This window comes from Desulforhopalus glucosivorans, from assembly GCF_054397165.1.
On the sequence record NZ_AP044854.1, the window covers coordinates 1716029 to 1773699 of the forward strand.

The following is a 57671-nucleotide window of genomic DNA, read 5'->3' on the forward strand; positions in this document are numbered from 1 at the left end:
AAAAATAGTATTTTCGTCCAATATCAAGGCCTGTGAAAAATTTTACCACAGGCATATAATTAATATTCCGAGGATAAAATTTTGAACAAAACGAAGACATTGGACGCAAAAACACCTTTGCAAGTGGTTCAAGTGTAAATGTCCATTTTATAAAGGTTCTGGTCTTTAGGACCTTACTCCTGAGCCTCTGTTAAGGAACAAAAAACTCAGGAATTGTTTTTGAAGCCCTACGTTTAGTAGGGCCACCAGATAGTGGAGATAGTGAGACCTTCGAGACACTTATCCGGTTCATCGGGGTTAGATTTTAAATTTACCAACCACCTCGCCCAGCTGCTGAGCAAGAACAAGAAGATCGTTTGCGCTTTCACTCACCTTTGTCGAACTAGACTTCATCTCAGTTGCCACATCATCTACCTTAGATATTGTTCCGGCGATGTCTTTTGCTACGTTTGAGTTATCAGCCACCCTCTCATTGACTTCTGCAATACCCAGTGCTGCCTGGGAAACATTTTCAGATATTTCTTGGGTTGTTACAGCCTGTTCTTCAACAGCTGTTGCAATAGTCGACACCAAATCGTTTACAGAATGTATTACCTCAGTAATGTCCTCAATTTCTGTAACAGTGGTTCCAGTGGTTTGCTGAATTCCTTCAATACGGCTTTTAATATCCTGGGTAGCATTAGCGGTCTGTTTAGCAAGTTCTTTAATTTCGTTTGCGACAACTGCAAATCCCCTTCCCGCATCACCTGCCCTGGCTGCCTCAATTGTAGCATTTAAAGCAAGAAGATTTGTCTGTTCTGAAATTTCTGTGATAACTTCAGTGACCTTACTAATTTGTTGAGCGGCAGAGCCCAATTCATTAACTTGTTGGGAGGCCACTTGTGTCTTTTCAACTGCTTTACCGGTGACTACACGAGCTTTTTCAGAATTACTGGCAATCTCGTTAACTGTAGATGTCATTTCTTCTGTTGCTGCTGCGACCATATTTACGTTTGTAGCTGCTTGTTCACTTGCAGCAGCCACCGAGTCCATCTGATCACTGAGGTGCTGCGAGGCAGTCGACGCCGCCTTTGCCTGGTCTGACATAGTATTTGCGCCAGACAAAACAACATCGGCAACGTCGAGCATTTCAGAGGACGAACTATGTAGAGTATTAGAGTTTCCTGTTATATCGGTTAATAAACCCTGCATTCTTTTAATAAACCTGTTGAAAACTGCGGCTAACGTTCCGATTTCATCACGGCTTTTCAGGTCGAGCCGTTTGGTCAAGTCGCCCTCACCTTCAACCAGATCTATAACCATGGCATGTAACTCTTTTAACGGCTTAACTGCTTGAAGCCGCAACAATATAATTATGGCGACTATAAGTAGGATGACCACCAAAAGAGCAATACCAATCTGAATCATCGTGGCCTGGGTCATTGATGAATCCACAGATGCTTCAAAGTCAGCGATCCGCTGCGCACTGATAGCTTTCTCTTCTTCCATTGCAGCCAAAAGCCTTTTATCAGAATAGTAAATGGTAACACTTCCAACTTTTTCATCGTTAACAAAGCTGTCGGATGATTCAGAAAATTCTTTATTTATAGGTACATCTTTGGGCAGTGCATCTTTAGACTCTATTCCAGGATTTTTCCAGATCGCAAAAAACGGCTCACCAACATCATCGAGCACTTCAACTGCCATAATATCTGGTAATTTTATATATCCAGAAAGCATCCTTTCCATTGAGACGGTATCAAAACTGTAGAGCAAGGTAGCGCTCGCACCAGCAAGCATTTCAATGTTACTTGAAATAGATTCTTTAAGTTCCTGTTGTTTGACCGAGCCCTGTTTTTTTATAATTGTTTCAACTTCGCTCGTGTATTGGCTGAATATTGAAGTGACGAGATTGTGCTCGAGGTAATTGGAAACAGCCGTGTTCAAGCCTAAAAGCAACATTATAAGAGCCCCAGAACTTACTGAGGTTTTAAGAGCTATACTGATTGATTTCGGCAGGTTCTTCTTGGTTTTATTTGTGTTAGTCATCCATCCTTCTCCGTTATTAAGACTATCGTCTGCAATCACTTTAGTACCTTACTCCAGAAAAGCTGGTATAAAAAACAAGATAACTGGAGAACATTTTAAGTTAGAAGAAGTATATCACCGGGATTTTAAAAACCAAAATCCACAGCAAGTATTTTTTAAAAAAAATTGTAGATAACAGCAGGGTTGCGGTAAAAAGGCATCTTTAACTGGAGGCAAATTCCAGGTAAGACGGAACATGACGTATTGACCTTCATGTAAATGAAGTCAGTACTTTATTTTAACATCCAAATCGAGAGGAATATGTGTAGTACCTTACTCAGAACAAGCTGTCATAAAAAACAGGTAGCCTAGACTCCGAGAAATTGAGTGTATGAAAACTTGCTGATATCGCACTCTTTACAGATTGGTACTTATCCAGGGATACTAAAAAATTCCGTTTGTCCGGTTAGATTTTTTATTTAAAGCTGGTTCTAACAGAATAGGGCTTAGGTTCTTTATCTTTGTTGAGTGCGTTGGCCATTGCAATCCGCTGATTCTTACCTGTAAAAAGTCGGAGTTGCGTTACCCGCTCCCAAAACAGTGTTAGCCGGGTATCCTTTTTCCACGTTTTTTTGAATAAATATTTTGTGGCGGCAATCGCATCAGGACTTTTCTCACAGATTGTTTTGGCAAGCGTTTCTGCTTCGACAAGTGGATTTTTGCTCACCTTGCTTATCAGACCATACTCCGCCCCATCAACTCCGCTAAAAAATCGGCCTGTCATTGTAAGTTCCTGAGCAATATCCACTCTTGTTAGGCGAGACAAGGTCACCATACCACTCATGTCTGGGATTAAGCCCCATTTCATTTCTAGAATCGAAAGGTTTGCATCAGGAGTTGCAATTCGATAATCACAAGCCAATATAATCTGCATACCTCCCCCAAAACAATTACCGTGCACCACGGCAAGTACAGGAACCGACAAATCCCTCCAAATATGTGCCACCCTCTGGAACATGTTGTCTTTTGACCATGGAAGCTTCGCGAAGTACTTAGGCACCATTATCGGGTTTTTCGCGACATATCCAAAATCTAATCCTGCACAAAAAGATGGGCCATTACCTTGCATGATAACACATCGTATTGTTGGGTCTTTCCTAATCTTTTTTGCAGTGGAAACCAGTGCCAAAAGCATCTTTTCATCAAGACCATTATGCTTATCCGGCCGATTCAGGGTAACGTAGGCAACCCCATGCCGTAATTCAAACAATACCCCAGAGTCATCTAACATAATATTTATGGTGTGAAGGTTATGTAACAGACGAGCCACATCTTACGTTAACGTATAATATATCAATTATTTTATCGCCTGGCTATATTATTTTCAAAAAGACCTCCTCAGATTGCAAAAAATATTTTTTTCTATGTAAACAAGATATTATAGTGTTTGTTATAGTGCTGAAAAGCACATATACACAGTTGCATGCTCCCCAAAAACACATATTATCTCTTTCAAAAAAGGTGAACTTATGAACATTGCAATAACAGCAGACGGTGATGCACTAGACAACAATGTCTTTAGTGAGTTTTCCAAGACACCGTACTTGCTCATAGTTAATGTTGACACTATGCAGTGCACAGCCATCCCCCATGCGATACGTCCAGGATCTGACGAAGAACTTGCCCAAATTATACTGGACTATAATTGTGAAGCGGTCATTACAGGAAAACTTGAAGAGAAGGCATTCAATCTGCTGGCAGATAATAGTATAACACGTTATGCGGCAGCTCATATGTTAGTCAGCAAATCATTGGAGCAGATGGATAACAGAAAATTGGAATTTATTCGTAATGTAGAGGGATCTTCTTCCTGCTCGGGTCACCACTACAATAGTCGCAGTTAACACCATACCGGAAAAAAATAGCAAGACAATCATCCATGGGTTTCAGCAAGTTTTTCGAACATGCGTCCAAGTCCAGTGGTAAGCGTGTAGATTGACTCAACGGGAAGGTTCTTATCCGCAGTAATATCAAAAAATAGATTTAAATATGAATCTAACCCCTCTTCGGAGTGATTGTAGCAGATGAGGATAGGTAAGAGCGGTAAGGGCTTGATGATAAGAGAAATATCTGAGTCAAAATGTTTTTCAACAGGCTTACCATTGAATACATCGATGATGTCTTCGAAAAAAGTAGGGTTTGAATCTGCAACTTTTTTAAAAAGATTAACACATTGATGCTCAAAGAACCTCGTCCAATCCTTTGACATTTCAAGTTCTTTAAACGGAACCCATTTTTGGGTAACAGGTAATCCTTGTCCCTGTAAAATATAGTGTAATACTGGGGGGACCAACCAACGGTTGGTATGAATTATCGTAGAAACTTCACCCTTTGAATCTACACTGAAATCTTTACCAAGCACTTTTAGCGTCAGTTTATTACCTGCAAACTTTTCCCCTAGCACCTTTGCTCGTGCTTCTAAATCAGTTACTGAAACCTCTTGTTTTAATTGAGTTAAGGCCATCTGGTAATCCTGTTCGGCCCGCGATTCTCTCTTACCCTGGTCTTCACCATAGATATTAAGAGTTTTCTTATCAATAAAAGGACATTCACTGAGCGCAGCTCGACTTTGAAATACAGCTGCCGCAAAGGCGAGACATGTAGGCTTGTTACACTGTTTACAATTTGTCTTTTCCAATAATTTAAAAACATCCATGGCACTGGTGATTTTTGCCATTTTAAGATAACTCCCGGTTATTGTTAATTGCGCTTTATCACTGTTTTTTAATGTAACGGATCAGATTTTATTATTCTTTACAAGAAATTGATGCTGGTGTGTGATATTTTAGCATCATCAACTACTATAGAGAGGAAGTATTACGGTACACGTTCTTCATCTCGCTCTATTCTGGCCATGTGCACTCCCCGACTAAAGATTGACACCATTGTCAATTTACCTTCATTTATGATTACAAATGATAGTCTATGTCAAGATAATTCCAGGCTATTATGCCTTGATGACAGAAGATAAGCATATATACTCACACTCACTTTATACAAAGACAGTAATATAACCTCCGGTAATTGATTTAATCAATTATACAAAAAACCTTTCAACAAAATTGTACTGGTGTTATACACTCAACGGTTTACACTTTTCTAGTTTTGGCGGTCACCTTTTTTAGGCGTTTCCTCTATGCTTCAAGATCCAATGCAGTTTGTACTGTAAAACAAAATAGTTGTTATGAAATCACATCTACGAAGGTTACTTCCAGGAGAAAACACTCGTCTTCTGGCCGTAGCTGCGTTTATCGGACTGATGTCTGGTATACTCAACATCGTCTTCCGCACCACGGTTCATCTCGTTGATGAATATATCTTTAATGGTGGAAAAGAATTACTACAGATTGACCTGGGTGGATACCACCTGCTTCTTCTCCCACTTATCCCAATGTTTGGGATGGTCCTTCTTATTCCATTAACCTTGCTATTTCCTGGAGAAGTCAACGGTTACGGCTTTACCAAATTTCTCCGCAAGGTAAATCTTGAAGGCGGATATTTACGTATCCGCACTATATATATAAAAATACTATCAACTGCCATAACAATAGGAACTGGGAATTCTGCTGGTGTAGAGGGGCCAATCGCTCAGATTGGCGGTGCCATGGGCTCTCAAGTTGGTCAGTTTTTTCGTGTCTCCGGCAATAGAATGAAACTCTATATAGCGGCTGGTTGTGCCGGTGGAATTGCTGGAATGTTCAATGCACCCATTGCAGGTATTTTTTTTGCAGCTGAAATAGTTCTTCTTGGCACCTATGAAATTTCTTCATTTTCTGCTCTTATCACAGCTTCAGCAATTTCAACCGTCGTTACCCGCTCATACTTTGGAGAGGCATCTCTTTTTACTATTCCCCAATACGATGTGGTTAACCATTTCGTAGAGTTGCCACTGTATTGTCTGCTAGCCGCACTCACAGGTTTGCTGGCTGTCTTTCATATAAAAGTTTTTTACTGGGTGCGGGACTTTTACCAGAACCTGAAGATACCCTTTCTGCTCAAACCTATTACAGGTGCCTTTATTGTAGGCTCAATAGGAATAATGTTCCCTCAGGTTATGGGGGATGGATATCACTTTATTGAAACTGTTTTATATGGTGGTGCGATGAGTAATTATCTTTTCTGCCTCATCTTCCTTAAAGTGTTGGCAACTGCAATTACCCTGGGCTCTGGAGGGGCTGGAGGCGTTTTTGCCCCTGCCCTTTTTATAGGAACCATGATTGGAGGAAGCTTTGGAGGCTTTGTCCACAATCTTTTTCCAGATAGTACAGCGGGCCCTGGAGCTTACGCATCTGTTGGCATAGGTGCTTTTCTCGCAGCATCGACCCACGCTCCTCTCACTGCCATCTTTTTACTCTTTGAGATGACCGGAAACTATGAAATTATTGTTCCTGCCATGCTCGCCTCTATCATAGGAACAATGGCTGCTACCTGGCTAAATGAAGATTCCATCGATACCGTTGATTTCAGCCGTGAGGGAATAAATATCCATGAAGGTCGAGAAGTGGCCATTATGAAATCTCTTCGGGTGGGACTTGCTATCACAGAGGATGTGGATGTTATAAGTGAAGAAGCAAATATCAATCAGTTACTCATGACATTTAGTGAAACAAAAAGCGGATTTTATTTCCCTGTAATTGGTGATACAGGAAAAATGACCGGAATAATATCTATGACAGACGTCAAAAATATTATTCACAGGGACTCTTCTGAAAGATCAGCTCAAACTGTTGGCTCTATCTGTCAAACAGATATCATAATGCTTACCCCTGATGATACATTATATAAAGCTATGCAGCTTTTTGACATAAAAGGTATTCAGGAAATACCCGTTGTAGAGTCCATGGACAACCGTTGGGTTTTGGGTATGCTAAAACGACGCAGCGTTATTTCTGCGTACAACAGAGAAGTACTCAAAAAAGGCATCAGTGAAAAGGTTGGCTCAATTCGCGTCTCGCACCCTGCATAATTCTAATGCTTAAGCTTAAACCGTAATAACTGAGCAAAACAAATACAATATAGCAATGACTTATCGAAAACTTCTTTTTATGTTTGGAGTCTGGATGTTTGTCTATCCACTAGTTACAGGCATTCTGTACTTGATCCGTGCTCTTGATCTATCCCTTGCTGTTGCCGAACAAACCTTGATTACTACATTGATCCTTGTACCCCTTATGGTCAACTGGATCGTTCCTTTTGTAAAAAAAGCAACTGACAAATTATAGAAGAGCCTCATATTATAGCTTGTCTCACTGTCAATTTATAGGGCAATACTCAAGTACAAAATGTAATGGAGGAAATAATCATGACCAAATATGGTTTTCTGGGCATAGGTATTATGGGAAAAGCGATGGTAGTCAATCTCCTTAATGCTGGCCTTGATGTCACAGTCTGGAACAGAACAGCTGAAAGCTGTCAACCTCTTGTGAAACTAGGAGCAAAACAGGCTGGCACCCCAAAAGAAGTTGTTAGTAATTGTGATATTACCTTTGGCATGGTTTCCGATCCTGCAGCAGCAATGGCACTCTGCTTTAATGATGGTGGAGTCATTGAAGGGATCTCTGTTGGAAAATCTTACGTTGATGTTTCTACTGTTGATGCCGACACTTCAAACAAAATTAATGATGCAATTACAGCAAAAGGCGGCAGGTTTTTAGAAGCTCCTGTCTCCGGAAGTAAAAAACCGGCAGAGGATGGGGCACTGGTGTTTCTCTGTGCTGGAGATGAATCTCTCTACAAGGATGCTGAGAATGCCTTAAGTATCATGGGCAAAAAATCATTTTATTTTTCTGAGCCTGGTCAAGGGGCTAAGATGAAACTCGTCATCAATATGGTGATGGGTACTATGATGACAGCACTTGCTGAAGGCCTCTCACTGGGTGCTAAAGCAGGACTTGAAAAAACTGACATCCTTGAGGTTTTAACCCAGGGAGCCATCAATAATCCAATGTTTCAACTTAAAGGTCCTCAAATGGTAGAGGGTAATTTCCCTCCAGCATTTCCTCTAAAACATATGCAAAAAGATATGCGCCTGGCCTTGTTGCTTGGCGATTCCTGCAATCAGATGCTAAACACAAGCAGTGCAGCAAATAATGCCTATATCAAAGCAAAAAATAATGACTGTAGTGATGAAGATTTTTCAGCAGTTATAAAAGCCATTGAATAGTTAAGGCCTAAAATTATCGATATACGGTTGACATTGACCTTTTTGACCATGTTTTTTGATACCTAAATATTACAATTAACACGTTTACCGGAGATGCGAGGCACCGGAGTTGCGGACGTATAAATATACTTCAAAACTCCGGTCACAAAGTAAATTCGCTGAATTTGTTAATCCCGAAGGATAGTAATCAACGGTTCATGGCAATCAGATCATACCTTGGCCACCATAGATAAGAGAACTGAATATGGACCAGCCTTTACCAGAAAGCGTCATTAGCAGGATCCGAAAGCTTGAAGAGGAAATCAAAACAATCAAGTTACAGCATGAAAAAACTGCAAAAAAGAATCTAGAAAAATACAGAAGGGTTCTCGATGCAACATCCGAAGGATTTCTTGAACTAGACTTAGAGTTCAATATTATTGACTACAATACTGCAATTGAGGAATTGACAGGACGATCGGGCAAAACTCTTCTTCAAACTCCTGTTGATGACTTGTACGACAAGCGTTCTGTTTTTGTTCATTTTGCTGATAAAAACCATTTGAGTTTTGAGGCAGTTTTTTATAACCAAACTGGAGAAGATAGAATTCTTCTGTATAAACGGAGTGTTTTGCGAGACAAAAGCGGCCTCCCAAATGGCTTTCTTGTCTTTTTAACCGAACTCACAGAACTCAAAAAGGCTCAGGATGATCTGAAAGTAGTTGAAACTAGATATAAAAATATTTACAAAAATGCAGCACAGGGAATGTATCAATGTCGCTTAGATGGAACTATTGTAAGAGTCAATCCTGCCTTTGCAAAAATTTTTGGTTATGAACAAACAACTGAACTCATAAAAAATATACCTAATATTAGAACGCTCTACAAGACAACTAATGATCGCTTGCAGTTCGTATCTGAGCTCACACATAACCGGGTAATAACCAATTACGAAATGGAGATGCTCCACCGTGATGGAAAATCTGTTTGGGTAATGATAAATGCCAGATTAACAGAAGAATCCGAAGGCCCCCCATTAATTGACGGGATTCTCATTGATAATACTAAGAAGAGAATGGCTCAAATAAAGTTGCATCGCAGTAGGGAGCGCTTTCGCCATCTTGCAAACCACGATAGCCTGACAGGCCTGTTCAACACGAGATATCTCTACAAATCCCTCGACAAACTGACAGCTGAAAGTGATGAAACCAGAGAGCCCTTTTCACTCGTCTTTCTTGATATGGACAATTTTAAACATATCGTTGATACCTACGGTCACCTCAATGGAAGCCAAGCACTTAAAGAGGTTGCTGAAACATTCAAACAATGTTTGGTAAATCGTTCTTTTGGCGTTGCATATGGCGGGGATGAATTTGTACTTGTCTTACCACAAACCGAAAAAAAAGAAGCGCTGACAATTGTCGAAAAAATCCGTAACCTTATGAAAAACACTGTCTATTTGCGCAAAAAAGACCTCAAAGTCAAAATGTCTGCGAGTTTTGGTGTCGCTGTTTACCCAGATGACGCAGACGACAGTGTTGGACTCCTCGCCCTTGCAGATGAGGCGATGTTTCATGTGAAATCATCAGGAAAAAATGCAGTTGGTATTTCAAGCGATATTTAATCCTCAAACGCGCGACATTGGTTTTACGTTTATTTAACGCTGCTTGAGCAAATCTGTTTTTTTCTTATACATTGACCGCCCCCATAAAATTCACAATTAAAGCCATATTCGTACTATCTAAGCTCAGGAACTGTACCTTCCGTTACATTTCACCACTTCTCACATCACTGTTGTCTCGATATATTTGAGTTCCTCCCGTACTCTCTTTCAAAATTTCCGAAAAATGAGTGGTTGTCATGGAGTAATTATTGTAGCATTAAGATTCCGTGAACGTTAACGTAACACTCCAAACTTAACAGGGAGCGATATATGCAATTGGTCCAGTGGGAAAAACTAAACGATACTGCTGTTATTACAATGTGTAACGAGGCCAATCGACAAAATTTGATCTTCGCCAATGAAATGAATCTGTGTCTGGATCAGATAGAGGAGGATAATTCTATTTTTTCAATTGTTGTGACCTCTTCAGATGAAAAGAATTTCTCCCAGGGTGTTGATGTCGACTGGTTAAATAAGGCGTTTATCAGTCAGGACTTTGACTCAATCAAATCCTTCATGTATGAAATGAATAAGGTTTTTAAACGCTTGCTCCTTATGCCATTACCTGTCATCGCGGCTATCAATGGTCACGCCTTTGGAAATGGAGCTATTTTAGCCTGTGCGTGTGACTTCAGGTTTATGAGAAATGACAAAGGCTTCTTTTGCTTTCCGGAGGTCGATGTAAATATTCCTTTTCTTCCTGGTATGATAGCCTTTGTGAAAAAGGCAATTCCAGAATATCTGTTCAACGACATGCTGTTAACAGGTAGACGATTAAACGCAGAAGAACTTGAGCTCAATCATGTTATTATAAAAGCTTCCAAGGATCAGGATGAGTTGTTAGACCAGGCGATGACCTTCGCTAGCACATTCAAAAAACAACGGCCAATATTCGGGGAATTGAAAAAGCGAAAACATAAGGGAATTATTCAAGTCATCGATGAAGAAGATCCTCTATTTATTGAACCGCTTAATGTGAAAATGAGTTAATCCACGTTGGCCGTTATTGAGAACCTAGTGCTAACCGATTTCTTCACTTATATTGTTACCACTAGGTTATTCTTACTACTTCCCTATTGCGTACAAAACCCATTACGTCATCACAATATTATTTCCTCCATTGATTTTATCCGCTTCAAAACATCTACAAACAACTCAAGCTACTGTATTCACGTCCAATTTCACCTACCCTCTTCATTTAAACTATTAATATACAGAAATATAATTTTACCTGCAAAAACGTTTGGCAATATGGGTCACTAGTGTCTACTACATCGTTAGTGTATGATTTCTGGTTATTTTAGTATAAATTTATAGCATTCACGTTAGCGTTAAGGTTATATTGGATTGTCTGTTGTTTTCGGGGAGGCACGTTGATTGCCATTGTTTAATCGTTCACCTTACAAAAGTAGGCGGAGGATACATGTCGGCTAAAAATTACAAGAATTATCATGAAATGCTGCGCGAAACCATCGATCGGTGTGGACCGGGAAATGCGTTCAGATGGTTTGATTCGGATGGAAATGCAACAACCATCAACTGGCAAACGTTTTATCAGGAAATAACCGCAGTATCTAAGAGTCTCATTGCACTTGGTGTGAAGAGGACAGATAAAATCAATATCCTCAGCTATACATGTTATCGGTGGGTGCTCACAGATGTTGCCAATATGTGTGTCGGTGCCGCAACTGTAGGCATATATCAATCAAACCTTCCTGTTGATTGTGAATATATTATCAATCATTCTGATGGTGTACTCGTTTTTGCAGAAAATCTCGTACAGTTAGAAAAACTTCTTCTCATCAGGAAAGATATCCCAAATGTCAAAAAGGTCATTCTCTTTAACGATGAAGCCCCCGATGACGACTGGATTATTACCTATGAAGATTTTCTTAAGCTAGGAACAGATGTAGACGACAAATTATTTACCGACCGTCTTAGTGAAGTCACAGCAGAGGATACTGCTGGGATTGTATACACGTCAGGCACGACCGGAGTGCCTAAGGGCGTAGTACTTACCCATGATAATATCACATTCACAAGTCAATCAATTGAAAACAGCGGTGAATTTTTCGATGGTGAAGACATGTTTATCTTCCTGCCTCTTGCCCACGTCTTTGCCAGAACATGTTGTAATGCTGCTATTAAATTAGGGAATTGCACATCTTTCGCCCGTTCCATTGAAACAATTAATGAAGATTTTATACTTGCATCCCCGCACTGGTTTATAAGTGTTCCCAGAGTTTTTGAAAAAATTCACACAAAAATACTTGCGGGAGTGGCATCAAAAGGTGCTGCGACTCAAAAACTTTTTAACTGGGCCTGCGATGTCGGTGCAGAAGTATCAAAATGCAAGGTTGAAAAACGACCAATCCCCTATACACTAAACTTAAAATACAAGCTTGCGACCAAACTTGTATTTTCAAAAGTTAACGATGCCCTTGGGGGAAGAGTCAAATGGTGTATTAGCGGTGCAGCTCCATTAAATCCAGATATTGCAAGATTCTTTCATGCCGCAGGCCTTTTGATATTAGAGGGGTTAGGAATGACAGAAAACTGCTCTTTTTCAAATGTTAATCGCCTCGATGATTATCAATTTGGTGTTGTTGGTCCTCCTGGGAAATGGATCTCACAAAAACTCGGAGAGGATGGAGAAGTGCTGTTTAAAGGTCGAAATGTCATGAAAGAATATTATAAAATGCCGGATGAGACCGCTGCTACATTTACCGAAGATGGCTGGCTGAGGACTGGCGATATTGGTTCCATTGATGAAAACAATTTCCTGACAATCACTGATCGCAAAAAGGATATTATTATAACATCTGGGGGTAAAAACATTGCTCCTTCACGTATCGAAGGCAATCTTGCAACGTCTATATACTTCAATCAGATTTGTGTAATCGGTGAAAAGAGAAACTATCTCACTGCCGTGGTCACACTCAATGAAATCAGTGTGACAGACTATGCTATGAAAAATGGTATATCCTATGAGAACATGACTGATCTGATAGAAAATCCTGCAATTATTGAAATGGTCAATGCAGAAGTGGCCATTAAAAATTCAAACCTGGCCTCCTTTGAGACAGTTAAAAAGGTTGTCATCGTCCCCGAGTTCACAATTGAGAACAAAATGATGACCCCGACTTTCAAGTTGAAAAGAAAAACGATTTTGAAAAACCACGAGCAACTTATCCAAAAAATGTACCAGTGATATCTCATAAGGCCAGCTTCATTAAAACTGGCCTTGTTTGATACACGCTATCCCCCCTACTCCACAGGCTGTGAAGAAAAGTGCCTTCACAGCTTATGCGTATTTTACGTGTTTTACCTAAAATACGTAAAATACGTCAATCAACTTGTTTATAACAACAAAAAGCAGAACCCCATAATTATAGTTGGCACTAATGAATACGCGAGCAGCCGTAGAGGTGAAACTCCATTTTTAAAGTAGTTTTTCAACAAGGCCTGACCAGCAGGATTGGGAGCATTAGCGATCACTGTAAGCCCACCACCTGTCACCGCACCTGCAACCACCATATATTTTAGTTTATCTGTAAAACCTGGCACCAGAGTACTCAGATAAGTTATGGCGGCATTATCGTTAAAGGCAGTTAGCACTGTCGCACTCAACATAAGAGGAATTTCACCGAGACTTCCAAGAACAGGAGCAATCCACCAGCCCTGCAGTCCACCATGGATAACCAGACCACCAAGAAAAAAACCTACCAGCATTGGTGGCTTTAGGTTAACCGTGTTTTGAAATGGCCATGTAACATGGGAAAATCCTACAAAAAAGAGTAAACCAGAAACAAAAATAGCAGGATAGTGCGCATTGACAATTGTCCAGACCATAAAGGCCACATGAACTGCCATAATCCAAACCGGCACCTTACCGCAACGTTCATCCCAGTGGGGATCAACAAGTTTCACTCTCTTATCTCTTGGTAGTAAACCTGGTACGGAGACACTCATATGCTGGATCTTAAGGTTTTCAAACTCTTGCTCAAAGGTTTCTTCTAGAATCGAACAATCATTATCCTCACAGCATCCAGCAGATAGGGTTGAGTTTCTAGCAGCATCCTTAATGCGTTCGAACTCTTGCTGCAGATCGTGACCAATTCGTTCTTCTGCAATCTTTAAATCCTTTTTTAGAAAATCACTGTGAATATACTTTTCCTTGATCTCTTTTTTAAGCTCGAATAATTGGAATTTTTCTTCCAAAACTGCAATTTCTTTTTTAAACACCATAAAAACCAAGCTATTTGAAATTACAATTCCAATAACAGCCTTCCATCCAAAGGTGTTGAACATAAAAAGAAAATCCCAATTCCACGACCCTGCCACCATGAGAATCGGTGGAGCTGCAAAATGGGTAAGGGTTCCACCAACAGAGATATTGACAAAAAGTAGTGCAATGGTAGCATATTTGAATTTGTCACTCGGTTGCAATTCATAACATTTTTGTGCCAGCAGCATTGCAGAAATTGTCATAGCAGCAGGCTCTGTAATAAAAGATCCCAGGATTGGACCAAAGGTCATAATGGTCAACCACCAAGCCGCTAATGTACCGTTAAAAACGCCGGCTATACGGCTCATCATATTTTCGGAGAGTTGCAAAATAGGTCTGGAGGACGCAAGTGTCATGATAACCACAACAAACATGGCCTCATTATAATTGACTCCACTAACATAATTGACAAAGGTAGGCCAATCATAGAAAAAAATCACTGCGCCACTGAGCGCCACCGCCCAGAGACCAAAAACGACCTCGACCTCTCCAAGAAAGTGAAAAACCTCTGAAAGAATATGGGTAGAATCTTCTGATTCTAAACCCTTTTCAATTTTTTCATGGTGTTCGGCCTTCCACTTATGAGCATAGTAGAGAAATTTACTACTCAAGAAGGTGTGAAGGATGGCCCCAAGAAAAATAAGTGATGCGATAAGATTAAACGGAGTATGGCTGATACGGTTTTTAAGGATTGCACCGATACTATCAATATCAGCATCATGATAACTTGAAAAACTAGGAGGAAAGTCTGGCACACTCTGATGAGCATCAGATCCACCTCCTCCAGCGTATGCAAAGGTTGCAATAATGAGTAACAATGACACAAGGACGATTTTCCATCGTACTTTCATAAACTATCCTTAATTTCTTTTTTGAATCTTTGAGAATGGTTTTCTCTGAAGGACCGTTTTTAAAGAAAAACGATGCTAGAGTATACTTCAACGCACTATTTTCACAGTAGTTTTAAGTGAGCAAGTACAATGCACTTCAGAAGTGAAAACTGCACACCAAAACCTCAATACTACAATCAGACATAAAAATGCACTTTTGAAATATTTTTTCAGAACAGACAAAATATACAGCATATTCAACACCTGATTTTAGCTATCTAATCAGAGTGATAGTATATTTTGGTTATCAAATATTTTCAAGAGTATTAGAGGCAATAGACCCAACGCGAATATCACTTAATGCAGTAAGTTTGATAAAAGCCCCTATACTAGATAATATGACGAATAATGCAACTGACTCAAGCCAGGGGATATGTATTTTTTGCTTATGGGAGGACGATTCAACCTGCAGAAACCACAGTGATTCTTAGACGCGATTAACTACGACGCCCTCCCTATGCTCCAACAGAATCACAGGGGAGTTTTCTTCTGGGGATCTTTTTTCGGTGAGGCGATGCAATAGAATTATGTGAATAGCTAGAAACCTAACTTTTGAATCAGAAGCGTTTCCAATAAAATTGGACTCCTCTCAAACCAGTATTGGACAAACTACTATGAGCCAATAGATATCTGGTTTCGGCCTTGTCTTTTTGCTGCATATAGAGCATCATCTGCTAATGAAAGAAGTTCCTCTGGTGTACTTTTTTCAGAGGGAATTACAGAAGCAACCCCAAAAGAAAGTGTTAAATAATCAGCAATTTCTGATTGTAAATGTTCAATTTTTATATCAGATATTGTTTTTTGGATACCTTCAGTCACCTCTATTGCTCCAGCAGTATTTGTGTTTGGTAAAATTACCATAAACTCCTCACCACCATACCTGCCAGCCAAATCGCCAGGACGTTTAAGGCAGGCAAGAATAGCCTGGGCAACTTTAATTAAACAATCATCTCCTTGCTGGTGACCATAAAAGTCATTGTATGCTTTGAACTGATCCACATCTGTCATGACAATGGACAAAGGTTTTTTCTCTCTTTTCAATCTCTGCCATTCCAAGGTCAGTCGTTCGTCTAGAAGCCTTCTGTTTGCAAGTCCTGTGAGCCCATCGGAATTTGCTAATTGTTCAAGTTGAGTCGCTCTTTTTTGCATTTCAAGAAATATTGGCGTTGTGATCTTTCTTGAAACAACAATAATGAGGCCTAAGCTAAGAGATATTGCGATTAAAACAGCAACGACAAGTTCAACCTGTGTTCTGAGAACCAACGATTGCATAACCTTGTTCTGGACCTGGTATTCCTCTTCTACTTTTGTTCCTATATCTGTAGCTATTTCTGTTATCTTAAATTCGTTTTTATCTAAATCGCGAGATGCTTTTCTTAAATCAATACTCGCAGACCGGATTTTCAAAAAAGTATGATAGTAGATTTCCAATTCTTCATTGGCCTTAATAGCGTTTGCGCTAATACCTGCGTTATCGGACACCTCCATTAAAGCACTATTTAAATTATTGAAAGCCTCTGTTGCATATTTGTAGTTGTTTTTAAACATTACAAAATACTTTTCATTGGCTTCGTTGAGATACTTTGCCTGGGAAAGACGCATCAACTGAAATGAATTACGGGCATTACCAAAAGAGAAAAAGATGTCTGGGGCTTGAACTATGCCGACATTGATTCTGATTGCGGAGAGCTGGTTTTCGATGAGAAGCTCCTGTTTGATAAACACAGTTGAAAGAAGTGACTGCTGATACATGATAAGCTTAACTATGTTTTCAAAATGTGTCTCATACTGATCTGTCTCGTCCTGAATATGCTGAATCATTTCAAGCCACGTGTTATTATTGACCTGATGATTTATTTCCTCTAAACCACTTTTGAGCTCAATAATTTCTTCGTTGAACTGGTCGAGATCGCTCTGGTGATAAAACCTTTGATAGCGCTCAGCATTAAAACGAACTTGTCTAATTTTACCCGCAATTGCCTGAGAGAGCGCTCTCGTTACAGCAAGCCTGTTGGTAATATCATCTACAGTTTTCTCAATCTTATTGAGTCGATTAAGAGAGAAACCAACAATTCCCAACATAAGGGATAGAGCTAGGAGGTAGCCTGAAACTATTTTAATGATAATTCTTCTCTTATCTACGTCTGTCATATCATTTACTTACCGCACGTAGAGGCTGGTTCGTACCATTTTTCAAGTCCTACCTGTAATCTCTGAGCAGCCTGTTCAGGTGTAATAACACCATTCATCACATCAACTGAGGACTTGAGACTTATTTCGTAAGCACTTGGGTTTCCATCACGTATCTTCCCCCATACAAAACGACTATCGAACTCATATAAATCATTAAAATGCAAGAAGGTGGAAGCATATTCATTTTTGGTAGCAGTAACATTCTTATGCATGGGAAAAAAACCAGGAAGCTGATCGACAAGTAGAGAAGCAAACTCACCTGTGGTCATCCATTGTAAAAACTCTCTGGCTTCTTTAAGGTATGGTGAAGATTTATTCAAACCAATACCGGCATCGGGGTGAAAAGTTATATACTGTTTTTTACCCTCTGGTGGTGGGATAGCAAATATACTCCATTTAAAATCAGGATTTTGTTCTTCGAAAAAAGGAATGTCCCACGAACCACCAAACCACATGGGCGATTTACCTTGGATAAACAGCTGCAGACTGTCAGCATATTTTAAAAGCTTCTGATTACTAGATACATATGGAGAGATATCATCTATAGCCTGGAAGGACGCAATCATCTGATCATCATCAAAACACCGTTCTCCGTTATAATAGGCTAACCTTCCGTTGCTACCCCCAACAATGTTGGGAATAACATTTTGTAGTATCAGGCCATTGACCGTCCAGGCATCGCCAGTTGCATTAGCAAAAGGAGTAACCCCCTCTGTTTTTATTCTTTCAGCAACCAGAAGCAATTCTTCCCAGGTCTTAGGAATTCCAATATTTTTATCTTTGAAAAATGATGCATTGTAATAAATACCATGGGACACAGCCATGAGAGGAACTCCATAAATAGTTCCATCTTCCATTGACCATGCTTCAATCATTTGTGTGGGGAAACTTTGTTCTATATTTGAAGAATTGTTAAGAACCGCAAGATATCCTTTACTGAATAATTTTTTTGAATGTGAAAATGAACGGAGATAGAATAAATCCGGCGCTGTACCACTTTCTAATTGAGCCTCAATAACATCATTATAGTCGGCGGGTGATGTGGGGTCGAATTTTATAACTATGTGCGGATGTTTTTCTGTGAATTTTTCCAGGATAAAACTGATTTGCTCAACATCATCCTTCCTCCAAGACCCCATAGTCAAAATGATTTGTTTCAGCTGGTCTTGCTTCCCAACAACAGCACTCACCTCACCCCCATTTGAAAAAGAAGTGCACAATAATAAGTTAAAAGAGACTATCGATATCAGGATATATGGAATTTTCATGACTGATGTTTTCTAACAATTAATAGATTGGTTTGTTTCGTTATAAACATTTAACAACTTGTGAAAAACAATGGGTATTCCGAGATTTTAAACCCTACGTATGAGCTATTCCTTCACAGTATCATGCTTATTATGGTTAAATCAACCTTACCACTGTTACGGATAAGGATATGAGTCAAATATACAATATATTTACCAGGAATTTTCCCAAACTATTTTGTAATATTGCCAAAAAGGCGTTTACACTACAGTGTCCCAGATAAAGCGCAGTCATACTTACCGAATCGCCCAACAATGCATTTGCAAAAACTACCAACCCTTCATCATTCAGGTACGATATACCAATGCCTGGCATTGACAGTGCTTTTTTAATACTGGAGTGAGGTGTGGCGCCTAAGGTATTTATTGGCTGACGCTCTAAAAACAGACCAATATAATTTGACATCAGCTCATCCTTCACAGGTCAAACTGATAGTCAGGCAACTTCCTGGTCATTTGATGTAATTGAAAATTGCTGACCTACGTTATTGCATAATATACGCGATAGCTCGTACGGGAGAGCCGTCCGCTTCTTCAATGCTTAAAGGAAAACAGGAAAACTTAAACAAGTGAGTGTCTACATTTTCAAGATTCGCTAAATTCTCAACAATAACAATATCTTTTGTAAATAGTGTTTTATGTATTAAAAAGTCTGAGGTATCGGCTGCATCTGCTGATATGGTATCCATCCCAACCCCTTTTATGTTCAGTTTACTTAACCAAGATGCGGCGTCTAACGACAAGACAGGATAACCAGAGAAATATTTCCCAGTCCCCCAATACTTACTCCATCCCGTATTTAATAATAAGAAATCCGTTTTATTAATTTCATTCTGATACTCAATGAGATCATCGAGCTCTATAATACCCCGACCAGTGTTCTGTAGATCGATCATCAGCGCTTCCCCAAAATAATGATCGATGTTCATTTTATCTAGAGTTTTGGCACCTCCAATTAAGTGGGCTGGTGCATCAATGTGTGTTCCTGTATGCGAATACATCGTAATTTCTTTTTCTAAAAACCCGTCTTCTTCAATTGTGCAGCCTATTTTGAATTTGGGTGGTGGAGTACCTGGGTAAACAGGCATAACAGGCGATATAGGATGAGATAAATCAACGATTTTCATTATTACTCCAAATTACTCAAGATTATATCCTTTGTCATTTTCTACAACTCTATACAGTTATAGACACGCTGGCTCAGTCAAAAAACAATAAAAAAGATTCGGAGCTGCATAAAACCAGAAGGTTACCAAAACTGAGAAGCAGATTGATTGTATGCAACTATAACTGCCTTGTATAAAGCACCTCAACCAGATACCGTCACTCAATTTTCGTTTGATTATTTTTCTTACACCCCATACAATTACGATATCGTTATTTTATATGCCCAATTAACTCATTTTGATTGAAAGGACATTACTTTGAATTGTTATGGAAACATCAAACTGGTCATTGTCCTAATATTATCAATTTTTGTCGTCCCAATTACCTCTGATTTTGCATATTCCTCCTCTGTTGAACTTACACACGAAGAGCAACAGTGGTTGTCTCAGCACAAAACGATTCGGGTTAGTGGTCCCCAAGCCTTTCCTCCTTTCCAGTTCTTTAATGAGGATTCTGAATATGTTGGGATGGCATCAGACTACCTGCAATTCATTGCCGGACAGTTATCCATATCCATAGAGTATTTACCAAAGACGCCCTGGGGTGCGATCCTGGAATTAATCCGGAATAAAAAGATTGATGTTCTTTCTTGCGTCGCCTTCACAAAAGAGCGTAGTGAGTACCTGCTCTACTCAAATCCATACATAACCTTTCCTCTAGTCATTGTCAGCCGCAAAGATAGCCCGGAAATAAAAATCCTGCAGGACATAGAAGGTATGCGGGTTGCACTGAAAAAAAAGATCTCCACAGAAGCTATTCTGGAGAAAAGTGCAATACCATTTACCCCTCACTATATATCTACACCTCAAGATGCTCTAAAAGCCGTTTCCTTTGGTCAGGCAGATGTCGCCATAGAGAATCTCGCCGCAGCATCCTATATCATTGATCAACAGGGCTATACGAATTTAAAAATTACAGCCTCAACTCATTTTGAAGAGTACGCTCTTTTCATAGCCATTAGAAAAGATTGGCCTGTTTTTCAATCAATCATAAACAAGACCCTGGCTACAATCACTGATCAGCAACATCGGGAAATTCGGCAACGTTGGGTTTCCGTACGCTACGACCAAGGTATCACCTTTGTGGTTATTCTTAAATGGATAGCGGTTTCCCTTATTGTATTCATTATTGTAATTGGTGCGATTTTTCTATGGAACAGAAGACTCGTTAAAGAGATTAAAGAAAGAGAGAAGATAGAACTCAGACTTCGGGAGAGTGAACGAAAAATATCAACCTTAATTGATAATCTACCGGGTATGGTCTACAGGTGTCGCAATCAACATAATCGGCCAATGGATTTTATCAGTGACGGTTGTCTGGATGTTACAGGATATCAACCTTTGGAGATCTCACAAGATGCACCAATATGTTATGGTGATTTAATCTTTCCCGATGATCAGCAGAGCGTCGTAGATGCGGTTCAGGAAGGTATTAAAAACAAAAGACACTTTAAAATTGAGTACAGGATCATAACTAAATCAGGTGATATTAAATGGGTCTGGGAACGTGGTGGAAGCGTATCCGATATAGAGACGAGTGACAGTTACCTTGAAGGTTTTATAGCTGATATTACCCAACAAAAAAATATCGCCAAGCAACTCCAACAGTCTCAGAAAATGGAAGCAATTGGTGCTCTGGCTGGTGGAGTCGCCCACGAATTTAACAATATGCTGGCCATCATCATCGGCAACAATGAACTCATTATGGAGGAGCTACCTCCTTTGAGTGTTGCCAAAGAGAGTACTGAGGAGATTAGAATTGCAGTTTTGAGGGCCAGAGATATTGTGAAACAACTCTTAACCTTCAGCAGGCTTGAAGAGACTGAGGACAAAATATTGGATTTTGGAATTGTCGTTCAAGATTCCATGAAACTCGTTCGTTCATCAATCCCCGCGAATATAAAGATCGAACAAAAGTTCTCAGCAAAAACCTGTTCCTTCAAGGGTAATGACACCCAGATAAATCAACTCCTGATAAATTTATGTAATAATGCAGCAGACGCCTTACCTGACCAGGGAGGTGTAATAACAGTTGAACTGAGTAATGAAATCATTACTCAAGCCCAAAGCGAACATCTGCTAAATCTAAAGACAGGCCGCTATGTCAAGTTGACCGTTCGTGATAATGGTGTTGGGATGTCAGATGAAGTTCTTAGCCGAGTCTTTGAACCTTTTTATACAACCAAAGATGTTGGAAAAGGTACTGGTATTGGCATGGCAGTTGTTCACGGTATCGTTGAACGACATGGTGGTATAATCATAGCCGACAGCAAATTAAATCAGGGGTCAACTTTCACCATGTTTTTTCCAGAGCATGATGGTCCTCATGAATTGCATACTGATGAGCTACCTTCTCTTCCAGCGGGAAACGGTGAGAACATTCTCTTCGTTGATGATGAACCATCGATTACTCAACTTGGAAAACGTCATTTAGAAAGCCTTGGCTACAGAGTCGTAATCACAACCGACCCAATAAGGGCATTAGAACTGGTAAGAAAGAATCCAAATATGTATGACCTGATTATTTCGGATATGGCAATGCCAAATATGACAGGTAAACAACTCATCCTTGAAATTTTGAGCATACGTAAAGATATACCAACTATTATCTGCACTGGATATAGTGCCAACTTCTCAGATAAAGATGCTAAAGAAATAGGCGTACATGCATTTTTGATGAAACCACTTATTAAATCGGAGTTAGCAATTACAATTCGAAAAGTCCTGGATTCTTCTAGCATATCTATTGTGTAGCAATGTACTGTTGGACTCTGTTAATTATTCTGTGTAGCTGACTTTCCTTAGATCGCTACAATTAATGATACCAATATGCAAATTTGTTAAATGGTTTGGTCTCCATTAAGGCTGGCAGAGCTGTCAATTCTTGGGTAGAGTTTCTTCTCCACACATTGTGGCATTGTTGACATGTGCTAGAAGGTGCTACCTGACAACACTCATCGTCGCTGGCGGCACCTTTTCGAAAATGTTGCTACTCTACAAACCTGTTGTTATTTACTCCTACCAAGAGCGATTACCCATTTAAAGCAGTGTGGCATGACTGGCACACTATCCGAGGCATCTTTTCAGCACGGACGATTTTTTGCTTACTGAATCCAAAATTTTTCACATCCTCGATAGGTAAATCTTCTCTCACAAGGTGCTCCTGACAAACACACATTCCACAAGTTATACATACGGCAATTGCTGGAGTTTCTTTTCCTAATTGGGCGCAGACAAAACAGTGCATAGTATTTCTCCTTTTGAAAATTAAGAATTTGATTTTACAGTATTGCTGAACCCAATGTGTCCAACAAAAATGATATTAATCTTTGGTTCGCATCTAAAAGATTACCGGTGATGTTTCTTATTTTTTTACCTTTCTCTTCTGACTCCCCCCTACAAACCCGTTTCAGAGATATTAAAGATGAAAACTTTGATCAACAATAACCGGTGAGCCAATCTTCAGCATTTTTGATGCGTATTGACGTTTGAGATAGTCTAAGACGGTGATACATTTAATAGTTAAGAGAAAAAAAATCGGACCATCGACCTCAGATAGACATTCAAAGTTCCCCATACCTTTACTAAATATGCAATCGGCTTTATTGAAATTCTCTCTAAATTCTTCACTACAATGCTCAACGGAGGTCCCTGGAATATCTATGCCATTTGAGATAACAGGGCAAAGTTTATCAAGACCACAATATGCTGCGTCTTCAATTGTAGCATCATTGATAACGGCTGAACCTCTAACAGCAACTGTCACATCCAATCCCATTCCAAGGAGTTGAGAGATGACCAGTTTGTCGAAAACAATTTCACCACAATTATCTGTCAAATAGAGAATCCGTCTACTTTCTGACAGTTTCTCCCGCAATTGAGTATAATGATTAATCGAGGCTTGTTGGTTCTGACACCCTGCAAGCGTAGATTCTATATCGATTTGTTGCGGTGAACCGCTATCCAAGACATTGCCACCAATTGCAAAGCGAATTGCAGTAAGCAGTGGATCCGGTGCTTGTGCAATTGTTTTCTGGATTGTATCCTCAAGTCCCAAAACAAAATCATTTTCACGTTTTTTAATAGCGGCAAATGGATCAGGGATATTTGTCTGCTCAGCTATGATTTGATAAAAACTTGCCAGATTAACAGGTGGACTATTCACCATGTTGATATTGCTTAAGGCTTCACCAGCACGAACAAGAATCCTGCGCTGAGATTCTGTTTCTTCTGTACACTGCTTTACAGTATTTACTGCCTGTTGCATAAAACAAGCAAAACAGTCAATCCCGGTCTGCATTTCACTCACCACTCATACTATAATCGTTCCACGCACAAGGAGACGCCGCCTCACAAAAAAACAGTACAGACGGCACCTCTTAAATACTGTTATTCATCCCACAGATTACTCAGTGTATATGGGCCGCCTGGAGTTTCCCAGAAATCGCCAGCAACATAGCGGAAATTCTTTTCAAGCTTTGCCATTTCCTGCATATCATCATCGCTAAGGGTAAGAGCCGCAGAATCAAGATTTTGCTTTAGTCTCTCCGGATTTGACGACTTAGGAATAACTACAGTATCCCTCATGATCGACCAGCTTATCAGTATCTGTGCAGGTGTGGCGGAATATTTTTTGGCAAGGGCTGTAATAATTGGATCAACCATCAACACCGGTTCATTATCCGCCTTAAACTGGGCGGGTCTGTCACCTGATCCAAGCGGTGCATATGCTGTCAGGTGGATACCTTTTGCGCTACAGAATTTAACCATCTTTGCTTGCTGCAGATAAGGATGAAGCTCAATCTGGTTCATCTCGGGCTTAATTCTGGCTACTTCTAAAAGTGCTTTGAGTTTTTTGATACTAAAGTTTGAGACACCAATGTGTTTGCATAAACCTGCATCCACAAGTTCTTCCATTACCTTCCAGGTACCTACAATAGGTTCATCTTCTAAGGCTACGAAGCCTGAGGCATTCTCTGGAAACACCACACCTTTCTTGTGAACAACAGGCCAGTGTATGAGGTACAGATCAAGATAGTCCAGTTGTAAGTCACCAAGGGTCGTTTCCAGGCCAGACTTTACATCTTGTGGCGCATGGGCATCGTTCCATAGCTTAGACGTTATCCACAAATCTTCTCTTGTTACAATTTTTTCATCAATACTTTCACGTATTGCCTTACCAATTTCAGCCTCGTTGCCATAAATCAATGCGCAATCGATATGACGATAACCGATTTTGAGAGCTTCTTTTACGGCACGATAAACATCGCCAGGCTCTGCTTTCCAAGTTCCCAGACCAATGAATGGCATTGTATCGCCACCCGTAAATTGCAACATTTTCATTTCAAGACCTCTCGAATAAGTACAGTGAATATCCATTTGCCCGCTAACACAGCAGGCAAATGAATGAGTGAATTACTCTTAGCCTACAGACCCAACTTACCAGGATTCATTATACCTTTAGGGTCTATTGCTTGTTTTACTTTTCGAAGTACCTGTAAACTGCCACCAATACTCTCTTCCACATAAGGCGTTCGGGCAAGACCAGAACCATGATGGTGGGAAATAGCAGCTCCTGTCTTCACACAAACCTCCATAGCTGTATCCCAAATCTCTATCATCTTCTGCTCAGCTGCGGCGTCATCTTCTTCTTGACCGAGTAAAATGATATAAAGTGATGTTCCTTGTGGATACACATGGGAGAAGTGGCCAAGGACTTCTGCCGCATATGGAGCTAGAGCTTTTTTGAGCTCTGTATATGTGTCCATGATGCCGTACCAGAAGTGCGCAACTTCAATGGTTTCAGATAGCCCCCCAGGTTTATTGAGTAGATTTTCAACGGTGGAGAAATCATATCGACGTCCTCTCCACGATTCCACAGGCTTAGGCCCAAGCTTTACCCCACCCTCAGCTGCGCATAGATCCATTACCGCATTATATTCAGCTCTTGCAACGCCTTCTATGCCTTCAAAGCCAACAAATAAAACACACTTATCAAAAGCTTTGTCCTGCATTGCGTGTTTTGCTTCATCAACATCATAAAAACGTACAATGGCAGGTTTTAAACAATTACGCATGATAAGACGCATAACCTTTACACCGGCTTCCACTGAATCAAAAGTTACAGCTTCGAGGATTCTGTTTTCTGTTACAGGAAAGATCTTGAGTGTAACATCGGTGATAATTCCCATGGTACCTTCCGCACCTACAAATACATGACGCATATCTGGACCAACTGCAGCCCGAGGAACATTCATAAGTTCTACAATTTCACCAGTAGGCAGTACAACAGTATAGGTAACCATAAGGTCCTCTATACCACCATAACGTGAAGACAGTTGGCCCATTGCTCTTGTCGCAAGCCAGCCACCCACAGTTGATCTATCAAGTGATTGAGGAGAGTGGTTGAGCGTGTATCCGCGATCGTTGAGTTCTTTCTCAAGGTGATGACCAAACTTACCCGATTCGACTTTAACCATAAGTGAGTCTTCATCGATTGCGATTATTTGATTCATCGCAGTGGTATCTATAATTATACCACCTCTCGTTGCGAGACCTTGACCTGTAACACTTGAAGCACCACCCCAAGGCGTAACAGGAACATTATTTTCATTGGCCCATTTCAAGACCTCTGATACTTTCTCGACATTTTTGGCTACAATTACAGCATCAGGGGCATAGATATTCTTGCCTTGATTCTTCATTTTTGTAACCACAGGCCATGTGTCATAACTGTGATTATTTATAGATTCTTTATCTAATAAAACGGTGTTTTCTCCAACAGCCTTTTTAAGACCATCAATCCAAGTGGCCTCACCTCTTGCATTACTCGCTTCAGTTTGAAGGGCTACCATTTCTTTGATACTTTTTGCTTGCTTTATCATTGTCTATTCCTCTATTTTGTTAATTCTACAGGTTCAAAACGGTTTGCGGCAACCCACTCTTTATAGGAACTTATCTGATTCGCAGTTTCCTGATCGTCCCAACCAAGACTCGCTCCCATTTCTTTTCCAACTGCATCAGCAATAGCAAGGCCACCATCACGTAACCAATAGAAAAGAGACGCCCTGCGGGTGAAAAAATCCGACATAGTTACTGCCATTTCTTCTTCAACCGCATATCTCACTTCTGCTGCAATAATGTTATAATCGCCCATACTTTGAGCTGCTGACTCATCGTTTTTAATCATGTCAGCTATGATCAAGGCATTACCGCCATACAGCTCTTGTAAACGTTTTTTTACTTCAGCTGGAATGTCCAGTTTTTCAAACCGCTCTTTAGCTAGAGCAATCATTGATTTATCACCACCACTGATCGGTATGTACTTAGTCGAACTATGGGCAACGTTCTTGTACCTATAGTTTTCTTTCAATAATTCTACTGCCCTGTCAATCACCTGCAAGCCCATGACTCTTGCTGTGGTCAATTTTCCGCCACATATAGTCAAGAGACCTTTCGGACTGACAAAAATCTCATGTTCGCGAGAGACTTGGCTCGCTCCTCGATCATCTTCTGGAGCTATAAGCGGTCGCAAGCCAGCCCAAGTGCCGATAATATGTTTGCGGGTGAGGTTTCGTCCCGGAATGGTGTGATTTGCAACTTCAAGGAGGTAATCGATATCCTCATCTGTTGCCACAACATCATCCAGTGAACCGTTAAAATCAGTATCAGTCGTTCCTACGTAGACCAATTCACCATCAAGTGATGGAACCGGCCACACTACTCTGTTGTCACTGGGGGCTCGTAAAAATACTGCGTGGTTTAAGGGGAAGTCTTTTTTACTTAAAACGATGTGCACACCTTTAGTAGGACGGAGGAATTTTTTATCCACGCCCTCTTCCATAAAGCGCACCTTATCGACCCAGGGTCCGCCAGTATTGATAACCTGCTTTGCCTTGACCACGACCTCTTCCCCGGTCAATACGTCTTTTACTTTGGCACCGTTTATCTGCCCACCTTCTTCAACAAACCCGACAGCCTCCATGTAATTGGAAATATGGCCGCCAGCCTCACCTCCGGCCTTGATTGTATCTACTGTAAGCCTGGCATCATCTGTCAAAAAGTCGTAATAGTAGCCGCAACCTTTGAGCCCCTCCTGATTGAGACGTGGCTCTAGATTCAGAACTTTCTCACGGCCAAGCATCTTATGCCTTCTAAAAGATGGGTTTCCAGAGACTAGATCATAAAAAGTCAATCCGGCTTTCATTTTGAGCATTCCTTCAGGATCTCCTTTGTACTGAAGATACATAAAGGGTCGTGGATGAGCGAGGTGAGGCGCGATTTCAAGCAAAAGTTCACGTTCCCGACACGCCTCCCTAACCATTGCAAACTCGAAAGTTTCTAAATATCTTAAACCTCCATGGAGCAGTTTTGTAGAACGACTACTTGTTCCCCAGGCAAAATCATTTTTTTCTATAAGTGCAACTTTGAGCCCTCTTAAAGCTGCATCTCTGAGAGCGACGGCACCAGTAATGCCTCCTCCAATGATCAAAATATCGTAGACTTCTTTACTCAGCTCTGAAGCTGTTACTCTTTTCATCTTTCATACACCTGCAAACAATGAGATTAATGGTTAAAAATCTTTTTAATATATTTAAAAACCTGGCTTTCTGAAAATTACTTCATCACTCACCAGGTTCTAGAGACAGTTATGTTACACCTCTTCCTTTGCCCAGTTCATGGTCAGTTTTACAGCTTTATTCCACTCGCCATAGAGTTTGTTACGCTCAAGACTGCTCATTTTCGGTGTAAAAACTTTGTCTATGGTTTGTCCTGCAAAACATGACTCAGGACTTGGCCAGAAGCCAATAGCAAGACCTGCCATGTACGCCGCTCCAAGGCTTGTTGCCTCTGTAACTGATGGGCGAACAACTTCAATGCCAAGAATATCTGCTTGAAACTGCATCAGAAAGTTGTTCACAGAAGCACCACCATCAGAACTGAGTCTTTGGATATCGACACCGGAGTCATCTTGCATTGCTCCAAGAAAATCTTTCATTGAATAGACAATCCCTTCAAGGGTGGCACGAACAAGGTGACTGCGACGGGTGCCGCGGGTGATGCCAATGATCATTCCACGGGCATATGAATCCCAATATGGTGCAGACAACCCTGCAAGAGCAGGTACAAAGTACACACCGCCATTATCTTCTACAGACCTTGCCATAGCCTCAGTCTCGTTTGACTCAGCAATCATCTTGGTACCATCTCGCAGCCATTGAACAGCCGATCCTGTAACTGCTGCGTACCCCTCAAGACCATAGGTTGTCACACCGTTCATTTGCCAGGCGATGATTGTATTTAAACCATTCTGTGAAATTTCCGGTTTCTCACCGATATTCATATCTAAAAAGGTACCAGTCCCGTGGGTAACCTTTACGGTTCCAGGTTCAATACAGCCTTGAGCAAAAAGCGCTGCATGCTGATCAGCAATAGCACCAGTTAGGGGAATTTCTACATCAAGGAAGCTTTTATCTGTTAGACCGAAGTCACCAGAATCCGGATATACTGTTGGAAACATACTTAACGGTAAACCTAAAAAATCGAGCCACTCTCCGTACCACTCATTGTGCAATAGATCATATGCGCCTGTTACAGAGGCGTTAGAGGCGGATATTCCATGAACCCTTCCACCGGTAAGTTTAAAAATTAGCCAGGAGTCGATGGTTCCAAAAGCGAGCTCTCCTGCATTAGCGCGTTTTTTAAAACCAGGTACATTTTCCATCATCCAATGCAGACTAAGGGAAGAATAGACTGGGGCTAGAGCCCATCCGGTTCTGCCATAGACTTTTTCTGCCCATTCATCTCTGATGGTTTCAACAAAGTCAGCTGTCCGGGTATCTTGCCAAACTATTGCACGGGTAACAGGTTTTCCAGTTTGCTTGTCCCAGACCACTGTGGTAGCCCGCTGATTAGTAATTCCAATTGCTGCGATATCGCCTGCCTGAATATTTGCCTCTGCTAGCGCCTTTCTGGCCATTTCTTTTGTTTTCACCCAGATCTCCTCTGCATCATGCTCAACTCGATCAGGGGCGGGTGTATGTTGTTCAAATTCAACATACGCCTGTGATTTTATTTGACTATCTGCGTCTACAATCAGTACTCTTGTTCCGGTTGTACCTTCATCTATTACCAGGATATATTTATCAGACATAGCGTTCTCCTATTATGTTTTGTAGTACTACTTTGATTAAGTAAGGCACTGACCCCGTTAAAAGGGAAGTAAGACGGGATACGTTCCTTTGCGAAATGAGTTTCTTGATAAACAAAACTCTTTTCTAAGTCACTAAAACGGTAGAGCTATTCCAAATATTCCTATTTTCCCAAACACTATAACTACAGTGGTGAGTGCAACGATTGTCATTGCTGGTGGGTCAATATGGGTGTCTCCATGTGTATTGAACGTATTTGAGATGTATTCCGCAATCACACCTGCAACAACACCGAAAATTCCACCCCAAATTACCGAACCGGAGGTTATAGCGGCCACTGCTCCTACCAGCGTAATATGATGAGTAACCGGAACGAGAACGCCTAGTCCCAGCAGCGTAAGACTGACAGCTGAAATTGCAAAACCAAGAAGAACACCACCATTTTCAGCACCAAGTTCTATAGCGATGTAAGCAGAAAGGATACCTGCTCCGAGACCAATCACCGCACGTTGCGAAAAGCTTGATTGCCATGGAAGCCATTCGGTTCCTTCATTTGGAGAGTAACGACTGTTACCTTCGGCAACCTTTCCAAAAAGACCGTTACCCCAGATGAGCCTTGCAACTATAGCAGATGTGACAACTGTAAGGGCTACAGTATCAGTCCAACCCCCTAAGATAATGTTGTAGCCATATTGAACGACATAACCAAAAATCCCAAAAATCCCTCCAACCAGCAATACGTCTGTACTATTAACTCCCATGAGTGCAGACACAATGTCTCGACCTGAATCAATTTTGCCTTTATGGCCGGCATAGGCAGCAGCAGCGATACCAGATGCAAAACCTCCGACATGAGGACCAAAGGCTGCTCCCAAAGAAATTCCTATCAAATCGCCTCCAGTTGCTTGAGCTGCGACACCAAGCATTATAAGGAAACCTAACATTACAAATGCTCCAAGTGCACCGATTGCTGCACCAAAGAGACCACCACCAAATGCTACAAATAAACTCACCAACTCCATACTTCACCCCGTGTAACTAAATTGTATTTATTATCAGCTGGATGGGTTTCGCATATTTCCTAGCAAATAGAACCACCCCAACCTTCTAGTATTATGGCAACTTAGATTGACAGTGAAAATGTCTAATGCACCTCCTTATCCTTGACACGGACTATATTGGTTGATTTAATGCAGAAGAGCGAACGTGTTTCTTCTTTACATCTGCCTATACAGGCAGATGTTTTGATATCAAGCTCTTTGTTGCCGCAAAGTTACTTGATGTACGTTTTCTCACCCCGAGCCAGACAGTAATGTCTGGCTTTTTTCGTTCCTCTACCCTTCCCTAAAACTTATCTCACCAGCACGACAGATAAAGAATACATATCCCCCCGATTAAAGCACTCTGCATATTTAAGTGGTGTTCCTTCATCTGAATAAAGAACCCTCTCGCCATAAAGTATAGGACTTCCAATACTGACCTTCAGGTATTCAACTAGCCATTCATGAGCAATTTGCGCTTCTACTCTTTCAACCACATTCGCCATGGTAAAACCCATCTTCTCTATCATCTGCCAGACATGCTGATTTTTAAGGTCTATTGATTCAATAGGGGCGGATACCAGTGACGGAAAAAGCTTTGCTGGTATATAGGCATCATGATAGGTGATAGGAACTGCATCTACTGAACGCAGGGTGGTCAGTCGAATCACCTGCTCGGCAATGTTAATATTTAGAGCTTTGGCGCACTTTTCATTTGCTAGGGACAATTCCTTAGTTATGAGTTTTGACTCCGGTTTTCTGCCTTCGAGTATGCAAGTTGAAAAAAAATCTGTCAAATGAGTATGATCTCGCTCAAACGTAGATTGACTGACAAATGTTCCTATGCCATGTCTCCGATAAATAAGACCCGCATCAACGAGTTCATCTAAACTTTTGCGGATTGTCATACGAGAGACACCGAATTGTTCTGCCAATATCTTTTCCGGTGGTAACTTTTCACCTGACTGAAGTTCACCAGATTTGATCTGATCGGTAAGTCGTTCTCTTGCCTGAATATATCGGGGAATACCCCTTGTGTTGATCATAACTTTTCTAATCTCACCTTTTGTAACTAATGACGTTTAACTAGATAACCACCACGACAACTGGATGTCTTGATGTCTATACATCTATACATACCAATTAGCGATGCTATGTTCAACCTTTTTTTTAATTAATTACACTTTTATAAGGATATAGCCTAGGTAGACGATATTATATCAATCGATATGGTTTTTCTTTAGACGAGCTTATCTGCCAAATTTCTAACTCAGTGTTATGCACTTACTACTAACCTTAAGTCATTTTTTATAACTTATAATTGGCCATAAAAGAGAAAGGCTGGAGCAGAAAAAATCGACAGGCCATCTTAGCAGATGGCCTGTCGATAATGTTGGTAGGATATAGTTGTATCTACTGTTCTAGTGCGTAGTAGTAATATCTATTGAGGTCTATAAGGCCAGAGTTAGTCCTGTCAGACTCATAAAAAGCGTTTTGGAACCAATCATATACATCCCAAAAATTATCCTGCGCACGATTCACCCCATACTTGTCCAGTCTCTGTATGTTTTCTGGAGTAGGTGTATAGGTGTCTAGCAGTTCAAGGAAGTCAGGAAGATCCTTTAAATCCACTTCAAAGAAATAGTTTGGGTAAGAACCGACGAACCCTTTAATAAAGTCTACTTTATCTTTTTCGGGGTTGAGATACTTGGCCTCTTTAAAGAGGAATTTAACGTTCTCATGCCACCTGTCAACAACAGCTGAAATAACTCTATCTCCTTGGCCAGGCACATTTTTAATCCGAATCCATGCGACATTGGCATTATGGCTGGCAACATGTCGGAAAAAGGAAACACCGGGAGCGGAAGTCGCCTGTAAACCTGTAATGAAGTCAGGAAATGTTTCAAACTTTTCAGGAATAGAGGGGTACGGCTCTCCAGCTACCAAGTAGTTGTCGTCAAAACCAATTCCTGTCACCTTAATATGGTTTGTAACTATATTTTTGATGAACTCTCTCTTAGGATCTTCAGTCTCAAATAGTGTACCATTAGGAATTGGTGCTGGACTGTAGTTGAGAGCCTTGAAAGATGTGCCTTTATACCAGGACTCCATCATTGGTTTACGCTGTTCCGGTGGAATAAAATCAAGGAAATAACTCTCCCCCTCAATTCGAAGTGCATCCATATATAGGCGTGTAGCAAGTTGGTGTCCGGCTGTACCATACACGTCGAAACCAGCTACAAGTGCATAGTAAATACGTTCAAAAAGAGGATAATCTACAACCCAGGCTGTCTTAGGGAGATTCCCGAGAACACCTTTATGTACAGAAGCACTATCGAAATGTCTGAAGACAGTGAGTAGTGGACTATCTTCAGGTTTATTCCCCTTCCAGATCACATCTTTATCCATGCCTTTAGGGTAAAGTGCGCCATAGAATTGTTGCCTAGCTTTGTAAAAATCAATAGCTCGCTTATACTCGGTGTTCTTTAGAACAACATTATATATTTTATAATCACTGCCAATCTGGCCTGGCATTACCAGGTTATCAGCCTGTAATTTAAGAAAACCGGGATATTTTACAGAGAGATCGGACTCCGGATCCATAAACATAATCCAGAAATGATCATTTATTACATTGAGTGCCACCTGCCCTTTGCAGACAGGTCCCCGAATAAAGGTCATAATAACATAGTGAGCATTGTCGAGTAACCACTGGTAACGACTTTTTGCAGGAATTTGTTCATAAGCCTTGAAAGGGTTTGCACTGAGAATGGGGTCATAACTCACAATATGAGGTTTGTCCTCCCACTCTGGTGTTATAAACAGTTCGACGAATCGTTTGTACTGCTTATTATCCAGCGGAAAAACCATGTGTGTTTTATGAACTATTGTAGAGTGAATTTTACGAAATCTGTAGAAAAACGTATCAGTACCCGGATCATCATATGGTCGTATTGAAGGTATTATATCAATCTTTTGCCCTGGCCCTGTCGTTGACCTGACGATTTCATAAAACTCATTACTGCCTGTCTTAAAATCCAGGTGAGCTAAAAAAAGATGATCATACAGATATCTTGCGGTCATCTTATGCTTTGCGTCAGTTTTGTTAAAAAAGGCTTCCCATTTATTAACCATGATCTGGTCACTTTCAGGTATCGCCTTAAGCGCCACTTGCTGTTCCGGAGTGGGGCCCTGAGCACCTTGACTCAGCCATCCTACAACAGTGTTAAATTCATCATTTTTTAAGGGAGGAAAACCGAAAGGCATACCGTTATTTGGGTGTTTTTTGAGGTACTTCCCTACTTCAGCACTACTTTCACTGCAGGTAAGATCGCTCGCTTCGGAGAAATATTCTCCTTCTACTTTTGGAGAGAGTCGTTTATGGTCAACTAACATATACATGATAGATTCATCGTAACTCTGTTCACCGTTCTGAGTTACACTGTAAAAGCCTTTTTTCCTCCAATCAGACGTAGATTCAGCATCAATAAAGAGGCGGCTGGGTTCCATGGTTTTGAGTCGGGAAGCATTGTAAATACTCTCCTTACTTGCTCCTCTATCCAAACCTTCCCATGAGCTTAGCTTAAGCTGGCAGGGAGAATTGTAACATGAATGGCAGACCACACACCTTTTGACCAGAACTGGTTGCACCTCATTAAGATAATCAAGCTGTTTTGTTGGTGGGACGAAACTATAGGCCGGCACCTGCGGTGGTGGCGGGCTTGCACAACCTGAGAGTAATAATGAGAGTGTTATTACCAGGTAGAAAAAGATTTTCATAATCTTCACCTCTTGTTCTAAAAGATTCCAGGAAAAATATTTATGCTAAAAATAGTAGATGAAGAACTATAGCCTATGAGAAAACACCAGTCTCTAAAAAACCATTAGAAATCGTTAGTTTGGCCTTGTCTATCCATAATCCTGGACGGACAACTCCCAGGACTAGGCCTTTTTTCTGAAGCGTACGGTAAAAAATCAATATCCTGGTTAGAGCGATAAAGGTAACTCGTCAGATATCTCGCTCATGGATTCATTCAATAATGCAGCGTAAATACCGTTACGGGTTAGCAGCTCATCGTGTTTTCCTCGTTCAACAATTTCCCCTTTTTCCAGCACAAGAATTGAATCCGAATGGCGGATGGTGCTCAGTCGATGAGCAATGGCAATAACAGTCTTTTCCGTAAACAGACGCTGCATAGCTTTCTGAATCAGGTTCTCTGTAATAGAATCAACCGAACTCGTGGCTTCATCTAAGATCATAACCTGTCCACCCTGAGCTACAGCGCGGGCAAAGGAAATCAACTGCGTCTGGCCAACAGACAGATTGGTACCGTTTTTATCCAAACGAAAACCATATCCTCCAGGCAATTGTTCAATAAAGTTGTCTGCATATACATAGCGTGCAGCCTCTTCAACCAAGGCCAGTGAAATTTCAGGTTTTCCAAGAGCAATGTTGAACTGTACACTTTCTTCAAATAAATAAACGTCCTGCATCATCATAGAAAACAGATGAATAGAATCGTCAATTGAGATTTCAGACAGTTCTATGCCATTTAAAAGAATACTGCCTTCGTAGTCCTGATATGTTTTTGAGATGAGACGTGCAATAGTAGACTTACCTGAACCAGTTGAGCCAACCAGGGCTATCTGATGACCTTTTTCCAGAAGAAATGAAACGTTTTTCAGCACATAGGGAAGACCTGCGTTATAACGAAAACTTACATTTTTAAACTCCAGACTGTTAAATTCTTTCAACAACGGAGCAACTTTATGCGATGGTTGCAAGGCCCTGCCATCTTCTTCCATGGGCTCCACAAACAGTTCTTCGATATGTTCAAAAGCGGCAAATGAACTTTGGATAGCTGCGATTTGCGATGTAAAATCTCGTATTGGAACAAAGACTTTTTCCAGCGTATTAATAAAAGCAATCAACACGCCCAGTGTTAATGCTTGCTCTATCACCTGCCCGGAACCGTACCAGATGAGCAACGCTATAGTTATCGATGTAACCCCGGAAATAAATGCAAACAGAATTGCATCGTATTTATTTGCCTTCATTTGGGCTTTTAAGAATTCATCTGTAAAGCCTTTATATCTGCGTTCAACCTGTTCTTCGGCACGATACAGCTGAACCGTTTTCACACCAAGTAAGGCTTCCTGTAAAAATCCGCTCCCCCGGGCCAAAGTAGACCGTGTGATCCTATACATGGCCCTGAGGCGATTACGTATATGCACCGTAAGATACATAACCGGCGGCATGACAAGCAAAACAATCAGTGTCAGCTTCCAATTTATAAACATCATCATCGTGAGCAGAGCAACGGTGTTTATTGAGTCTTTTACAAGTCCAACTATCGACTGAATAAACGTCTCGCCAATGGTTTCCAGATCACTTGTTAAGCGAGACAGAGTGACACCCGTCGGAGTGTTATCAAAATAACTGCGAGGTAACTTCAACACCCGCGCAAATAGGGCAGATCGCATATCGGTAATGGTGTGCTGACCGGTTTTTCGCAAATTGTAAGAATACGTGGCATCAACGATATAATTGATAACCAGCACAACAACCAGATAGAAAATATACAACCATAATTCATTCACATTCCTTTGAACGAGATGAACATCAATCACCTGAATAATCAACCACGGAAACAGCAGACTCGTCATAACAGAAAACGGCAACATGGCGATGCCAAGTGTTGCTGAGCTTCTGTATTTTCGAGCGAAACTAAAAAAGTTTTTTAAGTAATGGAGATCAACAGCCTTTAACATGCGTCGGCCTCCGTGTCATTCTGCTGTAACTGCCAGGTTTCATAGTAGTAAGGGCACGTTTTCAGAAGAGTTTCATGGGAACCTTTAGCGATAAGTTCGCCCTCATTGAGCACAATAATCTCATCCATATACTCAAGGGCGCTGACACGGTGCGAGACCACCAAAGCAGACTGATTTTTGAGTCGTGTAAACAAACCATCAAGAATTTTACGTTCGGTCTCATAATCAACAGCAGAAAGTACATCATCCATGATAATAAAATCACTTGGTTTAAGTAGAGCACGGGCGATACTTAACCGCTGTTTCTGGCCACCTGAAAGCATGATACCCTTTTCACCCACAAGGGTCTGATCACCTTTTTCAAAACGGGAAACATCACCTGCCAGCTGACTGAGCTGAAGAACCTCATCAATCTGGGATTTTTTAGTATCTCGATCGCCAGTGCCAAATCGGATATTCTCTTCCACACTAGCTGAAAATAAATACGGATCCTGTGTCACCGTTTTTATATAACGACGCAATTGGTTACGGGAAAAGGTAGTAATATCCTTATCACCGAGAAAAACAGTACCCTCCGGTACATCGAGGTGATGATTCAGACAATTAACCAGGGTTGTCTTACCCGCACCAATACTACCCAGGGCACCAATTTTTTTACCAGCAGGAATATCAAAACTGATATTCTTTAGAATGAGCCGATCATCACCTTTATAGCTAAAACTCAAATTGCGTACCGAAAGGGTCGCTCCCCTCAACTCATCCGCTTCATCCTTAGAAAGATGCGTGTAATCCAGTTGCGGAATCTCTGAATTCAAAATCGTCTGCACACTCTCAATACTGACTATGCCACGCTGATAAAAAGTCGCTATGCGACCTAACTGCATGAGCGGCAATGCAAGCAATACCGAATATGAAAGAAAAGCCGTAATCTCGCCAAGCGTCATCTCCTGCTTCAAAAGCAGATACCCACCTAACCCGAGAATCAGAATTTTCATCAGATTGTTGGCATAGTCCAGTACGGGAATAATAAAGGTTTGGATACGGGTAATCTTCATTCTGCAACGCAGTAAAAGTTGGTTGAGCTTTTCAGTTTCCGCCTTAACCCAAGGAGACATCTGCTGATTTTTAATCATATCGATGCCAGATAAAAAATTCATCAATTGAGCAGACAGATCCTGCAAACGACGCAAATGCTCTGTCTGAAGTTTTTTCATGCGCTTAAAACCTATACGAAAAATGACAAAGGCCACTGCAATTGGAATAGCTGAATAGAGCGTCAGCTCTGGCGAAATTCGCCACATCCATATTGGCGTTAATGAAAGGGCAAACAATACATTAGTAAATTGTAAAAAACCGGCACCAAACAGTAGTCGAACACCAGTCAGATCATTATTAATAATTGAGATGAGTTTTCCCGAGGCAAACTTTTCATGAAAATTGTTTGGCAGACGGTTAAGCTTTTTTAACAGATCATTTTTTAAAGTAGCTTCTGTTATCCGGCCGGGATTGAGCGCATAAATACGGGAGAAGATACGAACAACAACCATAGTAACGGACATTGCCACAACCACACCAATATACATTGTGAGCTGGTCATGACCAACCGTGGAGGCATCATCAATCAGATCGATGGCCAGCTGAATATAGCGTGGAATTTCAACTTGCAGCCAGTTCACAATAAAAACCAGAACAACTGCAAGCATATATGACCTACGATTCAAGCGCAGACAATACGCAATAAACTGCCTTTTATTCATGGGATTCCTTCTTTGGTGGATGCTCAATACCACAGAAGGCTTTGAGATATCCTATTACTGAGAAAAGTTGTGTTCTGGGGACGTATTCATGTTCCACAAAAACTCCAATATCCTTTATAGTCAACTAAAAGATATTGGTTTCTATATTTTGACAATTCATGTTCAACGACTTCCCTGGTTTCAGCGTGCCCATTTGTATCTTTATTCAGCGCTTTGCCAATACACGATTTTATGTAAACCTGTTCCTGCATAACCGTTTGATCATTGTCGCTGGCGTTGGATTTCTTGTAGCATGTTAGAGGTATGATTGTTTATACACAGGGCTGAGGCGTCACATATAGGCAATTAACGATAACCATAATTTATTCAAGATGACGGGGTGATATGATTACAATAAAGAGCGATGATGAAATAGAGGTAGAGATAGTTAAAGGAGCATGGATATATATAGGTAACACGTCGAATGGGGATGGTCTTCACCTCCAGTGGGAGGAAGGCAAAAGTATAGCAGGTTGCTGCGAGTTAGCAGAAGAAATTGCGCAGAAAGTCCAACTGCTATATGACAAAATCCATACCAGCGCTTAAAAAATTAAATGAAGCCAATTGTCACTTGAATGTTAGATGGACCTCCAATCGGCCCATCTTCACTCAGCTTATCTGACAAATCATCTATCAACCATCATCAAACTCTTCGATAAGGAAGATAAGTTGGTTTCCACATACACGCTTCCACATACTCTGACAAATTCTTTGTATGTAGTTCATGCTCTGGCTCATCCTTGATTATTTCTTTTAACACCTCAATAGCAACGTGAAGAGATATTTTCTGCAAATCTCTAATTCTTGGAAAAACGATGCCAGCATCAAGGTCTTCTTGCGCAGCACAACCCGCAAGAGCATACGACGCAGTAGTAAACATATTAAGAGTTACAGTTTGTGTTTTGCTCAAAATAGCAGCAAGGCCGACCCCAGGAAAAATAAACACATTGTTTCCCTGCCCGACTCGAAAGACTTTCCCTTTATAGTTCACATCATCAAACTGACTCCCTGTGGCAACGATTGCCTGGCCACTGCTCCACTTATACAGATCTTCTGGCAGTGCTTCGCAACTGCTGATGGGGTTGGATAAAGGAAATATTATCGGTCGTTCGGTGTAACTGAGCATTTTGACAATGTGTTCTTCTTTAAAAGAAGACCCAACTCCGCTTGTACCCAGGAGAACGGTAACTTTTACATTATTTATGACTTCCGTGAGTGAAGCTCTCCCTTTTTCTTTCAGGTCCCAGGTAGAAGTAATAGACGCATATTTCGCATACGGTTTTTTGTACTCTTCAAGATTTGGTCTGTCTTCAAACACCAGTCCCTGGGAATCCATAATATATATCTTTCTCTGGGCTTGTTTGACGGTTAACCCTTCCCTTACAAGTCCTGCACAAATCTGGTCTGCAACGCCAACTCCACCTGCTCCGGCTCCATAGACGAGAAAGATCTGATCTGTTAATTGTTCATTTTTGATTTTCACACCATTAAGAATACCAGCAAGAACAACGGATCCTGTCCCCTGAATATCATCATTAAAAGATGGCATTTCATCAACATACTTATGCAAATTATTAAAGGCGTTCGATTTACTAAAATCCTCCCATTGAATGAGCGCATTGGGGAAGTGACGTTTAACCTGAGCGATAAATTTCTCTATGAATTGCTCATACTCAACACCAGACATACGTTTTTGCTGTATTCCCAGATATTTAGGGTCGTTTAAGAGATCGTCATTATTGGTCCCAATATCAAGAGCAATTGGCAGGCAGCTCGCTGGATGAATACCTGCTCCCAGGGTATAGAGGGACAGTTTACCAATTGGTACACCCATCCCCCCTACCCCTAAATCTCCAATTCCCAGAATCCCCTGACTATCTGTTACGACAATTATTTTAATTTCCTTAGAAGGAAAATGATGCACCATATCCTCCATATTCTCAACATTTGTCGGGGTAATATACATTCCTCTAGGCTTTTGATATCGGGTACTAAACTCCTGACAAGCTTGGGCTACTGTCGGTGTATAAATAATTGGAGCCATTTCTTCTACATGCTCGGCAACCAGAGCGTAAAATAGTGTTTCATTACGATCTTGAAGCGACCTGAGAAAAATATATTTCTGAATGTTATCAGAAATATTCGTATATCCTTCATACACCCTTTCTAACTGAGCTTCGAGGGTCTGTACCCTTGGTGGAACCAGTCCATCGAGATGAAATGCCTCGCGTTCCTCTTTGCTAAATGCGGTACCTTTATTTAAAATTCTATCGTTCAACAAATCTATACCAACAAGAGAAACCGGCCTGAATTCATTTCCGTCAACATCTTTCCACTTCAAATACTTTTCAATTGACATACATTTTCCTCTAACATTTATAGCTATAGACTTAACGGCAGATATTGCCGGCAATTAGATCTTCACCGATTTCCATTAACGCGATCAGGTTAATACAGACTCGAAAACAGATGTTTCATTGAGTTTCTCAATCTCTTGAATGTCGTTGAACCGATTCAACGGCAAAAACAAACCGATTGAGTAGATATATAAACCATATTTTTTTGCTCGCTTACAAGGGATTTTCGACCCACCCTCTATATCCGAAATTGTAGCCCGACACCAAAACGGGTTACAAACGATCTTCCGCGCATCTTCGGATCGTGTATTCTTTGATGGCTTCCTATTAGCTTCCGCCAAAAGTTTTCTTATCTCAGCTTCTGTACACTTATCCCTTCTTGGGTAGTCAACAGGCACGTTTCAGCTAACATCAAAAAATATTCATTTTTTCCCAAACACTATCTTGAGCAAACGCTCAAGTAATAATTGACACCAACACTTCCAAGACCTATCTTGAATAAACATTCAAGAAGCTGAAACAGGCTTAGTTTGGATTTTTTTTGTACATCAACTTTTTTGTAATAGGAAAAATAATGAAAAATCAATATGTCCCGCCCAAAGTATGGTCCGAAGACAGTAAAAACGGTGGAACCTGGGCAAATATAAATCGCCCGATCTCAGGTGCAACACATGAGAAATCTCTCCCAATTGGCAAAAACCCAATACAGCTCTATTCCATGGGCACCCCTAACGGTCAAAAAGTGACAATAATGCTCGAAGAGTTGTTAGCACTAGAAGTAATTGGTGCTGAATATGATGCATTTCTAATTGATATCGGTGAGGGGGATCAGTTTTCTTCAGGTTTTGTTGGACTAAACCCAAACTCAAAGATTCCTGTTTTACTCGATGTATCGTCGGAGCCCCATGTTCCTGTATTTGAGTCTGGATCAATACTTTTATACCTTGCTGAAAAATTTGGGCACTTCATCCCTGGAATCACTCAAGAACGTACTGCAGTTCTTAATTGGTTATTCTGGCTACAAGGTTCAGCCCCATATCTGGGCGGTGGCTTCGGTCATTTTTACGCATATGCACCAGAAAAATTTGAATATCCAATCAACCGCTTCAGCATGGAAATAAAACGTCAACTTGATGTGCTGGATAAACAACTATCTTTAAATAATTACCTTGCTGGCTCCGAATATACAATCGCAGATATAGCAACATGGCCCTGGTATGGAAATTTAGTAAATGGTGTTTTGTATAACGCTGCAGAATTCCTCGATGTGAGCAGCTATAAACATGTTACTCGCTGGGCAGCAGAGATATCAGCTCGCCCTGCGGTACAGCGTGGAAGAATAGTTAACCGCACCTGGGGAGAACCATGGGAAAGGGTACGTGATCGAAACACTGCTTCAGATATAACAAAGGTTCTCGCCCTTAAAAAATAAGAACGTCGATACAACATCAATAATTGGCATTATTTAATTGTTTTACTGACACATTTAATGACCAACAAAACTATTTCAAGGATACAAAATGTTAAAATTTTATTTTCACCCTACGCCAAATCCAATGAAGGTAGCACTTTTTTTAGAAGAAGCCGAACTTGCTTACGAGCTCATACCTATAGATACAAAAAAAGGAGAGCAACATAGTCCTGAATTTAGACAAATCAATCCTAACGGAAAACTGCCTGCTATAAGCGATAATGGTGAAAACGTATTTGATTCTACTGCCATTCTTATGTACCTGTCAGAAAAGACAGGGAAATTTGCTGGCAAAAAAGAAGATCGAGGCCAAATACTATCGTGGCTTATGTTCATAGGAACTGGACTAGGACCTTACTCTGGACAAGCGGTACATTTTCAGCACGCTGCCCCTGAAAAAATTCCGTATGCAATCAACCGCTATGTGTTTGAGGCAAAGCGTCACTATCAAATTTTAGAAGATCATATCACCGGAAAAGATTTTTTTGTTGGTAACAACTATTCCATTGTAGATATTTCCGCATGGGGCTGGGTTAAATTCGCACAGTTTGTACTAGGACCCGATACATTGGCAAGTGACTACCCTAACCTTAGTCGCTGGTTTAGCAGTATAGATTCTCGCCCCGCAGCTGAGCGCGCACGTAATGTTGGCGCAAATATTGATTTCAAAACTGAAGACGATGAAGAATCGCGCAAGGCGCTTTTTCCACAAAACCAATAAGCTGTAGTCTTGTACTAAGGACCACTCCATCCCCTTTATCGCTATACGTTGTAGAGAGGAATATATATGGAAAAACAGATGTGCTCGCCCCCGTTTACAGTAATTATTTTTGATGGTACAACATGTACAGGAAACCATTAGTAGGTGGCGAAGATGAGGCACGTACTTTTAGCAGGCCTTAATTACTATAATGCCTGTTAAGTTGCAGTGCTTTCATGATACTCAGACAGATACTTACAAAATCATAAAAACTTTAATTGCCTGAATACATTTTCTATTTTGGGCTGAGGACACATAGTGGAACATTTTGACTATATTTGTATTGGTGCCGGTAGTGGTGGTATTGCATCGGCCAATCGGGCTGCAATGTATGGCCAGAAGGTTGCCTTGATCGAGGCAAATCAGGTTGGGGGCACCTGCGTAAACGTTGGTTGCGTACCAAAAAAAGCCATGTGGTATGGCGCCCAGATTGCTGAAATGATAGGAAAATATGCCGCAGACTATGGATTTGATCTTACCTTGAATAGGTTTGACTGGAAAACACTGGTTACAAACCGTCAAGCCTATATAGGAAGAATCCATGACTCCTACGATAGAATTTTGTCAAGTAACAAGATAACAGTAATTAACGGCTTTGCTGAATTTGTTGACGAAAAGACGGTTGTGGTAAATGGCCGGAATCTTACTGCTAACCATATCCTTATTGCCACCGGTGGACGGCCTTCTATACCGAATATTCCCGGTGCAGAACTGGGTATCGACTCAAACGGTTTTTTTGAACTGCAAGAACAGCCAAAACGTGTAGCTGTCGTCGGTGCAGGCTACATTGCTGTAGAGCTTGCCGGCGTTCTCCATTCCTTAGGGAGTGAAACCCACCTCGTGGTACGCAAACAATCTCCGTTACGCTCTTTTGACCCTATATTGGTTGACTTTTTAATGGAGCAGATGAAAGAAGATGGTCTAAAACTGCACACTCACTCAGTACCTGAAAAAGTCAGCAAAAATGACGATAACACCATACATATTGAGTTTGTGAACGGGCTTAGTCTTACGGTTGATTGTCTGATCTGGGCAATTGGAAGAGAACCTGCAACAGATACCATTAACCTGCAAGCTGCAGGAGTCAAAACAGACCCAAGGGGATACATAAGAGTAGATGAGTTTCAAAACACCTCCTCACAAGGTATCTATGCAGTTGGAGACAACATTGGCAAAGTAGACCTTACACCTGTTGCAGTAAAAACCGGTCGGCAACTCTCAGAGCGTCTATTCAACAACAAGCCTGATGCTAAAATGGATTATGAGACTGTTCCGACAGTCGTTTTCAGCCATCCTCCCATCGGTACCATTGGCTTAACAGAACCAGAAGCTATTGAAAAATATGGTCAGGATAATATCAAAATTTACACCTCTGGCTTTGCCGCGATGTATACAGCGGTGACGTCACATCGACAGATGACTAAAATGAAGCTTATCTGTACAGGAGCAGAAGAACGGGTCGTTGGCTTACACGGTATAGGCTATGCCATGGATGAGATTCTGCAGGGATTTGGGGTTGCGATCAAAATGGGAGCAACTAAGGCGGATTTTGATAGCTGTGTCGCTATCCACCCAACCAGTGCTGAAGAATTCGTAACTATGCGTTAATTCATTTTCACACTACACTGTGCTCAAATATCTGTTTGGCCGTACTTATTCAGGCTCATTTGTTCGCTAATTTAAAAGAGTTAATGTAGCTTTTAGTTTTGTTACATTAACTCTTGCAAATGTCCACAATCGTTGACTGTCTCAACCGTAAATTCCGACCCAGACTTATATATTATATTTATAGCGGCTGTATCCTGTTTCAATTGACGAAAGTCATCCAAAGATATTTTTGATGCGAAGCAAAGTAGAGATCCAATAACGAAATTATGCGTACAGATAACGAGTGTAGATCCGGAACTCAACGAGGCACAGATACTCTCCAGGGTATCCACGACTCTCTCCTGCACTTTTTTTAGACTTTCTCCTCCAGGCATTGACAGGCCACCCGGGCTTGCCTCCCATCTCAGCCGAAATTCGCTATGTTCTTTGACCCACTTCTTGGCTTCCATCCCTTCAAATTCGCCTAAATCCATCTCGATGAAACCAGCATTCTTTATAACAGTTGGAACCTTATGAAAGGTAGCGATTTGCAGGGCTGTATCAAAAGCTCGCTGAAGAGGACTTGATACAATTGCAGTTATCTGCTCGTGTTGAAGAGCAAGGCCAGCGGCACGTGCCTGCGCAACACCTTTAGAGTTGAGTGGAATATCAGTTCGACCTTGAAAACGATGTAACCTGTTCCATTCGGTCTCCCCATGCCTTACGAGAATTATTCTGATACCCTGTGGTTTGTCTGATATCATTTTATCGCCAGGGCAACCATGGTAGACCTTCCTTTAATCCCTCCAGCATTCGCTCAGCAGACCCATCTTGATAGCCATAGACCCGAACACCGAAGATATGTATCATGATATTTGTTGCACGCCTTTTGGCAACCTTATCGTTGAACTCTTTTTTTAAAAAACTTTCAAAGAGATATTCAACATCACCCAGTTTAGAAGAAGCGAACTGATACAGGTCATTTCTTTCCGCAGCTAACTCAAGCCGCGTCTTAATCAAAAAACAACTGCAGTAATTTTCTTGCGTGGATTCCTCAACAGCCCCTTCAAGAATCGTACAAATCCCCTCCCCTATGCTTTTTGCATTGCTCAATACATCACGCATTTTCGCTAATCGGCGCCTAGAATACCTAACCAGTGCCTCTTTAAACAGCCCTTCCTTATTCCCAAAGGCCAAATATATTGATCCTGGTTTAAGCCCCGTAGCCTCCTCCACATCCTTCATGGATGATGCACTAAAACCATTCTCCCAGAAAAGATCGATTGATTTATCCACGACTTCGTCTCTATCAAACTGGGCCCTGGCCATAGCGTTACCTCATTTCTTATTTTCATACTTTAAGCTCGCATCATTAACACTATAGCATATTGAACAATCATTCAACGTGAGCACGATAATAAGATTGTAGATATTTTAAACAATTACTTTCTATCAAAAAAACAGATACGGAGGAATAGCTCAAGATTATGTTCTCCAGCCCAGGAAAAACAATCATTCACACCTCTGTTTCTTCAAACAGTCACACTGGGTATAGTATTGATATTTTATGACATTAACGTACTTCTTCGACTCTTACCTACCCCGTAGACTGAGCACTTACTCAATTTCAAACCAATAAGGCTGTTTCTGTCTTCAGGACTTTAGAATTATTCCAGTCGATTCCGAGACCTTATCGGCGAGAGCATGGATATCTGAATTAACGTCCAGTACAAGCTCTGTGCAAATGTTAGCGAGCATCAAGTTCAAACCGTTCTCCTCTGAAATTCTGAAATCCGTTCGCACACCTATAACTGGTTTTTTAGCAGCATACGCATATCCAATTTCAACACTCGTCCCTGAATCTGCGTCTGCACCATCCAAAATGGCAACCACAAGGTCGCATTTATCTATCATCTCTAGACAATCCCTAAAAACCAGATATGGTCCATTATCTTGAGAAATTATCGCTGGGGCTCGCTCTTGGGGCAGTATTATTTCTATATTTGCTAATCTCGCCTTAAGATGGCTGGAAAAATCAAGGTTGAATTGTTTCTCAGCCATCGTAAACAAAGGTCCCGCAAAATATATATATTTCATTTCGTTCTCCAAAATTGTATTTGGTTCAAAACAGATAAACTCAACTAGGTGTACACCAAATTTCTCAATACCTTATACAAATTCACTCTTTTAATAGCCGGGCAAAGAGTTGCACCAACCAAAAAACTCGACAAAAGAATGGAATCAATACAGCGTCAACAAAAATCGATATAAAAGCACAGGCAAGTAGAACAAAGGCAAGATGCGATGGTCCAGAACCGTTGGCGTTGGTCTAAGTGAGATGTCAGTGAATAGTACAATAGACGGTTTTCGACTTGGCCACTGCTTCCTGACCATCGTGGAAATGACTTTAGCAGAACTATTTTTGTACAACTTTACAACGACATAAACAGGAAAGGCCACGTAAAACGTGGCCTGTGTGTGAAATTTTACAATTTGTTCTCTGGTGATTCTCAGAACGGTACGTCATCACCAGTACCACCGCCCATGCCACCAAAAGGTTCTTGAGGTACTGGAGGTTCGCTGAAACCGCCACCACCTGAACCACCCTCTGCTCCCTTAGGAGTAAGGTTTTGGATAGTATTGGAAATAATTTCAGTAGTATATTTATCGTTACCGCTCTGGTCCTGCCATTTACGGGTCTGCAGGCGCCCTTCAACATAGACCTTAGAACCTTTAGAGAGGTAATTTCCGCAAAACTCAGCACTTTGAGCCCAGACAATAACTCTATGCCACTCGGTTTCATCCTGCTTCTGGCCATCCCTGTCTTTCCATGTACGAGATGTTGCAACAGAAAGGGTTGCCACAGCAGTACCGCTTGTTGTGTAACGGAGTTCAGGATCTGAGCCTAAATTACCTATAAGAATAACTTTATTAACCATATCATTTTCCTCGAATTGTAGGGATCACCATCCCTTATATTTTTATTATCGGGCTAAAATACACAGAGAATGTTCTTCACGCAAAGCTTTTATTCGTTTCTTGCACGACAGGAAGTCAAGTAAAAAATCGGTCCCTGAAGTCATCTTAGCACCCTATGCCCTATAAAATAGAAAGAATTCTTAAGTATAATCCTCAAGCATTCTCAAATACTGAGTACCAATTTCAGTCTTTCCATGCTTTATACAACCATCAGCAAATATACGGACTTTGCGTTCAAATTCAGAGTGCGCTAATTGCAGATTTTGAGAATCTAGTTCGCCTGAGTCCAGCAATTTTCTAATACTGTAGATACGCTTCTCATCCATTCCAAGCCTATGGATATACGACAGCTGATCCTCTCTCCCACCCTCTTTAATAGTTAAAGGGCTATCAACTAAAAGAAAAGGATATTTGCTACTCACTCTTAGCCACAGATCATAATCTTCACAACATCTGAGCTTTTCATCAAAACACCCTACTTTCTCGAAAAGCTCTTTATGCACCATAACCGTAGACATGCCAACAGCACAAAGCTGAAGACAATGAGAAAATATATCACCATGCCGAGGTATATGTTTCTTTTTTTGATTCAGGTGCTGTCCCCTCCTCAACCATTTTTCCTTTGTGTGGCTGATATAATGAGAATGATCATAAAAGAGAGCATTGAACTGGCGTTCGAGTTTTCGTTTGTGCCAATGATCATCTGAATCAAGAAAAGCTATAAAATCACAAGTCGCATTATGAATCCCTATGTTTCTCGCAGCTGCCACCCCCTGGTTGTCTGTGTTAATTATGACAATCGGTATGACACTTTCAGATTTTATTTTTCTCAGAAGTTCTAAGCTGTTATCAGTGGAACCATCATTTACAATAATAATTTCTTTACAACTCAATACCTGTTTACATACCGAATCAATTGCTCGTTTGAGAAACTGTTCTCTATTATACGTGGGAATAACTACAGAGACTGGACAAAATGGCATGGCTAAAGTCACAAATGGAGTCGAAAAACATTATAAATATGGCAATCTTTTCACTTTTTATTGTATACTATAAAATTAAAAAACATACTCCTTCCAATACGGAAGTCTACTTTTTTTGTTTATAACGGTTTAGGAATGACCACAGATATACTTATTAACGCTACCAACTACGAGGTGCGTCTTGCGCTCGTAGAAGACGGAAATCTTAGTGAATTCCATATGCAGCGGCCCACTGAGAAGGGGCTTATGGGTAATGTTTACAAGGGACGCGTTGTAAGAGTGTTACCTGGTATGCAAGCCGCCTTTGTTGATATTGGACTTGAGAGAACAGGTTTTTTATATGTAGATGATGTATGTGTAAAATCAAATACTCCTGATTACGATCCATGCATAACAGATTGTGCCAACACCCATGTTCGCGCACAAGGCTTGCATATTGAAGATATCATTTCAGAAGGTCAGGAGCTTCTTGTTCAGGTTAGTAAAGATCCCATAGGTACTAAAGGTGCTCGGCTAACTTGTCACATTACGCTACCTTGCAGAAATCTGGTTTTCATCCCCCAAACCGATCACATAGGCATTTCAAGGAAAATTGAAGATGAAGAGCTTCGCCTGGAGTTAAAAAATCTTATTGATGAATTACGTCCTCAAAATTCTGGTTTTATCGTCAGAACTGTTGCAGAACATGCAACAACAGAAGAACTTGAAGCGGACATGGAATTTCTTATGCTGCTCTGGGATGACATTATCGATAAAGCTAACAGGCTTCGAGCTCCTTCGCTTGCCCATGAGGATTTAGATATTGTACTCCGGTCCATTCGCGATTTTTTCACCATGGATGTGGACAACCTGATTATTGATCATGAAGAATCTTATTTAAAGATTTTAGACCACGTCAAGACCTTTGCCCCCCAGCTTAAAGAGCGGATTAGCCTGTACACAGAGTACACACCAATTTTTGAGGCATATAACATTGAAGTCGAGATATCACGGGCCATTGAAAAGAAAGTTTGGCTGCGCTCCGGCGGTTATATCATCATCGAGAGCACTGAGGCCTTATCTGTCATTGATGTCAATACAGGCCGATATGTAGGTAAAAACGACCTCAATGCAACCATATTTAAAACAAATATGGAGGCGGCTGTTGAAATTGCATACCAGCTTCGACTTCGTAATATAGGCGGTATCATTATTATAGATTTCATTGATATGGAAAATGATGAACACCGCGAGCAACTTTTTAATACCTTCAAAGAAGCTGTAAAAAAAGATAAAAGCAGAAACAATATCTTAAAGCTCTCAGAGTTTGGCCTTGTCCAGATGACGAGAAAGAGAAACAGCGAGAACCTGCACCAACTCATGTGTGAGCCTTGTCATTATTGCTCCGGTGAGGGCATGATCAAATCCAGACGTACTATCTGTTATGATATCTTCAGGGTGATTAGTCGTAATGCTAAAAAACATAAGGGCACAACAATTACGCTGCGTGTTCATCCAAGAATTGCTGAACTACTGCAAACTGAAGAAGATACCACCAGGCAACAGGTTGAAAAAGAAGTTTCCAAACGTATCGTCATAGCACCATCCAAAGACCTGCATATTGAAAAATATGAAATTATATGGCAGAGTTGAAGCACATATAATTATCTGTAACACAACACTATAAATACGACATGACACTGAGAAGACGAAGACAACCTAAAGGCAAACGTTTTTTACTTATCACTCTACTCTTGCTACTTATTGCAGGAGGAATTGGAGGCTTCGTTCTCTTTTTTGAGGGAGATATTCCTGTTGCCGATTTGAGCGGCACAAAGGATTACATCGGAAAACAGGGTGTTATTGATTTTAAGGTGACTGACAAAGGCAGTGGTATTCATACAATTTTAGTTACTGTAAATCAGGCAGGACTAGAAAAAACAATCCACGCCATGACCTTTCCCCGAACCTCATACAACGGCGCAGTTGGACCACTTACGGATGGTCAGTCCATTGCTTTTGATCCTATAAAACTTGGCTTCAAAGATGGCCCTATGACTATTACCCTCACCACCTCCGACTTTTCTTTCAGGGGATGGCTGCAAGGGAATAAGGTAACGGTTACAAAGGATGTCACAATCGACACGATTGCGCCTAAAATTCACCTGTTGCATGGTGAAAAATATCTTTCACCCGGTGGAACCGGAATCGCGATCTACAAGGTAAAAGATAAGGAGGCCAGCCATGGTGTCGAAATCAATGGACACAAAAACCCTGGTTTTCAACTCGATGCATCAAGGGATGACACTTTCATCAGTTACTTTGCTCTACCCTATGACGCAGAAAGTATAGAAAATCTTGAAATTGTAGCAGTTGATAAAGCTGGTAACTCTGCTGTTTTCCCCTTTAACACCACGTTTAAGAAAGCTCAGCAAAAAAATGATGTAATTAATGTTGGAGACGGTTTTCTCAATAAAAAGATCCCGGAGTTCCAACAATATTATCCTGAAATGCAGGGTGACTTTATTGACAAATTTCTCTATGCAAACAGCACTGTGCGTAAGAAGAATAATGTTAAGATATCAGAACTCTGTAAGAATCCAAACCCAGAACGTCTCTGGAGTGGTAGCTTTGGGCGTATGCCAGGAAGTTCAAGAGCAGGCTTTGCTGACCACAGAACCTATAAATATAAGGGTAGCGCTGTCGATCATCAGGTACATTTAGGAATGGATATCGCCTCCACCCGAAGAGCAGATGTCAGATCAGCAAACTCAGGTGTCGTCAAATTTGCAGATTACCTTGGTATTTATGGAAATATGGTTCTTGTAGACCATGGTCAGGGTGTGTACAGTTTATATTCACACTTAAGCCAGATCAATGTTAATCCAGGTGACTCTGTTAATCCAAAAACAGTACTGGGCCTCAGTGGCACAACCGGCATGGCTGGTGGTGACCACCTTCATTTTTCCATGTTAATACATGGCGTATTTGTAACACCAAAGGAATGGTGGGATCAACACTGGGTCGAAGTCACAATAGAGGAGCCCATCACAGATTCAAAGTTTTAATGAGAGTTGGGATCAGCGGGAAAGTAGAACTCTTTAAGACCACTTTTGAAATTTGTTCTACAAGTAATTAACCCCGATAAACGGAATACGTACCTCGAAGGTCTCACTACGTTTACTTATCTGGAAATAATGTTAAGTTCGCAATGTTAAAAGGTTCTCCAGTTTTATCGGAGTCTACGCTACCTGTTTTTTAAGACAGATTTTTTGGAGCAAACTACTAATTAACGGATACTTTAAACGAATTTCTAAGGTACTAACCCCAGTAAACTGGAAAATAATCTAGGATAAGCACCTCGAAGATGTCACTACATTCACAAGGTCCTAATCTTCGTAGTCATAGTCCGGGTGACCACAAAGGGAACAACGTAACGTCTGATCATGATTATCAAAGATAAATTCCCATTTCTTTTCTTCGATCATGTCCGTTTTTTCGACACCACACGTTATACAGACCCACTTATCACCTTCTTCAGTTTCAAACAGATGCATCGACTACCTCATTATATTACTATTTTACGTGTCAGAAAGGGTTCTTCTTACAATGAACTCTTTTGCCTTCAACAATCAACAGAACTTGTATACACCAAAGTTTTTAATAATACAAAGTCTGAAAGTTGTCATTCCAGGGAATACTATTTGTTAAACAGATGAACAATAACCTCAAAAGTCCCCAGCTCCTTTATACTTATTTAGCAACTGAGATGCTTGCACCATTTTTCGCAAGTTTTCTCATTATGAACTGTGTTTTTTTCCTGGTAAAACTGATCCCCTTTCTCAATTTTGTGCTTGATTTGAAAATTGGTCTTGCTGATTTCACCAGGCTATTCTCATACCTCTTCCCTAATATCTTTCTCTATTCAATTCCCATGGCCGCAATGATGGGTGTAACGATAGGCTTTGCCAGGCTTTCAAGTGATTCAGAGATACTTGCACTTAAGGCAAGCGGTATCAGTATGTACAAGATCATACCGCCTGTGGTTATAGTTACCGCTTTAATTGCCCTTTTCACTGCTTTCTTCTCCATAAAGCTCATCCCTCTAAGTGAAATTGCCATGAAACAGCTCACCTATCAGCTGTTAAAAGAAAAGGTAAATAAGGGTATTAAACCCCATGTATTTACTGAAGCACTTGGGGATGTAGTGGTTTATGTAGATGATATTAATAAAGAAACCGGAAACTGGACTGACGTTTGGGTTTCAGACATGCGGGGTGCGAAGAATCCAACTATCACCATGGCATCTTCTGGACGTATGGAAAGTAACATTGAAGACATGAATGTTACTATTGTTTTGCACAACGGAAGTTTACACAAACCAAGTAATGAAAATGCACAGATCGTTGAGTTTGACCAATACAGAATAAATATTCCACTTAAGCCACCTAACTCCAAGGCTACCCGGGTAAAAAAACGTAATGTACTTTCAATGGGTGAGCTGCTCGAAGCATCCAAGGACGAGGGTGAGCCATTTAAGCAGCGGCGAGCCCTATTAATCGAATTTCACAAAAGGATGGTTCTCCCTGCAGGTTGTCTACTCATTAGTCTCATTGGATTACCGCTTGGATTACAGGCAAAGCCTGGGAAAAAAGCCATAGGTATACAGGCAGGTCTTGGAATATTTATTCTATATTATATATTTTTTACCATAGGAAAATCCATGGCTGAAAGTGCGACTGTGTCAGTCGCTATTGCCATGTGGGGGCCTAATTTTCTGTTTTTCTGCCTTGCAGTCTTCTGGATTTACCGTGTTTCAAATGAACAGACCCTGATACCTGGAATAATTTCAGATAATGTACGAAGGTTTTTCTCATATCTAAAACAATTATTCAGTGTATTTCGGCTTATTATTGGCAGTAAATTTGGCTCTGTTACACTAGACACAGCCGATGAAACCGATAATATAATAGACACTACAACCATTCGTGGAAATGCAAAGAGTCGAGTTTTTCACGTATCCGAGTGTGAATACTACACGAGCAAAAACTGTTCAATAGAGTTTAAAAACATTCAAATCGCATTGGATGCAGGTTTTGAACCGTGTAGGTTTTGTAAAAACCATATGGATCTACCATAATATACCGGTAGTTGTATCCCGCCTAAGGAGAAAGCATGAAGTTACCAACATCTCAGGAAATGAAAAACCTGGATCGCAGTGCCAGTGAAGTGTATGGAATTCCAAGTGTTGTCTTGATGGAAAATGCCGGACTGTCCACAGTTCTCATGATGGAAAGAGAACTGGGCTCCTGTAAAGACACCTTTGCTCCTATCTTCATAGGTCCTGGTAATAACGGTGGTGATGGTCTTGTTATAGGCAGACATTTACATCAGCGCGGTTGTAAACCAGTATTTTTCTTTTTAGTGAGCCCTGACCAGCTTGAAGGTGATGCTAAAACAAATCTTACTATTATTAGAAATCTTAAACTCCCCTTCCACGTAATTGATACAGCAGCAAGAGCTGAAACCATCTCTATTTTAGTAAAGCAATTTGAATCGAGAGGTCTCCCCTGTTACGCCATTATCGATGCTATCTTTGGGATTGGGCTCACAAGAGATGTGAGTGGCCATTACTCAGATGTTGTTAATCTCATCAATAAGCTTCGTTTCAAGGGCACCACACCTGTTGTATCAGTTGATACACCGTCAGGCATGGAGGCAGATACTGGAAAGGTTCTTGGTACCTGTGTAAGGGCTGACTTTACCGCTACATATTGTTGCGCAAAGCCCGGTCACTATATCCACGGCAGTGCCTACTGGACAGGAAAACTTGAGGTTGTGGATATTGGCATTCCTCCTGAAGCTATTTACCGTGCTGGTATTTCAACAGAACTTTCGACCAAAGACCTGGTTCAACAACTCATTACCCCTCTGAGAAGAAAACGAACCTCCCACAAGGGAACCCATGGTCATTTACTTATCCTTGCTGGTTCAGTTGGTAAAACTGGTGCTGCTATACTTAGTGCAAAAGGTGCGATGCGAGCAGGAGCAGGACTCGTTACACTTGCTGCCCCAGTCGACTTAAACCATAGCCTTGAATCTGCCATTGACGAGGTGATGACTGTTCCTCTAGACAAAAGTGGAACATTTCTCTCAGTAGATGACTGGCCGACAATAGAAGATGCTATAAAGAACAAAGATGCAGTTGTTATTGGGCCTGGAATTGGCCAGGATCCTGCGACCTCGGCTCTGGTGTTGAAAGTATATAACGAAGTAACCTGCCCTGTTATCTTTGATGCGGATGGTTTAAATATTCTTGCAAATCTTAGTGGCAATCTGCTAGCTCCAGCCGGCCCGAGAATTTACACACCACACCCGGGAGAACTCAGCAGGCTTCTTGGAAAATCGGCCGAGATAATCCAGGACAATAGACTTGATGCTTCAATTCTTGGATGCGACCTGTTTCACAATGATCTCTTTGAAACTGTACTTACACTTAAAGGTGCCGGCACTGTTATAGCCTCTAATGGCGGTTCCACCATTATCAACACTACAGGCAATCCTGGTATGGCAGCAGCCGGTATGGGCGATGTTTTGAGCGGAATGATTGGTGCCCTTATCTGTCAGGGATTGACTCCCAAAAAGGCTACTATTGCAGCAGTCTACCTACACGGTGCCGCAGGAGATATACTGTACAGTGAAAAAGGTGCTGGTTTCTACGCAAGTGAACTGGCAGACACTGTTCCCATTGCCCTGAAAGATTGTTTATCTATTACCTAAAACGCCAACCAAAGGGGGGAGCATACATCTCCCTCTTAAGGCTCTTTTCAATCTATAGGGACTAGCCTGTACCTGAGTCAGTGAGAGAGCCTGTTATTCATCACCAGACAATTTCTTCCAGCCCGTTTTGTTTAAGATAATCATTACAGCGGACAAACACCCCAGACCCCAGAAACCCTCTGTGGGCAGAAAGTGGGGAGGGATGGCTTGTTGACAGGATGAGATGCTTTGCAGTATCAATAAGTGTCTGTTTTTTCTGAGCGAAAGCCCCCCATAACATAAAAACCACATGGGACTTTTCAGATGAGATTGTCTCTATGATATTGTCAGTCAGTTCATGCCAGCCAAGCTTTACATGGGAATTAGGCTTTTTCGCTTCAACCGTTAAGCTCGCATTAATCAGCAGAACTCCCTGGGCTGCCCACCTGCTCAAATCTGTTACGGTAGATATTTGTTGACCCGAATACAGGCTGTTATTTACTTCCTTAAATATATTTCTTAGAGATGGCGGAACAGGTATTCCGTCTTTTACAGAAAAGCATAAGCCGTGGGCCTCAGGCCCCTTACCCGGATGGGCATTGAAATACGGATCCTGTCCAATAATAACCACCTTCGTGGCTGCAAGACTTGTTTGGCGCATGGCTGCGAACACGTTTTCACGGGCTGGATAAACAGCGCCTGAGCTTGTGGAGTAAGCCTTATCCAGTATCGTTTTATGTAGCCCACTTTTCATCAGTGGCACAATTTCTTCCCAGAGCGGCTCTTCTACCATAGTATCGTTTCGTGTTGAGGGAAATAAGAGAACCGACCTTAGAGGCCTCCTGCTACGCCATCATACTTACCGTCATAATGATTCTTTATAATACGCTCACTAATAGCTCCAAGTGTTAATGTCTTCGATAAATCTAAGGCATCAAGAACATGCTTACTCAATGTTTTACAATAACATTCACTGGGATCAAGAACCCCTATTTTACCACCATATTTGAGCATGATGGCCATACCTCTATCTCCATCCACCACATCTCCGGAAAGAATGATGGCCGAGGCTTTCTGTTTGAACAGTGTTCCTACAGATGCCATAACAATGTCAACAGGACCACCCTTTACACTACCCTTTTCAACGCGCTGTAAGGTAAACTGAGCACTATAGGGCTTAATTGACATATAGTCTTCGCCAGAAAACACATAGCAGCTGCCACCTTCAATATTGACACCCTCTTTAACACGAACAACTTTCATTGAAGAGATTGCATCAAGGTATTCAGTAAAATTATCTACATACTCAACTTCTTCATGAATTATCACAAGGACTGCACCGCCCATATCAGGCTGCATCTGCGGGATGATAGTTAAGAGATTAGAAAAACATCCCTTTCCACCTCCAAGTACAGTAATAAATGAATTTCTCCGGTACTGCTCATTTGAGGAGACACCAATTTCGATGATATCACCACAGCTGGAACATTCTACACTTTGAGCTATTTGATTGGGGTCGATAGTTACCGCAGTTCTGGACCCACATTCTTCACAGAAAACAACCCGTTGAACCACCTCGGCTACCTCTTGAACCTTAGGCTTGTTTGTAGAAACAATAGGATCTCTTGGCATAATTTTCAGCTGTGCAGCCCTATAGACTCTTTCGAGCAGTTCTTTTTTATGCTCTGCAAGTTGGTTCTTTTGAAAAATAAAATCTTTTGAAATAAAATCAACAGCACCATTTTTCAAGGTATCAAAACAGCGGGCGGTACCTTCTTCGGTTAGGCTTGAGAACATTATGGTGGGAATGGGACGATGGATCATCAGATGTTGCAAGGCAGTCATTCCATCCATCAATGGCATTTCCATATCAAGTAAAATAACATCTGGATTCGTTTTTAAAACCATATCCAGTGCTTCTATACCATTTTGCGCTTCACCAACAATATGAATGTTTTTAAATTCAGCAAAAATATCACCAATGAAACGCCGAAAGACCAGTGAATCATCAACTATGAGAACTGAAACTTTGCGGGTTCCTTCGGGGCTGTTTTCAAATTCCATCTTGTTTACATTCCTCGTACGATGTTAACATTTGTTATCTACCTAAAAATAATCATACAAGATACATGATTATTTATATGTTGTACAAGCTATTTTCTTCTATATATTGTGCAACATCCGGTGGCAACAGATGTTGTGTACCCTCACCTTTTCCAACTACTTTTCGTACATTACTCGAACAAACATCTTCGGGGCGGTCCTTTAATATAGTGATTGGTTTACATCCTTTCGGACCTTGCCATAAATGAGCGTCCCCT

At 41.0% G+C, this 57671-nt stretch carries 44 protein-coding genes (1 of these 44 cut by a window edge); 15 read left to right on the forward strand and 29 right to left on the reverse strand.

The window, feature by feature from the left end:
- Positions 1–297 precede the first annotated feature (297 nt).
- Both ACX6CI_RS07325 and ACX6CI_RS07330 read right to left on the reverse strand, forming a co-directional pair.
- Complete coding sequence (locus tag ACX6CI_RS07325; RefSeq protein WP_458777510.1) at positions 298–2028, reverse strand: methyl-accepting chemotaxis protein; 1731 nt, start codon at positions 2026–2028, stop codon at positions 298–300.
- A gap of 454 nt (positions 2029–2482) precedes the next feature.
- Positions 2483–3298 carry a crotonase/enoyl-CoA hydratase family protein gene (locus tag ACX6CI_RS07330; RefSeq protein WP_458777511.1) on the reverse strand — a complete coding sequence of 272 codons (816 nt, stop codon included), beginning with the start codon at positions 3296–3298 and terminating at the stop codon, positions 2483–2485.
- Positions 3299–3536: 238 nt separating this feature from the next.
- On the opposite strand from ACX6CI_RS07330, the gene ACX6CI_RS07335 reads away from it, so the two are divergent.
- Positions 3537–3911 (forward strand): NifB/NifX family molybdenum-iron cluster-binding protein, encoded by a 375-nt coding sequence (locus ACX6CI_RS07335; protein WP_458777512.1) that lies wholly within the window; start codon positions 3537–3539, stop codon positions 3909–3911.
- Between the two features lie 29 nt (positions 3912–3940).
- Here the strand turns inward: ACX6CI_RS07335 and ACX6CI_RS07340 are convergent, their stop codons facing one another.
- Positions 3941–4744 carry a DUF3786 domain-containing protein gene (locus ACX6CI_RS07340; protein WP_458777513.1) on the reverse strand — a complete coding sequence of 268 codons (804 nt, stop codon included), beginning with the start codon at positions 4742–4744 and terminating at the stop codon, positions 3941–3943.
- A 507-nt stretch (positions 4745–5251) separates the two neighbouring features.
- Between ACX6CI_RS07340 and ACX6CI_RS07345 the strand changes: the two genes are divergently transcribed.
- The 5 genes from ACX6CI_RS07345 to ACX6CI_RS07365 all read left to right on the forward strand — a co-directional run bounded on the left by ACX6CI_RS07345 (position 5252) and on the right by ACX6CI_RS07365 (position 13083).
- Positions 5252–7033 (forward strand): chloride channel protein, encoded by a 1782-nt coding sequence (locus ACX6CI_RS07345; RefSeq protein WP_458777514.1) that lies wholly within the window; start codon positions 5252–5254, stop codon positions 7031–7033.
- A 336-nt stretch (positions 7034–7369) separates the two neighbouring features.
- Positions 7370–8230, forward strand: coding sequence for an NAD(P)-dependent oxidoreductase (locus ACX6CI_RS07350; protein WP_458777515.1), 861 nt, complete (start codon positions 7370–7372; stop codon positions 8228–8230).
- Between the two features lie 244 nt (positions 8231–8474).
- Positions 8475–9833, forward strand: a complete 1359-nt coding sequence (locus tag ACX6CI_RS07355; RefSeq protein ID WP_458777516.1) for a sensor domain-containing diguanylate cyclase — start codon at positions 8475–8477, stop codon at positions 9831–9833.
- A gap of 309 nt (positions 9834–10142) precedes the next feature.
- The gene (locus ACX6CI_RS07360; protein ID WP_458777517.1) at positions 10143–10862 is read left to right on the forward strand and encodes an enoyl-CoA hydratase/isomerase family protein; all 720 of its coding nucleotides are present in this window, start codon (positions 10143–10145) and stop codon (positions 10860–10862) included.
- 433 nt (positions 10863–11295) lie between these two features.
- Complete coding sequence (locus ACX6CI_RS07365; protein WP_458777518.1) at positions 11296–13083, forward strand: AMP-dependent synthetase/ligase; 1788 nt, start codon at positions 11296–11298, stop codon at positions 13081–13083.
- A 149-nt stretch (positions 13084–13232) separates the two neighbouring features.
- On the opposite strand, the gene ACX6CI_RS07370 is transcribed toward ACX6CI_RS07365, so the two are convergent.
- From ACX6CI_RS07370 to ACX6CI_RS07390, 5 genes are all read right to left on the reverse strand, one after another.
- A complete protein-coding gene (locus ACX6CI_RS07370; RefSeq protein WP_458777519.1) occupies positions 13233–15011 on the reverse strand; it encodes a putative Na+/H+ antiporter in 1779 nt (592 codons plus the stop codon).
- Between the two features lie 651 nt (positions 15012–15662).
- Entirely contained in the window at positions 15663–17201 is a 1539-nt protein-coding gene (locus ACX6CI_RS07375; protein WP_458777520.1) for a diguanylate cyclase, read from the reverse strand.
- 5 nt (positions 17202–17206) lie between these two features.
- Positions 17207–18433: an ABC transporter substrate-binding protein gene (locus tag ACX6CI_RS07380; protein WP_458777521.1), complete on the reverse strand. Its 1227-nt coding sequence runs from the start codon at positions 18431–18433 to the stop codon at positions 17207–17209.
- A gap of 253 nt (positions 18434–18686) precedes the next feature.
- Complete coding sequence (locus ACX6CI_RS07385) at positions 18687–18956, reverse strand: hypothetical protein (RefSeq protein WP_458777522.1); 270 nt, start codon at positions 18954–18956, stop codon at positions 18687–18689.
- Between the two features lie 79 nt (positions 18957–19035).
- Complete coding sequence (locus tag ACX6CI_RS07390) at positions 19036–19677, reverse strand: cyclase family protein (protein WP_458777523.1); 642 nt, start codon at positions 19675–19677, stop codon at positions 19036–19038.
- A 297-nt stretch (positions 19678–19974) separates the two neighbouring features.
- Here ACX6CI_RS07390 and ACX6CI_RS07395 point away from each other — a divergent pair, with 297 nt between their 5' ends.
- The gene (locus ACX6CI_RS07395) at positions 19975–22470 is read left to right on the forward strand and encodes a transporter substrate-binding domain-containing protein (RefSeq protein WP_458777524.1); all 2496 of its coding nucleotides are present in this window, start codon (positions 19975–19977) and stop codon (positions 22468–22470) included.
- Positions 22471–22747: 277 nt separating this feature from the next.
- On the opposite strand, the gene ACX6CI_RS07400 is transcribed toward ACX6CI_RS07395, so the two are convergent.
- The 11 genes from ACX6CI_RS07400 to ACX6CI_RS07450 form a co-directional block, all read right to left on the reverse strand.
- Positions 22748–22963, reverse strand: a complete 216-nt coding sequence (locus ACX6CI_RS07400) for a DUF2180 family protein (protein WP_458777525.1) — start codon at positions 22961–22963, stop codon at positions 22748–22750.
- Between the two features lie 171 nt (positions 22964–23134).
- Complete coding sequence (locus tag ACX6CI_RS07405; RefSeq protein WP_458777526.1) at positions 23135–24016, reverse strand: damage-control phosphatase ARMT1 family protein; 882 nt, start codon at positions 24014–24016, stop codon at positions 23135–23137.
- An 89-nt stretch (positions 24017–24105) separates the two neighbouring features.
- Entirely contained in the window at positions 24106–25059 is a 954-nt protein-coding gene (locus tag ACX6CI_RS07410) for an aldo/keto reductase (RefSeq protein WP_458777527.1), read from the reverse strand.
- A gap of 83 nt (positions 25060–25142) precedes the next feature.
- Complete coding sequence (locus ACX6CI_RS07415) at positions 25143–26600, reverse strand: FAD-binding oxidoreductase (protein ID WP_458777528.1); 1458 nt, start codon at positions 26598–26600, stop codon at positions 25143–25145.
- 11 nt (positions 26601–26611) lie between these two features.
- On the reverse strand, positions 26612–28255 hold the full coding sequence (locus ACX6CI_RS07420) for a glycerol-3-phosphate dehydrogenase/oxidase (RefSeq protein ID WP_458777529.1): 1644 nt from the start codon (positions 28253–28255) through the stop codon (positions 26612–26614).
- Positions 28256–28369: 114 nt separating this feature from the next.
- Positions 28370–29869 (reverse strand): FGGY family carbohydrate kinase, encoded by a 1500-nt coding sequence (locus tag ACX6CI_RS07425; protein WP_458777530.1) that lies wholly within the window; start codon positions 29867–29869, stop codon positions 28370–28372.
- Between the two features lie 132 nt (positions 29870–30001).
- Positions 30002–30889, reverse strand: coding sequence for a permease (locus ACX6CI_RS07430; protein ID WP_458777531.1), 888 nt, complete (start codon positions 30887–30889; stop codon positions 30002–30004).
- Positions 30890–31218: 329 nt separating this feature from the next.
- Complete coding sequence (locus tag ACX6CI_RS07435; protein ID WP_458777532.1) at positions 31219–31953, reverse strand: GntR family transcriptional regulator; 735 nt, start codon at positions 31951–31953, stop codon at positions 31219–31221.
- Between the two features lie 367 nt (positions 31954–32320).
- Complete coding sequence (locus ACX6CI_RS07440; RefSeq protein WP_458777533.1) at positions 32321–34687, reverse strand: fatty acid cis/trans isomerase; 2367 nt, start codon at positions 34685–34687, stop codon at positions 32321–32323.
- A gap of 207 nt (positions 34688–34894) precedes the next feature.
- Positions 34895–36679: an ABC transporter ATP-binding protein gene (locus ACX6CI_RS07445; protein ID WP_458777534.1), complete on the reverse strand. Its 1785-nt coding sequence runs from the start codon at positions 36677–36679 to the stop codon at positions 34895–34897.
- A complete protein-coding gene (locus ACX6CI_RS07450) occupies positions 36673–38436 on the reverse strand; it encodes an ABC transporter ATP-binding protein (protein WP_458777535.1) in 1764 nt (587 codons plus the stop codon). Before ACX6CI_RS07450 ends, ACX6CI_RS07445 begins: the two co-directional genes overlap by 7 nt.
- Positions 38437–38820: 384 nt before the next feature.
- Here ACX6CI_RS07450 and ACX6CI_RS07455 point away from each other — a divergent pair, with 384 nt between their 5' ends.
- Positions 38821–39021, forward strand: coding sequence for a hypothetical protein (locus tag ACX6CI_RS07455; protein WP_458777536.1), 201 nt, complete (start codon positions 38821–38823; stop codon positions 39019–39021).
- Between the two features lie 97 nt (positions 39022–39118).
- Here the strand turns inward: ACX6CI_RS07455 and ACX6CI_RS07460 are convergent, their stop codons facing one another.
- Complete coding sequence (locus tag ACX6CI_RS07460) at positions 39119–40834, reverse strand: NAD-dependent malic enzyme (RefSeq protein WP_458777537.1); 1716 nt, start codon at positions 40832–40834, stop codon at positions 39119–39121.
- 572 nt (positions 40835–41406) lie between these two features.
- Between ACX6CI_RS07460 and yghU the strand changes: the two genes are divergently transcribed.
- From yghU to gorA, 3 genes are all read left to right on the forward strand, one after another.
- Positions 41407–42264: a glutathione-dependent disulfide-bond oxidoreductase gene (yghU, locus tag ACX6CI_RS07465; protein ID WP_458777538.1), complete on the forward strand. Its 858-nt coding sequence runs from the start codon at positions 41407–41409 to the stop codon at positions 42262–42264.
- 88 nt (positions 42265–42352) lie between these two features.
- Complete coding sequence (locus ACX6CI_RS07470; RefSeq protein ID WP_458777539.1) at positions 42353–43024, forward strand: glutathione S-transferase family protein; 672 nt, start codon at positions 42353–42355, stop codon at positions 43022–43024.
- 294 nt (positions 43025–43318) lie between these two features.
- Positions 43319–44671, forward strand: a complete 1353-nt coding sequence (gene gorA / locus ACX6CI_RS07475; protein ID WP_458778447.1) for a glutathione-disulfide reductase — start codon at positions 43319–43321, stop codon at positions 44669–44671.
- Positions 44672–44772: 101 nt separating this feature from the next.
- Here gorA and ACX6CI_RS07480 read toward each other — a convergent pair whose 3' ends face one another.
- From ACX6CI_RS07480 to ACX6CI_RS07500, 5 genes are all read right to left on the reverse strand, one after another.
- A complete protein-coding gene (locus ACX6CI_RS07480) occupies positions 44773–45414 on the reverse strand; it encodes a histidine phosphatase family protein (RefSeq protein ID WP_458777540.1) in 642 nt (213 codons plus the stop codon).
- Position 45415: 1 nt separating this feature from the next.
- On the reverse strand, positions 45416–45979 hold the full coding sequence (locus ACX6CI_RS07485) for a TetR/AcrR family transcriptional regulator (protein WP_458777541.1): 564 nt from the start codon (positions 45977–45979) through the stop codon (positions 45416–45418).
- A 324-nt stretch (positions 45980–46303) separates the two neighbouring features.
- Entirely contained in the window at positions 46304–46747 is a 444-nt protein-coding gene (locus tag ACX6CI_RS07490) for a nucleoside 2-deoxyribosyltransferase (protein WP_458777542.1), read from the reverse strand.
- Between the two features lie 413 nt (positions 46748–47160).
- Complete coding sequence (locus tag ACX6CI_RS07495; RefSeq protein ID WP_458777543.1) at positions 47161–47589, reverse strand: single-stranded DNA-binding protein; 429 nt, start codon at positions 47587–47589, stop codon at positions 47161–47163.
- Between the two features lie 180 nt (positions 47590–47769).
- Positions 47770–48612 (reverse strand): glycosyltransferase family 2 protein, encoded by an 843-nt coding sequence (locus ACX6CI_RS07500; protein ID WP_458777544.1) that lies wholly within the window; start codon positions 48610–48612, stop codon positions 47770–47772.
- A gap of 135 nt (positions 48613–48747) precedes the next feature.
- Between ACX6CI_RS07500 and ACX6CI_RS07505 the strand changes: the two genes are divergently transcribed.
- The gene (locus ACX6CI_RS07505; RefSeq protein ID WP_458777545.1) at positions 48748–50244 is read left to right on the forward strand and encodes an Rne/Rng family ribonuclease; all 1497 of its coding nucleotides are present in this window, start codon (positions 48748–48750) and stop codon (positions 50242–50244) included.
- 41 nt (positions 50245–50285) lie between these two features.
- Positions 50286–51659, forward strand: a complete 1374-nt coding sequence (locus tag ACX6CI_RS07510; protein WP_458777546.1) for a M23 family metallopeptidase — start codon at positions 50286–50288, stop codon at positions 51657–51659.
- 321 nt (positions 51660–51980) lie between these two features.
- Here ACX6CI_RS07510 and ACX6CI_RS07515 read toward each other — a convergent pair whose 3' ends face one another.
- On the reverse strand, positions 51981–52148 hold the full coding sequence (locus ACX6CI_RS07515; protein WP_458777547.1) for a hypothetical protein: 168 nt from the start codon (positions 52146–52148) through the stop codon (positions 51981–51983).
- Positions 52149–52306: 158 nt separating this feature from the next.
- Here ACX6CI_RS07515 and lptF point away from each other — a divergent pair, with 158 nt between their 5' ends.
- The gene (lptF, locus tag ACX6CI_RS07520) at positions 52307–53731 is read left to right on the forward strand and encodes an LPS export ABC transporter permease LptF (protein ID WP_458777548.1); all 1425 of its coding nucleotides are present in this window, start codon (positions 52307–52309) and stop codon (positions 53729–53731) included.
- Positions 53732–53766: 35 nt separating this feature from the next.
- Entirely contained in the window at positions 53767–55371 is a 1605-nt protein-coding gene (locus ACX6CI_RS07525) for an NAD(P)H-hydrate dehydratase (protein ID WP_458777549.1), read from the forward strand.
- Between the two features lie 100 nt (positions 55372–55471).
- On the opposite strand, the gene ung is transcribed toward ACX6CI_RS07525, so the two are convergent.
- From ung to nadD, 3 genes are all read right to left on the reverse strand, one after another.
- Entirely contained in the window at positions 55472–56143 is a 672-nt protein-coding gene (ung, locus tag ACX6CI_RS07530) for a uracil-DNA glycosylase (RefSeq protein ID WP_458777550.1), read from the reverse strand.
- A 38-nt stretch (positions 56144–56181) separates the two neighbouring features.
- Positions 56182–57414 (reverse strand): chemotaxis protein CheB, encoded by a 1233-nt coding sequence (locus tag ACX6CI_RS07535; RefSeq protein ID WP_458777551.1) that lies wholly within the window; start codon positions 57412–57414, stop codon positions 56182–56184.
- A gap of 73 nt (positions 57415–57487) precedes the next feature.
- A protein-coding gene (gene nadD / locus ACX6CI_RS07540) for a nicotinate (nicotinamide) nucleotide adenylyltransferase (RefSeq protein WP_458777552.1) crosses the window boundary here: on the reverse strand, positions 57488–57671 show its end. It continues 458 nt past the right edge of the window; only the last 184 of its 642 coding nucleotides appear in the window; its start codon lies off the right edge, out of view; the stop codon is at positions 57488–57490.

Excerpts from the sequence above, each read along its gene's own strand:
- ACX6CI_RS07325 (WP_458777510.1), bottom strand. The coding sequence starts at position 2,028 with ATGACTAACACAAATAAAACCAAGAAGAACCTGCCGAAATCAATCAGT.
- ACX6CI_RS07490 (WP_458777542.1), bottom strand. The coding sequence starts at position 46,747 with ATGAAATATATATATTTTGCGGGACCTTTGTTTACGATGGCTGAGAAA.
- ACX6CI_RS07340 (WP_458777513.1), bottom strand. The coding sequence starts at position 4,744 with ATGGCAAAAATCACCAGTGCCATGGATGTTTTTAAATTATTGGAAAAG.
- ACX6CI_RS07355 (WP_458777516.1), top strand. The coding sequence starts at position 8,475 with ATGGACCAGCCTTTACCAGAAAGCGTCATTAGCAGGATCCGAAAGCTT.
- ACX6CI_RS07525 (WP_458777549.1), top strand. The coding sequence starts at position 53,767 with ATGAAGTTACCAACATCTCAGGAAATGAAAAACCTGGATCGCAGTGCC.
- ACX6CI_RS07330 (WP_458777511.1), bottom strand. The coding sequence starts at position 3,298 with ATGTTAGATGACTCTGGGGTATTGTTTGAATTACGGCATGGGGTTGCC.
- ACX6CI_RS07385 (WP_458777522.1), bottom strand. The coding sequence starts at position 18,956 with ATGTCAAATTATATTGGTCTGTTTTTAGAGCGTCAGCCAATAAATACC.
- ACX6CI_RS07500 (WP_458777544.1), bottom strand. The coding sequence starts at position 48,612 with ATGCCATTTTGTCCAGTCTCTGTAGTTATTCCCACGTATAATAGAGAA.
- ACX6CI_RS07345 (WP_458777514.1), top strand. The coding sequence starts at position 5,252 with ATGAAATCACATCTACGAAGGTTACTTCCAGGAGAAAACACTCGTCTT.
- ACX6CI_RS07450 (WP_458777535.1), bottom strand. The coding sequence starts at position 38,436 with ATGAATAAAAGGCAGTTTATTGCGTATTGTCTGCGCTTGAATCGTAGG.
- ACX6CI_RS07410 (WP_458777527.1), bottom strand. The coding sequence starts at position 25,059 with ATGAAAATGTTGCAATTTACGGGTGGCGATACAATGCCATTCATTGGT.
- ACX6CI_RS07455 (WP_458777536.1), top strand. The coding sequence starts at position 38,821 with ATGATTACAATAAAGAGCGATGATGAAATAGAGGTAGAGATAGTTAAA.
- ACX6CI_RS07425 (WP_458777530.1), bottom strand. The coding sequence starts at position 29,869 with ATGTCTGATAAATATATCCTGGTAATAGATGAAGGTACAACCGGAACA.
- lptF (WP_458777548.1), top strand. The coding sequence starts at position 52,307 with ATGAACAATAACCTCAAAAGTCCCCAGCTCCTTTATACTTATTTAGCA.
- ACX6CI_RS07495 (WP_458777543.1), bottom strand. The coding sequence starts at position 47,589 with ATGGTTAATAAAGTTATTCTTATAGGTAATTTAGGCTCAGATCCTGAA.
- ACX6CI_RS07510 (WP_458777546.1), top strand. The coding sequence starts at position 50,286 with ATGACACTGAGAAGACGAAGACAACCTAAAGGCAAACGTTTTTTACTT.
- ACX6CI_RS07460 (WP_458777537.1), bottom strand. The coding sequence starts at position 40,834 with ATGTCAATTGAAAAGTATTTGAAGTGGAAAGATGTTGACGGAAATGAA.
- ACX6CI_RS07350 (WP_458777515.1), top strand. The coding sequence starts at position 7,370 with ATGACCAAATATGGTTTTCTGGGCATAGGTATTATGGGAAAAGCGATG.
- ACX6CI_RS07415 (WP_458777528.1), bottom strand. The coding sequence starts at position 26,600 with ATGATAAAGCAAGCAAAAAGTATCAAAGAAATGGTAGCCCTTCAAACT.
- ACX6CI_RS07430 (WP_458777531.1), bottom strand. The coding sequence starts at position 30,889 with ATGGAGTTGGTGAGTTTATTTGTAGCATTTGGTGGTGGTCTCTTTGGT.
- ACX6CI_RS07420 (WP_458777529.1), bottom strand. The coding sequence starts at position 28,255 with ATGAAAAGAGTAACAGCTTCAGAGCTGAGTAAAGAAGTCTACGATATT.
- ACX6CI_RS07535 (WP_458777551.1), bottom strand. The coding sequence starts at position 57,414 with ATGGAATTTGAAAACAGCCCCGAAGGAACCCGCAAAGTTTCAGTTCTC.
- ACX6CI_RS07400 (WP_458777525.1), bottom strand. The coding sequence starts at position 22,963 with ATGCACTGTTTTGTCTGCGCCCAATTAGGAAAAGAAACTCCAGCAATT.
- ACX6CI_RS07365 (WP_458777518.1), top strand. The coding sequence starts at position 11,296 with ATGTCGGCTAAAAATTACAAGAATTATCATGAAATGCTGCGCGAAACC.
- ACX6CI_RS07405 (WP_458777526.1), bottom strand. The coding sequence starts at position 24,016 with ATGCAGACCGGGATTGACTGTTTTGCTTGTTTTATGCAACAGGCAGTA.
- ACX6CI_RS07435 (WP_458777532.1), bottom strand. The coding sequence starts at position 31,953 with ATGATCAACACAAGGGGTATTCCCCGATATATTCAGGCAAGAGAACGA.
- yghU (WP_458777538.1), top strand. The coding sequence starts at position 41,407 with ATGAAAAATCAATATGTCCCGCCCAAAGTATGGTCCGAAGACAGTAAA.
- ACX6CI_RS07445 (WP_458777534.1), bottom strand. The coding sequence starts at position 36,679 with ATGTTAAAGGCTGTTGATCTCCATTACTTAAAAAACTTTTTTAGTTTC.
- ACX6CI_RS07335 (WP_458777512.1), top strand. The coding sequence starts at position 3,537 with ATGAACATTGCAATAACAGCAGACGGTGATGCACTAGACAACAATGTC.
- ung (WP_458777550.1), bottom strand. The coding sequence starts at position 56,143 with ATGGTAGAAGAGCCGCTCTGGGAAGAAATTGTGCCACTGATGAAAAGT.
- ACX6CI_RS07470 (WP_458777539.1), top strand. The coding sequence starts at position 42,353 with ATGTTAAAATTTTATTTTCACCCTACGCCAAATCCAATGAAGGTAGCA.
- ACX6CI_RS07375 (WP_458777520.1), bottom strand. The coding sequence starts at position 17,201 with ATGACAGACGTAGATAAGAGAAGAATTATCATTAAAATAGTTTCAGGC.
- ACX6CI_RS07505 (WP_458777545.1), top strand. The coding sequence starts at position 48,748 with ATGACCACAGATATACTTATTAACGCTACCAACTACGAGGTGCGTCTT.
- ACX6CI_RS07515 (WP_458777547.1), bottom strand. The coding sequence starts at position 52,148 with ATGCATCTGTTTGAAACTGAAGAAGGTGATAAGTGGGTCTGTATAACG.
- ACX6CI_RS07390 (WP_458777523.1), bottom strand. The coding sequence starts at position 19,677 with ATGAAAATCGTTGATTTATCTCATCCTATATCGCCTGTTATGCCTGTT.
- ACX6CI_RS07485 (WP_458777541.1), bottom strand. The coding sequence starts at position 45,979 with ATGGCCAGGGCCCAGTTTGATAGAGACGAAGTCGTGGATAAATCAATC.
- ACX6CI_RS07480 (WP_458777540.1), bottom strand. The coding sequence starts at position 45,414 with ATGATATCAGACAAACCACAGGGTATCAGAATAATTCTCGTAAGGCAT.
- ACX6CI_RS07370 (WP_458777519.1), bottom strand. The coding sequence starts at position 15,011 with ATGAAAGTACGATGGAAAATCGTCCTTGTGTCATTGTTACTCATTATT.
- ACX6CI_RS07360 (WP_458777517.1), top strand. The coding sequence starts at position 10,143 with ATGCAATTGGTCCAGTGGGAAAAACTAAACGATACTGCTGTTATTACA.
- ACX6CI_RS07440 (WP_458777533.1), bottom strand. The coding sequence starts at position 34,687 with ATGAAAATCTTTTTCTACCTGGTAATAACACTCTCATTATTACTCTCA.